Raw genomic sequence first — 55163 nt, forward strand, 5'->3', positions numbered from 1 at the left:
ACAATAAGCATCCAAACAAAAAGCCTCCGATGAAACCGGAGGCTGTTGTAACCCCATCGCAGATGGGGGTCCCGTTTGGACGCCGATCACCCCAAATGCGGGGTCCTTATTCCATGCCTAATCACACCCAGAGCGCGAATCCATCGACTGATGCGATCGCGATCGCCCGCGTCTTAGTATATTCCAGCCATCTGAGCGTGGCCGCTGTCAACGACACCCCATATCTCTCGGTGGCTTCGCCCAGGCGATCGAGGCCCGCCAGGTTGTCGGACGGGATGAATTTTCGGAAATCGTCGAGCGGCATCAGGAGCGTGGCCGCAAACTCGTTCGCCTCCTTCTCGATGTTCCGACCGACGCCGTGTTCAACGGCGTCCTTTGAGCAGTAGAAGCCGCCATCGAAATTGGGATCGTCGTCGACAAGATTTCGATGAAGCACGAAATGCCCCAGCTCATGCGCAATAGTGTAGGCTCGTCGGCCTGCACTCTGTTTCCGATTGTACATGATCGCCCAGCGCCGCGGCTTGCTTTCGCCGGGAACCAGTGCACCCTCGCAGTCTGGAAGATCATCGGCGACGATCCTCTCTATATGGCTGCTCGGTTCAATTTGCTTGGTGTATTCGAGGGCGAGTTCGGCGACGTTAACAGGACCCCGTTCGAACCGGTCAGCGCCGAGGACTGTATTCAGCATAAGAGAGATGTTGTTTGCGGCGCTACGGGGCGACTTAGTCATCGTCAGCCTTTCCTCCCATAAGCTTTGCCATAGCTCGAATCTTTTTCCGGGTGCCTTCCGACATCTGGCTGTATTCCCGGAAGAATGCCTTGTCCTCGGCGTCGGCCAGCGTGACTTCTTCGCGTCCAATCAGATAATCGGTCGTGACTCCAAGGACTGCGGCAATGTCTGCGAGCTTTTCTGCACTGGGGCGCGGAGGATCCTTGTTCTCCAACTCCCATATGTAACTCTTCGAAGAGGCAGTTGCGGTTGCGAGCTGATCGAGCGTCAACCCCTTCGCCGTGCGTAGCTCCTTGATTCTTTTGCCGAATGTTGGTTGTGCCATGATGGGACCGTTCTTGGTTTTTGTTGTTCGGTGTAGAAGTATCCTACGGCCCTTGACTCTGGAAGGCAACGCTCCCATCTTGTTCGGAGTAGCGATACTTTAACTTAAGTTAGAGTGAACAAAAGGGAGCCAGCATGCGTGTGAACATTGTGAAGTCGAAGAAACCTCCAAAGGAAATCGAACATGAACATGAGTGCCTTCACTGGGATTGATCCGTTTCTCGATCCGGCCGACCGGATCCTGGCGCAGATCGCGTTCAACATTCAGCTTCCGCCTTCGCTGCACGGCAAAGCGATCAGCCGCTACGAAGCCGTACGTCGCCATCTCGAGGCGACCACTTTCTTCAGCGACGGCATCGAGCATTTCTACCCCCAGGGATCCATGGCCATCGATGCCACGATCTCGACGCGGGGAACCGACGACGAATACGACATCGACATCATCGCCCAGCTTGCCGCACGGTACCGCCGGCTCGGTCCGCTCGGGGTGCTTTTGACACTCGAGGCTGCCCTGAGCGACTACCCGGTCGAGAAGGTCATCCGGCAGACGCGCTGCGTCACTCTCATCTACGCCGACAAGATGCATCTCGACGTCAGCGCCGCCTTTCGGGAAGGTGGTACCCCCGAGCGACGCAGCCAGATCATGCATGCGAAGGGACCGAATCCTTCTGCCGACGACTGCGAGGTGCCGAGCAATGCATATGGCTTTGCCGAGCACTACAAGGAACGGACGCCTGTCGAAACCGCTGTCACTGAAGCCTTCAGGCGCAAGTGGGAAGTCTACGACAGGATTCGCGCCGACGCGGAAGTTGATGAGGTTCCCGATCAGACACCCTTCGTCGTCAAGAACACGGCGACGCTCGCGCTGCAGCTCGTGAAGCGCCACAGGAACATCACCTACGACCGCAAGCGCCGTACCGGCAGGATGGCACCCTCCGTGCTGCTCGCCCATTACGCAGCATGCTCCGCCGTGCCTAACAGAACGTTGACCGACGCACTGATTACTCTGTGCAATCTTCTCATCGTCGACATCCGTAGGGCAACTTCGCTTGGAAGGACTCTTGTCGTCGTGAATCCCACCTGGGATCAGGACGAGTTCACCGATCGCTGGCCCGAATCCATCGCGCAGCAGGAAGAATTTGCAGGCGATCTCGTCGAGTTAGTGACGGCGGTCGATCAAGTCCGCTCCGGCAAGCTGGATCCTATCGACGTTCCCAAGCGGCTTCGCCAGCTCTTCGGCGACTATGTCGTGACCGAGGCGATCCGGAAGCTTGCCCAGGACAACGGCGACGCCGTCCGGGGCGCAACGCAGAGCTATACGAAAACGGGCGGAATCCTGCTGCCGGCTTCCGCAGTAGCCACGCCAGCGCTGGCGTCACCGAAGACGGCGTCGCCAATCAGCGCCAGCAGGCACGACTTCTTCGGGGACCCGGTTTGATGTCGTTCCTTCCGTACACCATCGAGGAGCAGGCCGCCGCCATGAGCGCGGCGTGGCCCTTGTTCGCACAGCGTCGTTTCCGCGCTGAAGCCATCATCTGGCGCGGCATGCTGAAGCCGCATAGCCGGCCCTACGAAGTCGAGATCGCATACAGCATGGACATGGTGCTCGACGGCCCCGAGGTAAGAGTGCTTTCTCCAGGCCTGACGCGCCTTCCGGGCAATCCGGAAGGATCGATACCCCACGTCTATAACCGCGACAACGATCCAGTGCTCTGCCTGTTTGACCCTGCTCGAGAGCAGTGGAGCGGCTGGCGGCTGGTGTCCGAAACGACCGTGCCTTGGGCGATCGACTGGCTGGCTTGTTACGAATTCTGGCTTATGACGGGCGTCTGGGACGGTGGCGGCCGCCATCCTCCCTCGAATGGACGCCGCATTAACGTTGAGAACCGCCCATGACCTATAATCCTCCGCGGCGTTCGGACGGAACGATCGAGCACACCCGAATCAAGCAACCGTGGCCGAAGGACCGGCCTTTCCGCATTCTGTCGCTCGACGGCGGGGGCATCAGGGGACTGTTCGGCGCCTCATATCTGGCCGAGATCGAGCGAAAGTATCTGGGCGGCGAATCCATCGCGGATCATTTCGACATGGTCGCGGGAACCTCCACAGGAGGGATTATCGCGCTCGGCCTTGCATCCGGGAAAACCGCAGCCGAAATATCGAAGATCTACACCGAGAGGGGAGAGTTCATCTTTCCGGAGCCCGGTTTCGTGATGGGTCCCTGGCACTGGCTGAAGTCTCTCTTCCGTCCCAAGCACCGTGGCACGAACCTGCGCGATGAACTGCTTCGCGTATTCGATCAGGAGGTCTTGGGCGCCGCGACCTGCCGCGCTGTCATCCCGTGCTTCGAAGGGAAGTACGGGGAACCCTTCATCTATAAGACGCCGCATCATCCCGACTACAAGATGGACCGACACAAGGCATTCGTGGACGTTGCGCTCCATACGGCAGCCGCGCCGTCGTATCTTTCCGCCGTCGACAGTCACGGGTATCTGATGCTCGATGGTGGGATCTGGGCCAACAATCCGATCATGAACGCCCTGGTCGATGTGCTCGCGTGCTACGACGTACCTCGCGAGAACATTCGTATCCTATCGATCGGAACGGGCGATGAGACGGTAAAGCTGGCGAAGCAGCACCTTGAGGGAGGCAAGCTGGCCTGGGGGGTCTCGCGGAAGGTCCCGCTGCTGTTTCGGCTCGCGTGCCGCGCACAGAGCAAGAATGCACTTGGCCAGGCCTATCTGCTCGTCGGAAAGCCCAACGTCCTGCGAGTTGATCTCGACGAACGTGAGCAACATATGGATCTCGATGACGTACGGCGCGCCAAGCAGGAACTTCCAAATTTTGCGCGTGCGCAGGCGGAGGCGAACGGTCTACTCGTCAGGCAGATGTTCCTCGATACGCGCGCAGATCCATATGTAGCCTGCGCCGCATAGAGCGACTAAACTAGCGGCAGCGCGAGTGACCTGGACACTTATGCCGCTGCTAGCTCGGGTCACCTTCGTAGGGGCGTTCTGGGATGGAACTCCTGGCATATGGGCTTCATCATCGCGATGGCCGGGGAGTGCCTAGTGAGTTCACGCCTGATCAATGACCGCATCTCTGCAGCCAGGGAACGGCAATCACGAATTCGAGCTAGAGCGTTTCATGTTTTGACCGAAGCGCATCCTGCGTTAGCGAAGTAGTTGGCGCATTCGTCTGGCTTGATGGTGTCTGCGAGGTGGCCGAGATGGCGCCAGGTGTCCTCGACGGTTCGCTTTTGGGCCTGGCGCATCCAATGCTTGATCTTGGCGAAGGCCTGCTCGATCGGATTGAGGTCGGGGGAGTATTTCGGCAGGAACCACAACCTCGCCCCGGCCGCCGTGACGGCATCGCGGATGGCCTTGGCTTTGTGGGAACCGAGATTGTCGAGGATGACGATGTCGCCGGGCTTGAGGTCGGGATCAACTGCTGGCGGACATAGGCAAGGAAACACTCGCCATTGATCGGACCGTCGAAGACGCAATGGTGAGCTCGTCGCAGCGCAAGGCGCCGAGGAAGGTCAGCGTGCGCCAGCGGCCATGCGGTGCAAAGCCGCGCAGCCTCTTGCCCTTCGGTCCCCAGCCGCGCGAGGGCGCCATGTTGGTTCTGATCCAGGTTTCGTCGATGAACACCAGCCGTTTCGGATCGAAGCGGTCTTGCCAAGCCTTCCAGCGCGCTCGGCGCCGGGCAATGTCGGCGCGGCCCTGCTCAAGGGCGAACAAGGTGTTTTTTAAACCTCAGGCCTTCGCGGCGCATGAACTGCCAGATGGCATTGTGGGAGACGGTGATGCCGCGGGCGGCCAGTTCGTCCTTCAGGCGGTGCAGCGTCAGGTGCGAGGTCTGTTCGATCCGCTCGACGATGAAGGCACGATGCGGTTCCAAAATACGCCGGCGATGGCCGCCCATCTTGCCGGGCGACACGCTGCCGGTCGCTCGATAGCGCTGCGACCACTTCGCCACAGACGAGACGGCAATGTCGAACCGATCTGCCACGGTCCGACAGCTCTGCCCGGCCGCAACGGCTGCAACAACACGCTCGCGAAGGTCATTCGAATAGGGTCGTGTCATGGATGCTGGCCTCCATTCCAGCATCCATGATGAATCACAAATCCGATGATTCGGGAATCCTGCCCCGATTCCGAAAAGCAAGGAACCGCTCTAGTCGACTCTGGTTTTGTCCCCTTGACCATCTCTTTTGCTCATCACGGGTTGAGAGAAAGTTCGAGTTCTTCCAGCGAACGAAACATATTCGATTCCTTTCGAGGCTTGCCACCCGCTTCCATCAAAATTCGTTTCAACTCAGCACGCACCCACTCTGCGTTTTCACCTTCGTAAACGTCGGTGAGGCCTCGAAGCACCGCCGCATCCTCGGTATCGCGAACAAGCACCGGCTCGCCGTTGTAGGCGTTTTCTTGGTTGACAATGTCGTTGAGGTAACTCCCCAGTGTCTCTACACTTAGGTGGCCCATCATGTCACGTGCGAGCGCCAGAACGACGTCGGGCTGCCACGCTCTGCCATTAAGCGCCCTGTCTCGAAGATAGAGATCGCGCACTACCTCTTGGCAAAATGTTGCCCTCAGCCGATGTCCGCTGCCGGGGATCATGCAACGTTTGAAAATGCTCGACATCTTGTTGCTGATCGAATCACTTTGAAGCGCAGAGCCTGTCTTGTACGACAGGAATATCTCATCCGGCGGCTTGTAGGAATTGCGTCTTCGTCGCCGCTTCTCGATAAACTGAATGCGCTCAGCCCAAACGTAATCCAACAGTTCCATCAAAAGGCCGATGGGCACAGGTGCTAGACGCGACGAGCCCCCTTTCTCGACGATAGAAACTGGAACGAACTTTCTTCTCTGAAGAAGCATTTCGTTGAGGGCAGATTTCACTTCGAGCTGCGTCTTCCAGTCGTCGTTTGCGTCTTTAAGTCTCGTGTTAAGACCCCGCTTCAAGAACACGGCTTCTTCACTTAAAGCCGCATAGATAGCACTCAGGCATACGTTGGAGCAGCCTATCGCCCGAAATCCGGCAAAACGCATTAAGTTCGCCACCAGAAACCAGGTGCTTCGACGATTCAGATCAACTTCAATCTGGGTCGATGTAATTATCTCCCCTGCCTCTTCGTCGCTCGGGGTGGGGCGACCCTTTCGTATTTTTTGTTTTTGCTCTTCCCGATACTGCACCGAGATGGGCGTGCTGTGGTCGTCGATTTTATACCCAATCCTCTTAAGGTGAATCGTGGCGAGCGTATCACCTCGTCGCTCGCGAAGGACGACGCCTGGCTCCTTTGCAAGGAAACGATAAAAAGCCAGTATGGTATTAAGCTTGGCTCCATCTGTTTCGGTATAGTTGACTTTGCTTAAAGGATTGAAAGTCACCACGTTTCCGAAACGTGAGCACCCGGACGCTGCATAATTCTTCAGGTCGTCTACGTCCGCCTCTCTGAAGCTGATGGCGTTGAAAAAAAGATAATCCCAAAAATCCGCCAACGCATAAGCGGCCTTTTCGACCGTCCGCCATCCGGCGCCGTCAAGTGCTAAGGTAGTAAGGTAGCGGTTCAAGGCATTGACGTTGCCCTCGCGTTGGTTAAAGCAAGTCACGAGCTTGCTCACCTTTCGTCCACCAACCCGTAGATTAGACGCTCTCGCGATCACTCGTGTCGCAGCAAGTTCCATCAGTACAAATCCCACGCCGACGTAAGGTATTTGCTCTTTGGCGATAATCGAGCGATCTCATCCCTGAACTCTGACGCGAACATCAGCAGCCGCGTCAATTGTTCTGACTGCGCGGCGACAACGGCTTTCAAAGACTTTACGGTGTCACCAGGCGCCAGCGATCCGACTGCCACCTCGAGTTCGGACAGTTTTCTTCGCACCTCGTTTAAGCGCTCGCGCAGAAGCTTATATCCTTGCGGGCATTTTGGAGAAGTCAGTGTTGGATCCGAGAACTTGAAAATCCCTCGGCCTGGATCGTCCCACTCTCGGAAGTCTTCCAGCGTTTTCGGCCAGTAATCTGGGAGCTTCTTCGCACTCTTGGCGATCTCGTACGACCTCTCCATCGCTTCTACCTTCACACGGAAGGTTTCCAGCACAAATGGGCCCTTTTTTCCCTTACTGAGCGACTTGGCTCGCGACGGCTGTTTTTTCAGCGCAGATGATTCTATTGCCATTGCATTAAGCTCCGGCGTGAGTGTTCAGGAGTTTCACGCGCTGTTCGACGTAAACAAGGTGCTCATCATTCGCTTCGCGGAGAGATGCGAACGCCGACGCTACTTCACGGTCCCAAAAAGGCGCAAGGACTGGTAGGCCCGCTCTATGAGGGCAAACAAGGCAACCACCTTCGTCCGCAAATGTGAAGTCTGGACCCTCGAAGACAGCGGTCGGAATCCCTGTCACATCGGACTTCAACTTCAAACAAGAGGCGTGTGCGTTATCTGCGGGGTTTTGGCCCAGGCCACATAGCGAATGACCTTCTTTGTGTACCCGCAACATTCTCTCCTTAGCTAAGCCAGCCAAGGCATCCAGGAAAGTTGCGGGCGCACCCGTGGCGCCAGTGATATGCACTTCTGACGCAAATTGTTTCTTGAGAGCATCGATCTCGTCCGTAAGGAGCCGCCCGAGGGGACCCGAGAGGACAGCGCCTTCCGCCACAGACTGTAGGATATCTTTGGTAAACTGCAGCCTGCTACTTTCCACAACTACCAAACGTTCCACGGTTGCCCGTTCGGTTGCTGAGCGTCTTTGCTCTGCTGCCTGCCTCTCGTCCCAAAGCTTAATCGTGCTCCGTGACCGAGACGATATGTAGCCCATCGTCGTTTCTGGGTTGAAATGTCGATACTGTAGGCTCAGTGCCGCTAAGTTCGGATACATATATCTCCAGAAGTAAGTGATACCGAAAAATTTCCTCAACTGGTGAGCAGAAAAATTCCACTTCGTTCCATCCGGCAGCGGTGGAGTCTCGCACCACGCAGCAAAGGAGGTTAGGCAAGCATTGATGTCGACATCGATCAGTTGGCCGGTGAAGACACAGTTGAATTGCAGCAGCCAATTGTCCGCTGGCGTTTCACCTATTTCGCGCAACCGCTCGAGGATAGAGACGGCCACTTGCACCGACTTCGGCACGGGAATGCGATCCACGTCCTTCTTGTTTTTCAAAATCAGAGAGTGAAGCCAGACGGCACCGTTTGGATCAAGTTCTATACAACCGACCTTGAGCGCGAAAATCTCGTTTTTCCGTCTCGCGGAGAACGCAGCGATTACGATGACGCATGCGGCGACCAGGATCTCGTAGATTGCATAACGCAGACCGGTACGATCCTGACGTACGCGACTCGCGACATTGGGAGTGATTTCCTCAGCGCCAAGTTTCTGTAGACGCTGGTTGGCCTTGATTAGTTGTTGGTGCGCGCGCTCGGTATTGTTCCGTGCACGGGCCTCCGCCAGATTTAAGAGGTGTGTGGTGGCATCATCGAGGATCAAAGTAAGTGCCGAATTGATAAGCCAACTCGCTTGATAGCTCGGTGGGTCTGGCCATGGGTCGCACCTTTTCGTCCAACCACGGATGCTTTTGTAGATGTGTCTCGGGCTGTTGTAGGCTTTGACCCCTATTGGGTCGTGGGTAAGCTTGCCTCGAAGTTTCCACAACGCGAACCAAACAAACAGCATCTTGTACACAGTATTACCATTGGCTTTCGCCTCGTCATCTTCGTCGTCCAGCCCTTCACGATTCAGACGAGCGATCACCGCTTTTCCGGCGACGCCCGCGCTTAGAAGAAACTTATCCAAAACCCTTCGCGCTTCCGGCGTCATACTTCTCGCCCCATATATCCCTAACAGCTCTGCAATTTTCTGAGGTGAAGCCGACCTGTGGCCGGCTTTCAAAGGAATGTCGATTTCGTCAGCGCGATACATGCTCACAAGAGTGTCGACGCGGGACGATAACCTCAGCAACCCTTCACGACCGTTCTCTTTTAAGGACTGCTCAAACTCCCTATGCCATCCGCCGGTGAGAGCTCGGTTGTTGGGAATGCCCCGGTCGTATCGCCATTGCAAAAAAACTAAAAATTTTTTGAAATCTATGTCGACTGAAGACGCACTTTCATTCCAACCGACAGGGGCAGGTTCGAGGCTATAAAACACAAGCAGCTTGGCGGTTATCAAGTCGTTCTCCAAGCCAGCGTCATTGAGCCGCTTTTGATATGGCATAGGAGTCAAGAGCGCATCGAAGGAAATAGTACGACTTGTGAGCCGCATCGTGTCCGGGTTCTGTGTTTCTATGACCCATCGGTCATTTTCGAACCTGCCCCCTTTCAACCATCGCCGATGTGGAAGTCTGCCCATGACATAATCATGATAGATTCTGGTATCGTTTGATGAGCTGATTTCAACGAGCACTTGTTCCTCCTATTATTTGCCGGTGAGGGATTTTGGCATGGTCACCAAATGTAGAGAGGCTCGACCGCGCCGCTTTCCAATCCGGAATCGATTGCAATGCAGATCGTTTCAAAGGCTTTTGCGAAGCGACTTTCGCGCAACTTTTCTTCGTAGACCTGCACGATCGCCAACCACGGAACCCACGCTCTAATGAAGCGCTCAGGGTTGGTATGAAGCATCTCTTGCATTTTGGTTTCGAGGGTGCGGCGTGCCAGATGAAGGTTTGACATTGACGCTTCGGTCACCGGAAGCAATCGAACCGAGTCTGGAAGGAACGACATCGTCTCGACGTCCTCTGGAGGAGCCGTTTCAGCACGAGGGCGTACGTTAGCAAAGTCGAGACCCGATCTCAGGCCTAGTTGAAAACGACGATCAAGATCTCGTTGACTCAAACCCAGCGCCTCGGCGGCTCTCTCGATACCCCCAACCGCGACAGCTTCCCATTTGTCCAGGAATTTTCGGATCAGAGACGCCAAGACCGATTTCACGCCTCTTTCATCCATATAATAGAATGGCATCGGGCCCGGTGCATGATTGCCCAACCCCGTGTTCACTGCGTACTGCAGATCGTCCAGTTCCGCCTTGCCGTTCAAAGCGGTCTTCCGGATCACCATTCTTGTCAGAGGAAGACCGCCTAGGAGGGGATCACCCGATATGCGGGTTAAGAACGCCGGCCACCATTCCGTCATAATGGAATGCGCTATGGTCCGAACTCTTTGTTGTCCAGGCCTTTGATATACCCAAAGAAGCTCTTTTAGCGCGGCCGAGACCCGAGGATTTTCTCGAATCGTCTCTGTCATCTTAAGCCATCGGTCGATGACAGTTTTGAAAGACAGTTGACGTTTAAATCGCGTTGAAACGAATAGGGTGTCGTCGTTTTCAGCAACCGCCGTACTCTTGACGCTTGCCGTGACAACATTCTTCCGATGGCCGTTCTTTCTGGATTTATGGGTGTGAAGTGTATTTATCTCCACACTTCCTCTTTTCAATTTTCCCGTAAACAGCTCCGCCGGCAGGGACGCCACTGAGCTATCGTTGAGTACAGTGTCGATCACCACGATATGGTAGGCTGCGTTCGCGGCAATCGAGGACGGCATCACGAGCCTATGAACGGCGTAGTGCCCCCCGGCGCTTTTGATCAACCGGTAAAACTTCTTCAGGCTATATTTGAAATCTCTGCGGTTCCTATCTCGGATGAACTTCGCGACCAATCCAAGATATTGATCGTCATTTAGTCCCAATTTTTCCTTGAGCCATTCCTTTACATCGACGGTTCCAATGCCAACGTAATCTTTTAGGATCTCCGAGGTCTCTTCCCCGCCTGGAATCTTGGGGTCCTCCATCAATTCTTGGCCCCAGGTAAACGCCCGCCATTCACTTTCGAATTCATCGCAGAGGGACGAACGAAGTGCCTCTAAGCCATCGACGTTTTTGGCGGCGAAAGCTTGGGGCGCGGTCTCCGCGTCCATACCACCCAGATCGAACCTTCCCGCATCGATTAAGAGCGTCGCGATAGATGGCGTTTGCGACCCTGCCATTTCTGGGACACTTGCTGAGAATTCGTGGTACGGAAAAAAGCCGGCGTCCGCGAGATGGCCAAAGCCGGCCCTGATACTCTCAATGCTGGAGTTAATTGCCACAGCCTTCTTAGCCCGGCTGAGACTCTCGTCGCTTCCATCGCACAAGGAATCGAACATATTTGCTAGGCATGCCTCGATGTCCGACGGTGGCAACAGCGATTGGCGACCCTTCACGCACGCGGCAAACACTCTTACTTCCGGCCCATCTTGGAGGTAAGCGGCCTTTCCTGCGATCCACACCAGCGCGCTCACTGTGTATTGGAAATATCGATAGCTGGTGTTTCCGGTGAACTTATCTCCGAAGATAGTTTTCCACGCTCGCGAGAGCGACGCGCAGAACTTTCCGCCGTAGAGTCCTAAAACTGGCGTCAGGTGGTATCGTGTCGGATGACCCGGTATCGAGAATACATAACTTTGTTCATCCGCCATTATTTGTTACCATAAGTATTACAGAACGTTTCTCGATGTCAGAAGTGTTGCTGCGCGCTAAATCAATGTCCTTTGGTCCGACAACCAAGGATTCGATGGGCCTCACCAAAGGATTCGCGGCAATATTTGCAAGGACTGAGATTGATGAATTTTCACCCTTGCAAATTGTCAACAATTACTACATAACTAACTCCTGCGTTTATTTCGATTCGCTGAGATCTTACTTTTATTTCTTTTGCCTGTGAAGAAGGTTTTGCGCGCCGGGATTCTACGTCTTCGCGCAGTGTCAGCCGTAGCCTAACGTGATGCGATCGCAGCCCACTGAACAGTCGGTGAGGCTTCGCTGTCTGCTCTATGAGCCTGCCCCACTGAAAGGGAATTTGCGGCCCGCAAAAATGTAAGCCTCGTTGATCGCGAGTTTGTAATTTGGATCTACGCCTTCGGCGGCGAAATCACCCGATCAAAGACCGATACGGTCCAATCTTAATTGGACACGACACTCATCGACTTCAAAAAGCAGCGGTTCGTAGACAAATGGAGCCTACGAACGAAGCAGGAAGTGTCCGATGAGATTGCCTAAAAAACTGCGCTGATTTTCCACATCGTCTCCATACCGCATATGGAGAGCAAACCGTCTCAAGTACCGTTGTTTACGCTGCTTTTTCGTCTGCATACAATGTGACGAAAGTGGCCGAGAACGTCCCTCTTTCGGCAGATCGGCGGGCGCCAGATTGACGGTCACCCGCTTGCCCGGCAGCGACAGGCCGGAGGCATGAAGGGCGGCCTGCACCCGCTCGCGGCTTTCGGCCACGGCCTTGTCGGGCAGGCCGACGATCTGCATGCCGATCTTGCCGGGCGCGACCATGACCTGGACCTCGACCGGCACGCCTTCGATACCCTGAAATGCAACCGTACTGACGCGCGCGACCATCCGCCTACCCCCTGCCCAGCAAACTTTACTTACCGCCCTGCGGCCTTTAAGGCCAGCGGTTGCAATCTGGCATGGAAAAAAGAATAAAACAAGAACAGTCGCGGAACATATTCGGACGAAGCAAGTGACCTTGGTTGTATCCGATCATGCCCGCGTCCGGCTGCGGCCGGCAGGCTCAGCCGCGTTTGCGCTCGATCGCATCCCAGAGCAGACTTGCGATATCGGCGCCGCCGAATTTTTTCACTTCGCGGATGCCTGTGGGAGAGGTGACGTTGATCTCGGTCATGTAATCGCCGATCACATCGATGCCGACGAGCAGGAAGCCGCGTTCCCGCAGCGCCGGACCGATGCGCTCGCAGATTTCCTGTTCGCGCGACGTCAGCTCGGTCGCCTCGGCGCGGCCACCGACATGCATGTTGGAGCGGCTGTCGTGCTCGGCCGGGACGCGGTTGATGGCGCCGGCAAATTCGCCGTCGACCAGGATGATGCGTTTGTCGCCCTTGCGCACGTCCGGCAGATACTGCTGAGCGATGAAGGGCTCGCGGAAAAGCTGGCCGAACATTTCGAGCAGCGAAGAGAGGTTGCGGTCGTCGCGCGTGGAATGGAAGACACCGGCGCCGCCATTGCCGTAGAGCGGCTTCAGGATGATATCGCCCATCTCGTCGCGGAAGCGGCGGATCTCGGCGGCATCCTTGGTGATCAGCGTCTTCGGCATCAGGTCGGCAAATTCGGTAACGAAGATTTTTTCCGGCGAATTGCGCACCCAGGCCGGATCGTTGACGACGAGCGTCTTCGGGTGGATGCGCTCGAGCAGATGCGTCGAGGTGATATAGGCCATGTCGAAGGGCGGGTCCTGGCGCAGAAGCACCACGTCCATGGTGGACAGATCGACGCGCTCGGGCGCGCCGAGCTCGAAGTGATCGCCCTTGACGTCGCGCAGCAGCATCGGCTCGACGCTGGCAAAGAGCTTGCCGTCGCGGAAGCTCAGGCGTTCAGGCGTGTAATGGAACAGCCGGTAGCCGCGCGCCTGGGCTTCCAGGCTCATGGCGAAGGTGGAGTCGCCCGCAATATTGATGCCGGCGACATGGTCCATCTGGACCGCTACATTGGTGATCTTGGCCATTTCCGTCCCTCGCTGAATGCCGGACAGATGTAGGTCGGCCCGGTATCAAACGCAACGGTCAATCAAGGCTTCCGGCGCCAGCCAATTACCGGGTTTCGAGGATGCGCATCAGCCGGCCGCGATAGCTGTCGAGAATGACGGCGAGCACGATGACGGCGCCGATGACGATCGGCTTGATGTTGTCGTCGGCGCCCAAGAGCTGCAATCCGGTCGACAGGACCTGCAGAATGCAGGCCCCGACCAACGTGCCGATGATCGAGCCCTTGCCGCCCGAGAGGCTGGTGCCGCCGATGATGACCGCGGCGATGGCATTCAGTTCGTAGCCGATGCCGGCGACCGGGCTGCCGACATTGAGGCGGAGCAAATAGACCATGGCAGCAATGCCGGCCGTCAGCCCCGAGATGGTGAAGACGGCGATCTTGTATCGTTTCGGCTGGTGACCCGACAGGCGGACGGCCTCTTCATTGGTGCCGATGGCGAAGACGAAGCGGCCGAAGACGGTGTAGCGCAGCACGAACCAGCCGATGAGGACGACGACGATCGCAATCAGGAAGATCGACGGGAAGATGCCCCAGAAGATCAGGTTGCCGAAATCGACGAAAGGCTGAGGCAGGCCGGTAATCGTCGAATTGTCGCTGACGACGCGGGCCAGGCCGCTCGCGACATTCAACATGCCGAGGGTGACGATGAAGGACGGAAGCTTCCACTTCTCGCAGATCCAGCCGTTGACGGCGCCGAGCGCAGCACCGGTGCCCATTGATGCCAGGCAGGCGAGAATGATCGCCTGCCATGGCGAAAACACCGGATTGATCATGATCGTCGCACCGATCACCGTGCAAAGGGCAAGCAGCGAGCCGACAGAGAGATCGATGCCGCCGACCAGGATGACGAAGGTCATGCCGGCTGCCAGCACGGTGTTGATGGCGATCTGCACGAAGATCTTCAGGAAATTCTCCGGCGTGGCGAAATAGGGCGCCGTCGCCGAGAAAAACGCCAGGATCAGGACGAGGGCAATGGCGACGCCCGCCTCCTTCATCGAGATCCTGATCAGCTTGTCCCAGAAGCGCGCCTCTTTTGCCTCGGTCTGTTTTTCAATGCTGGCGGACACGGCTGTACTCCTTGTAGGCGAGCGACAGGATCCTGCTCTCGTCAAATTGTTCGCGGGCGATTTCGCCCGATATCTTGCCGTCGGAGAAAACGATGATGCGATGGCAAATGCCGATCAGCTCCGGCAGATCCGAAGACACGACCAGCACACCTTTTCCTTCGGCGGCAAACTTCCACAAAAGCTCATAGATCTCGGCCTTGGCGCCAACGTCGATGCCGCGGGTCGGCTCATCGAAGATCAGCACCTTGGGACCGCGGAACAGCCATTTGGCGATGACGACCTTCTGCTGATTGCCGCCGGAAAAGGTCCTGACGGCCTGATGGATAGAGGGGGTCTTGATCCGCAACTCGCGCACGAGGCGCTGCGAATGATCGTCCTCCGCTCTCCGGTTGATCAGCCCGTTGCGGGAGATCTTGGCGAGATCGGTGATGGTGGCATTCTGGGCACAGCTCATGTCGAGCATCAGGCCCTGCATCTTGCGGTCTTCGGTCGCCAGGCACAGGCCGGCGGCAACCGCATCCTTCGGCGAGTTGATCTCGACCGGCGCGCCGTCCAGGCGGATCTCGCCAGAGGCCTTCAGGTCGGCGCCGAAGAGGGCGCGCACCGCCTCGGTGCGGCCGCTGCCGACCAGGCCGGCAATGCCGACGATTTCGCCCTTGGCAACCGAGAAGGACAGTTCCGGGCTGTTGCGCGTCACCTTCAGGCCGGAGACACCGAGCGCTTCGCCGGATATTGTGCTGTCGCCTTTGAAGATGCCGTGATCGGCAAGCTTGCGCCCGACCATCAGCTCGACGATATCGGGAATAGCAAGGCCTGCCAGCGGCCGGGTGATCACATGCTGGCCGTCGCGCAGCACCGTCACCTCGTCGCCGACTTCGAAGATTTCCTCCAGCCGGTGGGAGATATAGAGGGTGGTGACGCCGCGGCCCTTCAGCCGTTTCAGAATCTCGAACAGGCGATCGACCTCCTTGGAGGTCAGGGTCGCCGTCGGTTCGTCGAGAACGAGAAGCTTGCTTTCGTAACATAGCGCCTTGGCGATCTCGACCAGCTGCAGCTGGGCGACGCTGAGGCGGCTCGCCAACGTCGTCGGGGCGACATCGAGGCCGACCTCTTCGAGCAGTTCGGCGGCCCTGGCGTTCATCGCCTTGTAGTTCACCAGGCCGTAGCGGCGCGGCAGATGTTCGAAGAGCAGGTTTTCGGCAACCGTCAGGTTGGAGAGGGGATGCAGCTCCTGGTGAATAACCCGGATGCCGGCCCTGAACGCCTCAAGCGGCGAGGCCGGGTGATAAGGCCTGCCGTCGAACAGGATGTGACCGTCATCCGGCCTGAAGACGCCGCCGAGCAGATTGATCAGGGTCGATTTTCCGGCGCCGTTCTCGCCAAGGAGAACATGCCCCTTGCCGCGGCCGATCCGCATCGAAACATCCTTGAGCGCCACGACTCCCGGGAAGCGCTTGCCGATCCCTTCCAGCCTCAGGATGTCGTCATCTACTGCGTCTGACACGTCGACCTCATGCGCGCTTATGCGATCCTCCGCGAAGGCGCATAGGAGAGGCTCGAAAACGAGCCTCATCCGGAGCGATCAACGCGTCAATCGGTTTGTTAGCGGTTGGCGCCGGCCAGCAGCCGGCGCTCCTTTGGTTTTACAACCGGCGATCCGCTTATTTCAGATCGGCAGAGGTGACGAGCTTGACGTCGGTCTTGACCCAGCCAGTGAATTTTTCGCCGGCAAGTTCGCGCAGGCCGTAGTCGATGCCCATGACCGCCATCTGCGCACCATACTGCTCGACGGTGGCGAGCATCTTGCCATCCTTGATCAGCGGCTGAACGGGCGGGATGTTGTCGAAGCCGACAACCTTGATCTTGCCGGCCTGGCCGGCGGCATCGAGAGCCTTGACGACGCCGAGAGCCATGGAGTCGTTGGCGGCCATGACGCCCTGGATATCCTTATACTTCGTCAGGAAATTCGTCATGACGGTATTGGCTTCTTCGGTCTCCCAATGGGCGGTCTTGCTGTCGAGAAGCTCGAGCTTGCCCGATTTGACCGAGGCCATGAAGCCTTCCTTGCGCTCCTTGGCGTTGTCGGCCTCGGGGTTGCCCTCGAGGATGACCACCTTGGCGCCGGCTCCGAGATCCTTGGCCAGCGCATCGCCTGCAAGCTTTGCGCCTTCCTTGTTGTCAGGTCCGAAGAAAGCCAGATCGATACCGGCCTTCTTCTTGGCATCGGCATCGAGCGGTACGTCGATGTTGATGACCTTGACGCCGGCCTTGACCGCCTTTGCCAGCGGCGTCGCCATCGCCTTTGAATCGGCGGGTGCTACGACGATAATATCGTATTTCTGGGTGACGAAGTTCTCGACGGCGTCGACCTGCGAGGCGAAGTCACGCTCGTCCTTCATGCCGACGGCCTTGAAATCGAACTTGTCCTTGTTCTCAGCCGCATATTTGTCGGCGCCAGCTTTCATCTGCTTGAAGAACTCATTGGACAAGGATTTCATGATCAGGCCGACCTTCGGCTTCTCGGCCGCGAAGGCAGTCGACACGCTGCAGGACAGCGCCAGCACCAGGGTACCGGCGATACCGAGCTTCAAGGCCGCACGGCGCGGTGCATTGATCAAGACGGATTCACGCTTAAATTTGGACATTTTTTCCTCCGAACGGCCCAGGGCTCAGCTCCATCTGAGTTGCCCGCGGCAAATGAACCGTTTCCAACGCCAAATGGGTAACACGCCTCCAAAAATTGTCAAGCGACCAAAACGGCGCCCTGGAGCGAACTGCATCGCCACGTTCGACGCATATTGACATGAGCGCGATGAACCGTTTCCATGCTCTTAGGCAGGCGCTGCTCGCACGTTCAGACGCTGGAATCGAGACACGGCCCTTTGACTAGGGACCTGAAGACCATTAGCTGGAAGCCAGGATCAGGCGCCCTCGGGCGCCTTGCGCAGGCGAAGATGAAGGGCATCTATTTCTGTCATGTCAAAGGTCGGGATCAGGGATGTTGCCAAGCTTGCGGGTGTTTCCACCGGCACCGTTTCCAGGGTTTTGAACGATCATCCGTCCGTGACCAAGGATGTGCGGGCACGCGTCGAAGGGATCATCAAGGACCTGGGTTATCTGCCCGACCCGTCGGCAAGAAGCATGCGCAGCAAGGTCAGCCGCCTGATCGGCATCGTCATCCCGGATCTGACCAATCCCTTCTTCTCCGAACTCGTGCAATCGGCAGAACAGGCGGCGGCCAATCACGGCTATAATATCATCGTCATGACCTCGCTTGATCATGCGGCCAAGGAAGCCGATCGGATCAAGCAGCTGACGAGCCGGAAGGTCGACGGCATCATTCTCGTCCCCAGCAATGATTTTCATACGCTCAAGCTGCCGAAAGGGTTGCCGATCGTCGTCGTCGACCGTCTTATGCCCGGATATTCCGGCATCGCCGCCGATCACCGCGCGGGCGTTCGCCTCGGCGTCGAGCACCTTCTGAAGCTCGGCCATCGCCGCATCGGCTTCATCTCAGGGCCTGGACACTCGGTCCCCGCCAACGACCGCCTGAGGGGTTATCTCGACGCAATCGAGCAGGCGGGGGAGCAGGCGGACGGCAGCGCGAAAACGGCGGGACCGCCGCTGATCGCCGAAGCCGCTTTCGACTATGAGAGCGGCCGCTCGGCTGGAAATTATCTTCTGGCCCGCGCCCGCAACGAACGGCCGACGGCGATCTTTGCCAGCTCGGACCAGCAGGCAATCGGCTGCATGCGGGCAGCGCATGATCTGGGAATTCCGGTTCCCGCGGCCCTTTCCATCGTCGGCTTCGACGGCATCCCGCTCGCCAGCATGACGACGCCGCGCCTGACGACGGTGAAGCAGCCGATCCAGGATGTCGCCGCCGCCGCGGTCGCCGTTCTGTTGAACAAGCAGACCGCGCCTGAGCTCGACAATCCGATCCTGTTTGCCTGCGAGGTTTTAGAGGGCGAAACCACCGCCCCGCCCCAGCCCGATTAGTCGCGCATGATGGGCGGCGGCGCTTTTCAGGCGGCGATGCCCTGATTGCCGCCGTTACGCAGCATGTTGCGCAGGCGATAGGCAATCGCCAGGGGCTTCGGGAAGGGCTTGCGGAGGAAGGCGACCTTGCGGACATAGTTGTCGACCCGCCAGCTCGCCCAGGTTCCGCCGGCGAAAAAGGCGACGTCGCCGGCGCAGAGCGTGCGTTCGGTGCCGTCCTCGGCAGTGATATGGACCTCGCCTTCGAGGATCATCACTGTCTCGTCCCAGCCGAAATACCAGCGGAATTCGCCTGATGTGCAGTCCCAGATCGCCGTCAGCGAGGCCTCGTCATGACCGCGCGAATGCTCGGCGGTGCGGGCCTGCGGATTGCCGCTGATAATCCAGTCCGGATTGATCGGCGTCGATTTCAGCGGCAAGAGATCGCTTGCATGCGCGACGAAGGATTTGCCGGCCGGCTTTACCACGGCATAAGGCACCGAGCGCGCGGCCATGGCGACCGCACTTGCAAGCATCAGCTTCCAGGCCATGAAACAATCCCCAATTGTTATCCCTACCGAGATTTGGCTAACAGAGAGTCGTGAGCACCTGGTTCAAACGGGCACTAAAATTTTAACGATCCGGACAAGGATGGGTTGAAACGAGGTCAGAAGGCGTCAGGAAAGTGTCGCGGCAGCCGCCGTGGCGTCACCGCGACAATATCGTAACGCTGGGAAAGCCGGGCCTGATCCGGCTGGCGGGCGAGCCAGAGATCGCTTGCCGCTCGTATGCGCTTCTGGGCGGCGGCGGAGACGGCGTCGACAGCTGCCGCCTCGCCGTGGCGGGCCTTGACTTCGACGAAGACGGCGAGGTCACCCTTGCGGGCAATAATATCGATCTCCCCGAGCCGGGTGCGGTGGCGCAGCGCCAGGATGCGGTAACCCTTCAGCATCAGAAAGACGGCGGCGACATATTCCGACATCAGGCCGCGGCGTAGCGCCTTTCTTCTCAGGGCGGTGAGGTCGCTATCGCCCATCGGCGCCCTTCAGCTCCAGCAGGCGCTGGTAGAGCACCTTGCGCGGCAGACCGGTGAGACGGGCCGCCTCGGCCGCGGCCTTGGCCGTCGGCATGGTCTTCGACAGATCGGCCAGCACGGCTTCGACATCGGCCTCCGGCGTTTCCACCGGCTCCGGCGGCCCGACGACGAGGACGATCTCGCCCTTGACGTTGTCCACCTCCCGGTAGTGCGCGGCAAGCTCGCCTAACGTGCCGCGGCGGAACTCCTCATAGGTCTTGGTCAGCTCGCGGCAGACGGAGGCGGGCCGGGCGCTGCCCAGCACGTCGGCGGCTGCAAGAAGCGTGGCGCCGATGCGATGCGGCGATTCAAAGAAGATCAGCGTCGCGGGGGCCGCGGCAAGTTCGCCGAGACGGTCGCGGCGGGCCTTGTCCTTGACCGGCAGGAAGCCGGCAAACAGAAAGGCGTCGTTCGGCAGGCCGGAGCCGACAAGGGCTGCAAGCGGCGCCGATGCGCCGGGAATGGGAATGACGCGGTAACCTGCCGCAATTGCCTGCTGCGCCAGCCGATAGCCGGGATCGGAGACCAGCGGCGTGCCGGCATCGGAGACCAGCGCCACCGAGCGGCCGGCCTCCAACGCCTGGAGGAGCCGCGGGCCGGCCTCGTCGGCATTGTATTCGTGATAGGCGAAGGGTCGATTCTGGATGCCGTAGCGGTCGAGCAGCACGCGGGTGACGCGCGTATCCTCGCAGGCGAGCACATCGGCGCCGGCCAGCGTTTCCAGCGCCCGCAGCGTGATATCGCCGAGATTGCCGATCGGGGTGGCGACCAGATAGAGCGCCGGCTCCAGCGGCCGCGCCGGCACCGCCATATTGTGCAGGCGGAAGCTTCGCCGGGTGGCGGCCTGCTCTGTCGTTTCCTCATTCATGCAATTTGCTTTCGTCCCGCCGTCATCGCGCCTTTATGGGCGAGCGGCACGGCTTCGGCAAGGGTTCGGATTTCTGTGAGAATTGCCCGGGAAAACCGCAAATGCAGGCGCTTGGCCCTCCATGCCTCTTGCAATCCGATGCTGAAGTCTGCCATTTTGCCCGTCCACTCCTCCGGTCTCAGGCCGGGAAAGCATTCTTCGGGTGCTCGATGCGCCCGGACAGTCACGGTCGAAAGCGGTAGCATTCCATGCGTATTACTATTGAGCGGTCAAACCTGTTGAAATCGCTGAACCACGTGCACCGCGTGGTCGAACGTCGCAACACGATCCCGATCCTGTCCAACGTATTGCTCAAGGCCGACGGCCAGAACCTCGACATGAAGGCGACCGACCTCGACCTCGAAATAACCGAGGCGACACCGGCAAGCGTCGAGCAGGCCGGCGCCACCACCGTTCCGGCCCATCTTCTCTACGATATCGTGCGCAAGCTTCCGGACGGCTCGGAAGTGCTGCTCGCCACCAGCACCGACGGCGGCTCGATGACCGTGCAGTCCGGCCGCTCGAAATTCTCGCTGCAGTGCCTGCCCGAATCCGACTTTCCCGATCTGACCGCCGGCACCTTCACGCATTCCTTCAAGCTGAAGGCGACCGATCTGAAGATGCTGATCGACCGCACGCAGTTCGCCATCTCGACGGAAGAGACGCGGTACTATCTCAATGGCATCTTCTTCCACACGATCGAGAGCAATGGCGACCTGAAGCTCAGGGCAGTCGCCACCGACGGCCACAGGCTGGCGCGCGCCGATGTCGATGCGCCCTCCGGCTCCGAAGGCATGCCCGGCATCATCATTCCGCGCAAGACGGTCGGCGAGTTGCAGAAGCTGGTCGACAATCCGGAGGTGACGGTGACCGTCGAGGTCTCCGACGCCAAGATCCGCCTGACCATCGGCTCGATCGTCATGACCTCGAAACTGATCGACGGCACCTTCCCGGATTACCAGCGGGTCATCCCGACGGGCAACGACAAGGAAATGCGCGTCGACTGCACGACCTTCGCCCAGGCCGTCGACCGTGTTTCCACCATTTCGTCCGAGCGCGGCCGCGCCGTCAAGCTGGCGCTGTCCGAAGGGCAGCTGATGCTGACGGTTAACAATCCGGATTCCGGCAGCGCGACCGAGGAAGTCGCCGTCGGTTACGACACGGATGCGATGGAAATCGGCTTCAATGCCAAATACCTGCTCGACATCACCGCGCAGCTTTCCGGCGAGCAAGCGATCTTCCTGCTGGCCGATGCCGGCTCGCCGACGCTGATCCGCGACACGGCGGGCGACGATGCGCTCTACGTGCTGATGCCGATGCGCGTCTGACGGGAACGAAGGCCCCCCGGCCCCGTTTTTCCTCCAGTTAAGCGGAGGATTGCTCCTCCTGTGAAAACGGAGGATCCGATGATGAAAAAGGCGGGAACGGTGCGCATCGGCGTATCCGGCTGGACCTATGCGCCCTGGCGCGGCCAGTTCTATCCGAAGGACCTGCCGCAGAAGCAGGAGCTTTCTTACGCCGCCCGGCGCTTCCCGTCGATCGAGATCAACGGCACCTTCTACAGCCTGCAGCGTTCGGAAAGCTTCGGCCGCTGGCGCGACGAAACACCTGGTGATTTCGTCTTCGCGGTCAAGGGGCCGCGCTTCATCACGCATATGCTGCGGCTGCGCGAGATCGAGACGGCGCTCGCCAATTTTCTCGCCTCCGGCCTGCTGCGGCTTGGCCCCAAGCTTGGGCCGATCCTCTGGCAATTCCCGCCGAACATGGCTTTCGATCCCGATCTTTTCGAAAATTTCCTGGCGCTGCTGCCGCAGGACCGCGATGCGGCTGAAGCACTTGCCAAGCGGCATGACGGGCACGTCAAAGGCCGGGCCTGGCTTCGAAGCGACGGCGATCAGCCGATCCGCCACGCGCTCGAAATCCGCCACAACAGCTTCCGCTCTCCCGCCTTCATCGAGATGCTCCGGCGACATAATGTCGCCCTCGTCTGCGCCGACACGGTGGAATGGCCATTGCTAATGGATATCACCGCCGATTTCATCTATTGCCGCCTGCATGGTTCCGAACAACTTTATGTCAGCGGCTATGAGGACGAGGCACTCGACCTATGGGCCGAACGCATCCGTGCCTGGGCAACCGGCGGAGAACCGAAAAATGCGACGCGGGTGCTGGCGCCGCTCGCAGCGTCCAGCAAGGGCCGCGACGTTTATCTCTATTTCGACAATACCGACAAGAAGCTGCGCGCGCCTGTTGACGCCGATCATCTTTGCCAAAGGCTTGCCGATCTTATGCCGCGTTCCGCCCCGAAAGCCGCATGAGCTGTTGATGCCGGTATCCTTGTTGCGAAAATCCTTGTCCCGACAGCGACAAGCGGCATATTAAGACAGTCGATCAACATGCGGATGGGTGGAGAATGCGCTTAAGGGTCAAGGTCAAGGAACAGCTCGGGAAAAGATTCGATGAGGAAATCCGTTTCTTCCGGGGGATGATGCAGGGGCCGAAGACGGTCGGCTCGATCGTGCCGACCTCCTCGATCACCGCCAGGCGCATGGCAAGCGTCATCGACATGCATTCCGGGCTACCGGTGCTCGAGCTCGGGCCCGGCACCGGCGCGATCACAAAGGCGATCCTCGGCCGCGGTGTGAAGCCGGACAATCTGGTCGCGATCGAATATTCGACGGATTTCCACCAGCATCTGCTGCGCGCCTATCCCGGTGTGCACTTCATCAACGGCGATGCCTTCGATCTCAAGACCACACTTGGCACCTTCGGCGACCAGACGTTCGATTGCGTCATCTCCTGCATTCCGCTCTTGAACTTCCCGATGGCGATGCGCGTCTCGCTGCTCGAAAGCCTGCTCGACCGCCTGCCTGCCGGCCGGCCGGTGGTGCAGATCTCCTACGGCGCGATCTCGCCGATCGCCGCCAATCCCGACCGTTACCATATTCAGCATTTCGACTTCGTCATGCGCAACATCCCGCCGGCGCAGCTCTGGATTTATAAGCGCGGCTGATGTTCGGACTCTATATCACCCATCCGCAAGTCAAGATCGATGCCAACGTGCCGGTGCCAAAATGGGGGCTTTCCGATGTCGGCGCCGCGCGTGCGCGCAAAGCGGCCGAGAGCGCCTGGGCGCGGCAATTGCGGCAGATCATCTCCAGCGACGAAACCAAGGCGATCGAGACGGCCGAAATTTTGGCGGAAGCCACCGGCGTGACGATCGAGATCGTCCACGGCATGCATGAAAACGACCGTTCGGCCACCGGCTTCCTGCCGCCTGCGCAATTCGAGGAAGCGGCCAACTGGTTCTTCGCCCATCCGGAAGAGAGCTTCAAGGGCTGGGAGCGCGCCGTCGACGCGCAAGCCCGCATCGTCGAGGCGGTGAAGACCGTTCTTGCCACGCATGATGCGACAGCCCCGATCGCCTTCGTCGGCCATGGCGGCGTCGGCACGCTGCTCAAATGCCATCTGGCCGGCAAGCCGATCGGCCGCGACCGCGACCAGCCGGGCGGCGGCGGCAATCTCTATGCTTTCGGCCTTGCGGATCTGGCCCTGACATGCGACTGGACACCCATCGAAGACTGGCGGGGGTGACTTGAAATGGACGCACGCGAGCGGCTGATCGTCGGCCTGGATGTTCCAACGATCGGCGAGGCGGAAAAACTGGTTTCCACGCTCGGCGACGACATTCTCTTCTATAAGATCGGCTATCAGCTGGTCTTTGCCGGCGGGCTGGAATTCGCCCGCGATCTTGCCGCAAGCGGCAAGAAGATCTTCCTCGACATGAAACTGCTCGACATCGACAATACCGTTGCTTCAGGCGTCGAGAACATCGCCAAGATGGGCATGTCGATGCTGACGCTGCATGCCTATCCCAAGGCGATGAAGGCGGCGGTCGAGGCGGCGGCCGGCTCCGACCTCTGCCTGCTCGGCGTCACCGTGCTGACCTCGATGGATGCCGAAGACCTTGCCGACGCCGGCTACAGCCAGGATCCGCACAGCCTGGTGCTGCGCCGAGCCGGACAAGCGCGCGCCGCTGGCATGGGCGGTATCGTCTGCTCAGCGGCTGAGGCGGCGGAGGTGCGCGAGATCGTCGGACCCGACATGGCGATCGTCACCCCCGGCATTCGTCCGACGGGCAGCGACCATGGCGACCAGAAGCGGGTGATGACGCCGTTCGACGCGCTGAAGGCGGGAGCGACACACCTCGTCGTTGCCCGGCCGATCGTCAAGGCGCCCGATCCCCGGCATGCCGCTCGCGCCGTGCTCAACGAAATGGTTGCTGCGCGCTGGCCGGCAAACCGCTGACAGACACCAAAAGGGAGAAGACCATGGCCAAGGGGTATTGGATCGCCCGCGTCGATGTTCGCGATGCAGAGCGCTATAAGGATTATGTGGCGGCGGCCAAACCCGCCTTCGAAAAATACGGCGCAAATTTCTTGGCGCGCGGCGGCGCCTTGACCGAACTGGAAGGCAAGGCGCGCGCCCGCAACGTCGTGATCGAATTCCCCTCGATGCAGCATGCCGTCGACTGCTACAATTCACCGGAATACCAGATCGCCGCCAAAATCCGCCAGGAAGCGGCGGATGCGGAAATGGTCGTCGTCGAAGGCGTCTAGAGCGCCGTGCGTCGTTTCGGACGATGCGTCAGGCGAGTTCGGATCCGCAAAAACTGACGGTGCGATGGGCCTTCCCGTCGCGCCGGGATTCGGCTAAGACGGGTGCCGATACAGCATCCTGCCCAGCCTTTCGAGGAACCTGCCATGACCCTTGCCAACCTGCCGCCGCTCGTCACCGTATTCGGAGGATCCGGCTTCGTGGGCAGGCACGTGGTCCGGGCACTCGCCAAGCGCGGCTACAATATCCGCGTCGCCGTGCGCCGTCCCGATCTCGCCGGCTTCCTGCAGCCGCTCGGCAATGTCGGCCAGATTTCCTTCGTCCAGGCGAACCTGCGCTATCGCAACTCGATCGACCGCGCCGTCGACGGTGCGGATCATGTCGTCAACTGCGTCGGCATTCTGCACGAAACCGGCCGCAACACCTTCGACGCGGTGCAGGAATTCGGCGCGCGCGCGGTCGCTGAAGCGGCGCGCGGCACAGGCGCCACGCTCGCCCATATTTCGGCGATCGGCGCCAATGCCAATTCCGAGTCCGGCTATGGCCGCACCAAGGGCCGCGCCGAAACCGCCATCTTCTCGGTCAAGCCCGATGCTGTGATCTTCCGCCCGTCGATCGTCTTCGGCCCGGAAGACAGCTTCTTCAACAAGTTTGCCGACATGGCCCGCATGTCGCCGGTCCTGCCGCTGATCGGCGGCGGCAAGACGAAATTCCAGCCCGTCTATGTCGAGGATGTCGCCGAGGCCGTCGCCCGCGCCGTCGACGGCAAGGTTGCCGGCGGCAAGGTCTATGAGCTTGGCGGGCCCGAGGTGCTGAGCTTCCGCGAATGTCTCGAGATGATGCTGAAGGTGACGAGCCGCAAGAACCCGCTGGTCTCCCTGCCCTTCGGCATTGCGTCGATGATCGGCAGCATCGCCTCGCTGATCCCCCTCATAACGCCGCCGATCACCCCGGATCAGGTTCGTATGCTGAAGCATGACAACATCGTTTCGCCGGCCGCCGAGGCGGAAGGCCGCACGCTGAAGGGCCTCGGCATTGCGCCGACCATGGCCGCATCGGTGCTCGGCTCCTATCTCGTGCATTATCGTCCGCACGGCCAGTATACCGGCACCGGCAAGGCCGCCTGAACAGTTTCGAGCTTCTGGAGGACGCCGTTCGCGCACGCCGCGGACGGCGTTTTGCTTTGCCGGCTTAAGCAAAGCCGGCGCAAGTTTGAAATGTTGTTGTGCCGGCCATATCAGGCGCAGTTGCATAAAAGACGCATCGGAAATTTTGTGGAATTAACACCAAATTTAGCAGGAACGTTTATTGCTATTTGCCATTCCACTGACTACCAAACCCGCGCGTCTTCCAACGGACTCAACGCTTGGCATCGCGTGCGGCAATCACTGTGAAAGGCATTTCTCGATGGGCAAGTCAATCGCGCTCCTGTTTGCGTGTGCGGCGCTGGTTATCCTTGCAGGCTCCTTCGTTGCGTCCGGTTCGGTCGCAGCAGTGAAGGGCGGCTGCTCGCCGGCCTACGGCGTCGATCCTTGCTCGACGGCTTCGATCAGCCATTGACGAAAGGCCGGCCTCGCCGCCGGCATCTTTCATAAAGACACCTAGCGGTCGGAGCGCCTGAAGCAGGACGCTCCAAAATGAACGCCCGGTCTTGCCCGCTTCAAAACAGCAGCGAGCACCGCTTATCTTGCTATCTGAAAAATACGGCGCCCTTGGCTGGCAATCGCATGCCTGTCCATAAGCTCGACGCGGCAAATTGCATTCGCGCCGGGGAGCCGCGCGAATGCAATGCGTTGGGATGTCTCAGCCGATCAAGCCGGTTGCGGCCATGCCGAGCAGCAGGACGCCGAGAATGATGCGGTAGACGGCAAACAGCGTGAAGCGGTTGCTTCTGATATAGGCCAGCAGCCATTTGACGGCGATGAAAGCGACGATCGTGGAAACGACGAAGGCGATGCCGAGTGCCGTCCAGTCTTCGTTTGCCGCGCCGCCGTCCTTGAAGGTCTTCAGCAATTCATAGCCGCTCGCCGCATACATGGTGGGGATGCCGACGAGAAAGGCAAATTCGGTCGCTGCGGCGCGGTTGCCGGTGCCGGCCAGCATGGCGACGAAGATCGTAGCGCCGGAGCGCGAGGTTCCCGGGAAGACACCGGCGACGATCTGGGCGATGCCGACGAGGATGGCGACGAGCCAGGTGATTTCCTTATGGGGGGCTTTGCGCGCCGCGGCCCATTCGGCAAAGATCATCCAGAAACCGCCGATGATGAGCGCCCAGGCGATCGGCGTCGCGGTCTCCGGCAGTTCGAAGCCGAGCTTCTTGACGATAAGTCCGAGAATCGCAGTGATGAGAAAGGCGACGATCAGCTTGGCGGCATAGTCGCGATTCTCAGGCTCCCGCCAGCCAAGCACCAGATCCAGCAGCCGACGCCAGTAGATGATGGTGACGGCGAGGATAGCGCCGGCCTGAATGACGATATTGAACATGTCCGACCGGTGGCCGAGCCATTGCTCCGCAATGATCAGGTGGCCGGTGCTCGAGATCGGAAGAAATTCGGTGATCCCCTCGATGACACCGAGAAGCGCAGCATTGATATAATCCATACATTGTCTCCGTTTAAAGGTCGGTCGGGCCTGACCGCTTGGGTCGATCAGGCCGCCGCTTCCATTCTTTCGTTAGACCGTATCTCGCCATTGTCAGATGGCGTAAAATCCGATTCGCTTGTATTGGCGGGGCCAAGCTCCTATAGCTTCAACCAATGAGTCATGACTAGGGCGCTATAACTGAGCTGCCACACAGTCCTGTAACAGCAATCACGAAGCTCGAGTATCGATGCCCACGCTTTATCATCATCCCATGTCATCCGCATCTCGCTTCGTCCGGCTGATCCTGGCCGAATACGGCTATCAGGCGGATCTGATCGAGGAGCAGACATGGGAGAAGCGCCGGGATTTCCTGGCGCTCAACCCGGCCGGCACGCTGCCTGTTTATGTCGACGACAGCATGCGGGCGCTCTGCGGCGCGACCGTCATTTCCGAATATCTGGACGAGACGCATGGCGTGTTGAAGCGCGACCGGCGGCTGCTCGCCGAGGACCCTTTCCAGCGGGCGGAAATCCGCCGGCTGAGCGAGTGGTTCATGCAGAAGATGGAAAACGACGTGACCAAGCCGCTCGCCCGCGAGCGTGTCTACAAGTTGCAGATGACCGCCGATCAGGGCGGCGGCGCGCCGGATTCGAAGATTTTGCGCACGGCCCGCGCGAATATCCGCCAGCATATGCGCTATCTCACCTGGCTTGCCGGCTCGCGCCAATGGCTTGCGGGCGAGCGGATGAGTTATGCCGACCTTGCCGCCGCGGCCTCGATTTCGATCCTCGATTATCTCGGCGAGATCGACTGGGCTGATGCGCCCGTCGTCAAGGACTGGTACCAGCGGCTGAAATCGCGCCCCTCCTTCCGGCCGATGCTGACCGAGCGGGTGCGCGGCCTGACGCCGGTTTCGCATTATGCCGATCTGGATTTCTGACGAGGGCTCTCCATGCCCGAAGCCGATAGAGATGACAAAGAGCGCCGCCGCCGCGACAATTTGACCATGTTCGTGCGGGCGGAATCTGCCGCCAAGGGATTCGATCTCTGCCGCATCACGCGGCCCGACGCGATTCCCGAAGCCAAAGAGCGCCTCGGCCAGTTCATCGATGCCGGGCGCCATGGGACGATGGAGTGGATGGCGGAGACCCGCGACCGTCGCGGCGATCCGCGCACACTCTGGAGCGAGGTGCGGTCCGTCGTGGTCTTCGGCCTCAACTACGCCCCTAAAGAAGATCCGCGCGGCATCCTCGCCAAACCCGATAAGGCTGCGATCTCGGTCTATGCCCGCAACCGCGACTATCACGACATCATCAAGGGCCGGCTGAAGGAAATCGCCACGCGATTTGCGGCGCGGGCCGACGCCGATGTCAAAGTCTTCGTCGATACCGCCCCTGTCATGGAAAAGCCGCTGGCGGCGGCAGCCGGCCTCGGCTGGCAGGGCAAACATACCAACCTCGTCAGCCGCACGCACGGTTCCTGGCTATTTCTCGGCAGCATGTTCACCACCGCCGATCTCGCCGTCGACGCTGAAGAGACCGATCATTGCGGCTCCTGCCGCGCCTGTCTCGACGCCTGCCCGACGGCCGCCTTTCCGGGACCCTATCAGATCGATGCGCGGCGCTGCATTTCCTACCTCACCATCGAGCATAAGGGGCCGATCGATCCTGAACTGCGGGTGCCGATCGGCAATCGCATCTATGGCTGCGACGATTGTCTGGCCGCCTGTCCGTGGAACAAGTTCGCAAATGCGGCCTCCGAGATGAAGCTGAAGGCGCGGGACGATCTGCAGGAGCCATCGATCGCCTTTCTGCTGACGCTTGACGATGCCGCTTTCCGCACCTTTTTCAGCGGCTCGCCGGTGAAGCGGATCGGCCGTGACCGCTTTATCCGCAATGTGCTGATCGCCGCCGGCAATTCCGGCGAGAAGGCGCTTATCGCCCAATGTCGGCTGCTCGCCGGCGACGCCTCGCCGGTGGTGCGGGGAATGGCAGTGTGGGCGCTGTCGCGGCTGATGGCGGCTGACGAATTCTCGGCCTTTGCCGCACAAAGGGCTGGTGAGAGCGATGACGACGTATTGAACGAATGGCGGTTGGCGGGAGTGGGCTGATGCATGTGATGATTTTTGGCTGCGGTTTTTCCGGCACGGCGATCGCCAAGGCCTTTGCCGGCAACGGCGTGCGCATTTCCGGCACTACCCGCTCGGCCGACAAGATGGCGGCGTTCCGGCAATACGGCATCGAAGCCTTCCTTTTCGACGGCGAGACCGTGACCGACGACTTGCGCCGGGCGCTGGGAAGCGTCACCCACCTCGTGCAGTCGATCGCGCCCGGCAAAGGCGACCCGTTGCTTCGGTTGCTGGACGAAGACCGCGCAAGCCTGCCGTCCAGCCTCGAATGGATCGGTTATCTCTCCACCGTCGGCGTCTATGGCGATCACAAGGGCGCCTGGATCGATGAGGAAACACCCTGCGTGCCCGTATCCGGGCGCTCGAAGGAGCGGCTCGAAGCGGAAGCGGGCTGGCTGGCAATGGGTGAGGCGTGCGGTGTGCCGGCGGCGGTGCTGCGCCTTTCCGGCATTTACGGGCCGGGGCGCAATGCCTTCTGCAATTTGGACAAGGGCACGGCGCGGCGGCTGATCAAGAAGGACCAGGTGTTCAACCGTATCCGCGTCGAGGATATCGGTGCCGCGACCCGCTTCCTGTCAGAGCATGGCCTCAGCGGCATCTATAACGTCACCGACGACCGGCCCGGCCCGCCGCAGGACGTGATTGTCGAGGCGGCACGGCTGATGGGCGTCGAACCCCCGCCGGAGCAGGCGTTTGAGACCGCCGAGCTGACGCCGATGGCGCGCTCCTTCTACGGCGAGAACAAGCGGGTTTCGAATGCGAAACTCAAGGCCGCCGGCTTCGAATTCGCCTTCCCGAACTATCCGATGTCGCTTGCGCAATTGTGGCAGGACGGACGCTGGCGGGGCTAGAGCCCAAGCGTTTCATACACTCAAAATCAGCGCCCATAATGAGTAGGAAATACCTACTTTACCCATTTGTCGGGATGATTTTCGCCGTATATTATGGTTAACGGCCTTTAAATTTGCGCAAATGTGGCGGAAAATATGGCGAAGCCGGAAAAAAAATTTCGCGATTTTTGTGAGTGCCGGGATGTTAACCGCTCCACTGAAAAATTCGTTCGGATTTTAACTGATTTCACTGCGTTTTTTCCGTTTCCCCCATCACCGCCCGCTTCCGAAATTCCATCATCGCACTCACGAATATTACATATTGTAACATTCCGTGATCATGCGCGGCACTTTTTCGCCACTTTTTCACAGATTTAAGCCCCGCCGCCTGCAAGGGCGTGAGTTCAATAGTTGAGGGATACTCTGTTTTGAAGAAAATATGTCGTTCTATTATCGCTGCCGCAACTATTGCAGCCTGCTCTTTCCTGCTTCCGGCGGAGAGTTTTGCTGGAAATGGCTGCGGCGGTGCTTCATGGTACGCACTTCACTCCAAAACTGCTTCCGGAGAACGTATGAATCCCGCCGTCTTGACTGCCGCACATCGTTCGCTTGCCTTCGGCACCAAGGTCAAGGTCACCAACCGCAACAATGGCCGCACCGTCGTCGTTCGCATCAACGACCGCGGTCCGTTCATCCGCGGCCGGGTACTCGACCTGTCGCGCGCCGCGGCACAGAACATCGGCATGGTCAGCTCCGGCACGGCGAAGGTCTGCTACCAGGTGATCAGCTAAAGCTGACAGCCGGTGATCAGCCAAAGCTGATCGAGGTGGTCAGCTGGGGCCAGGCCGGCCTTGCAGCAATTGGCTGCGCCGTCACCGGCGCTTGCTCTTGCCGTCAATCGCGGTTACCACGCGGTTGAGACTTGTGAACATTCCGCCCGCGCCTGTCGTGACCATGCGGACCGATCACACGTCATGGCAATTAGGAGATTTGTGAATGCGTCTGGGCGGCCGCCTCGAAGGGGCGATTTCTGTGCTCGCGGATATCGATGCCCGCAAGCGGCCCGTTGCCGACGCGCTGAAGGACTGGGGCCTTGCGCACCGCTTCGCCGGTTCCGGCGACCGCGCCGCCATCGGCAACATCGTCTATGACGCCCTGCGCATGCGGCTTTCCCATGCCTGGCTGATGGACGACGAGAGTGCCGCCGCCATTGCCCATTCCGTCATGTTCCGCCAATGGGGTTTCACCCCCGACAGTCTCGCCGCCGAACTGGCGGACGACAAGTTCGCGCCGGCACCGCTTTCGGCCGATGCCCTCTCGGCCTTCGCAAGCCGCTCGCTCGACGATGCGCCGCCGCATATCCGCGGCGATATTCCCGAATGGGTCCAACCCTCCTTCGAACAGGCCTTCGGCGCCGGCTGGCTCTCCGAGGCGCAGGCACTCGCGACGCGCCCGACACTTGATCTGCGCGCCAACATCTTGAAGTCCTCCCGCGACAAGGCCGTCAAGGCGCTCGAACGCGCCGGTGCACATGCAGCGAAAATCGCCCGCTACGGCATCCGGATTGCCGCCGGCGAAGGCGCTTCGCGACTTCCCAACGTGACGGCCGAACTTTCGTTCCAAAAAGGCTGGTTCGAAGTTCAGGACGAGGGTTCGCAGATCGTCGCCGACCTGGTGCTCGCCCATGAGGGCGACCAGGTCCTCGACTATTGCGCCGGCGGTGGCGGCAAGACGCTCGCCATGGCCGCCGCCATGCAGAACAAGGGACAGGTTCACGCTTACGACGCCGACCGCAAGCGGCTGGCCCCGATCATCGAGCGGCTGAAGCGGGCCGGCACACGCAATGTCCAGGTGCATGACGACGCCAAGGGCCTTGCCGGGCTTGCCGGACGCTGCGACAAGGTGCTTGTCGACGCGCCCTGCACTGGCACCGGCACGTGGCGCCGCCGCCCCGATACGAAATGGCGGCTGACGGCGAAGAACCTCGACGAACGCACCGCCCAGCAGCAGGGCGCGCTGGCGCAGGCAAGCGGCTTCGTCAAGCCAGGCGGTGAGCTGATCTACGTCACCTGCTCGGTGCTGCCGCAGGAGAACGAGGAACAGGTGCGCCGCTTCACGGCCGACAATCCTGATTTCCAGATCGTCAGCGCCCTGCCCGCCTGGGATGCGCTCTTCGGCAAAGACGCCCCGCGCCCGCACTCTTCCGATGGCCTGACAGTGACGCTGACGCCGGCTTCCACAGATACGGACGGCTTCTTCTTTTGCCGCCTGCAGCGGAAGGGCTGACGCCGCGGCAAATGGCGCGGTGGTTGCCGATTTTTCCGGGCGAATGCTCCGCAAAACAAGCGCGTGTGCAGACCTCTTGCATCCTTAAAACCATTCCAAACTAGAGCATTTGACACCAGTTTGCTTTTGGGCGAAGAGACGGGGCCCGATTTAGACGGAAAATCCGTCACAGGAGAGGATAATGAAGCTCAATAAACTCCGCGCAGCCGTGCTGGCGATCGCCCCCGCAGCCCTGCTCGCCCTTCCCGCGCATGGCGAGACCGATGCCGCCGCCGTGGTGAAACACTATGCCGAAGTGGCCCATGCCAAATACGAAGACTCGCTGACAACGGCAAAGGCGCTCGATGCCGCGATCGACGCCTTCCTGAAGACGCCTGATGACGCGACGCTGAAGACCGCCCGGGACGCCTGGATCAAGGCGCGCGTTCCCTATCAGCAGACGGAAGTCTATCGCTTCGGCAATCCGATCGTCGACGACTGGGAAGGCAAGGTCAATGCGTGGCCGCTCGATGAAGGCCTGATCGACTACGTCGATCCCTCCTACGGCACCGAGAGCGACGAAAACTCTCTCTATGTCGCAAATGTCATCGCCAACAAGACGATCAAGATCGACGGCAAGGATGTCGACGCCTCCAAGCTGACGCCGGAATTCCTCTCCGGCACGCTGGCCGAGGCCGGCGGCATCGAAGCAAACGTCGCGACCGGCTACCATGCCATCGAATTCCTGCTCTGGGGCCAGGATCTGAACGGCACGGGACCCGGCGCCGGCAACCGCCCGGCGACCGATTACGACCTGAAGAATTGCACGCACGGCAATTGCGACCGCCGCGCCGAATATCTGAAATCCGCCTCCACCCTGCTGGTTTCCGACCTGCAGGAAATGACCGACAACTGGAACGCGGACGGCGCTGCGACGAAGAATGTCGAAGCTGACCCGAAGGCCGGCCTCGTCGCGATCCTGACTGGCATGGGTTCGCTTTCCTACGGCGAGCTTGCCGGCGAGCGCATGAAGCTCGGCCTGCTGCTGCACGATCCCGAGGAAGAGCATGATTGCTTCTCCGACAACACCTACAACTCGCATCTGAACGACGCGATCGGCATTGCCGCCGCCTATACCGGCAACTATACCCGCGTCGACGGCACCAAGCTCAGCGGACCGTCGCTGCATGATCTGGTGGCCGCCAAGGACAAAGCGCTCGACGCCGAGACGGAAGGCAAGCTCAACAAGACGCTCGACGCGATGAATGCCATGGCCAAGCGCGGCGAGACAGTCGAGAAGTACGACCAGATGATCGGCGAAGGCAACAAGGAAGGCAACGCCGTTGTTCAGGCCGCCATCGACGGATTGATCGACCAGACGAAATCGGTACAGCGCGTTATTGCCGCACTCGATCTCGGCACGGTTCAGCTTGAAGGTTCCGACAGCTTGGATAATCCTAACGCCGTCTTCAAATAAGCAAAGGCGGGCCGCTTCGATGACGGAGCGGCCCCGACTCTGAAATGCGATTTGTTACTTCCCTCATTCCTGTGCTCGTCACAGGAATCCAGCCACGGCGCGTCCGCGCCGTGAATGACTCGGTCAGAGGGGAGTCTTCCACGCCCAAGGACTTGGGCGCACTGGATTCCTGTGACATCCCTCGGGCAAAGCCCGAGGAAGCGAATGAGGGCGTTGCAAAGGAAGCGCGCGCCAGCACCCCGGAGCTTACCGCTCGGGCTCATCGCGTCCTCTCAAAACTCCGCCCATGCCTCCGCGTCGCAGCCTACGCCGCCCTTGCCGGAGCACCCGTGGCTTTTGCCTCCGGTTTCGATCTTCCAACCAAACGCACCGACCTTCCCGAAACCGATCTCAAACGCGTCGCCGACGTGACGCGGCCGACTAGCGATTTTTCCAAAGCTGAACAATATGAGGCGATGCAGGCGGGCGGGGCGACCTCGATCGATCCCGTCACCGAAGACAGTTTCTCGCATATTTCGGCCAACATTCCCTTCGAGGAAGAGCAGAATTTCAAGCTCGGCAATGCGCTTTTCCGTAAGCTCTGGGTTTCCTCCCCCTCCTCGACGCAGGCTTCCGATGGGCTCGGCCCTCTCTTCAACGCCCGCTCCTGCATGAGCTGTCACGTCAATGACGGCCGCGGCAAACCGCCGGAAGGGGGTCCAAGCGCCGTCTCGATGTTCCTGCGGCTTTCCCGTGCGGCCGCAACGCCGGAGGAAGAAAAGGCGATCGCAGGCGCGGATATCCTCAATTTCCCCGATCCGGTCTATGGCCATCAGCTGCAGGATCTTGCCGTTCCCGGTCTTGCCGCCGAAGGCCGGATGACGATCCGCTATGATGAGGAGACGGCAACGCTTGGCGACGGCGAAACCGTGTCTCTGCGCCGCCCGCATTATGCGGCGACCAACTTGGCCTATGGACCGCTCGATGCGGCGACGACGATCTCGGCGCGTGTCGCCCCCGCCATGATCGGCCTCGGGCTGATCGAGGCCATTCCCGAGGCAGATATCCTTGCCCATGCCGACCCCGATGATGCCGATGGCGACGGCATTTCGGGCAAGGCGGCGATCGTCCGTGATCACCGCAGCGGCGAGATCGCGCTCGGCCGCTTCGGCTGGAAGGCACAGAACGCCACGGTGCGCGACCAGAATGCCGACGCATTTGCCAATGATATCGGCATCTCGACACCCGACCACCCGGACGCGCATGGTGATTGCACCAAGGCGGAGGAGAAATGCCTCGATCTGCCGACCGGCGTGCAGAAACGGCTGGGCGCGGAAGAAGCGCCGGGCCCCATTCTCGACCTCGTGACCTTCTACTCCGAAAATCTTGCCGTTCCGGCGCGCCGCAAGGCGAGCTTTCCCGAGACGCTGAAGGGCAAACGGATTTTCTATGAAAGCGGCTGCATTTCCTGCCATGTGCCGAAATTCGTCACCCGCCGGGATTCGGCAGACAAGGCGCAGTCCTTCCAACTGATCTGGCCCTATTCCGACTTCCTTTTGCACGATATGGGCGACGGGCTTGCCGACGGGCAGCAAGTCGGTCTTGCAAGCGGACGTGAATGGCGCACGCCACCGCTATGGGGTATAGGACTGACCCGGACTGTCAGCGGACACAGCTTTTTCCTGCATGACGGCCGTGCGCGGGATCTCACCGAGGCGATCCTCTGGCACGGCGGCGAAGCAGACAAGGCCCGCAACGCTTTCTCCTCCCTGTCGAAAGACGACAGGGCGGCCCTGATTACATTCCTGGAGTCACTTTGATGCGCCTTTGGCACCCCCTGCTCTGCCTCACTCTGATCGGCCTTGCCACGTCGGCGGCTGCCCAGACCGCCGCTCCGCCGGCAGGGATGAACGAGGATGCCGTTCCCGCCGTGATGCAACGCGCGGTCGACGAGGTGATCCGCCCCGGCTATCGCAACATGCAGCAGTCCGCCGCCCGGCTGACGACGGCGATGAAGGATCTTTGCGACGGCGGCACCCAGCAGACGCTGGATAAGGCGAAGTCGGCCTTTGACGATACGATCCGCTACTGGTCGATCATCGAAATCGTCCAGACCGGACCTGTTATCCAGGACAATCTCTTCGAACACATCCTGTTCTACCCCGACCGCAAGGGCGTTGGCCTGAAGCAGGTGCAGGCGCTAATCGCCAAGGCCGACCCGAAGGATGCGACGGTCGATGCGATCGCCGGCAAGAGTGTGGCGCTGCAGGGCCTGACGGCGCTGGAATACGTGCTTTACGGCAACGGCTCGGACGATCTGATCAAGCAGAAGGGCGGCTTCCGTTGCCTTTACGGCGCCGCTGTCGCCGGCAATATCCAGCGTGAGGCCGGCGAAGTCGTCGCCGCCTGGGAAAAGCCGGACGGCGTGCAGGCGAGCTGGAAACATCCGGGTCCGCAGAGCAACGATTTCATGGACAATAAGGAAGCCGTGACAGCGCTGCTCGGCATTCTCGTCCACGGCGCCGAGAACGTCCGCGACCAGCGGCTGGAGCAATTCTACAAGGGCAAGGACACCACGCCGCGCCCGCGCATGGCGATCTACTGGCGTTCCAAGAATACCTGGAAATCAATGACCGCCAATATCGACGGCCTGCGCACGCTCTGGCAGAAGGCCGGCATGGCCGAGCTTCTGCCGCCGGACAAACAGGCAGTCGCCGCCTCGATCGACGAAGACTTCAAATCGCTGCTCGACAGCGTGCCGAAACTCAACCCCGATATAGACGCCGCCACAAGCGATGCGGAAAAGGCCAAGCTCGACACGCTTTTGGCCGAAAGCCGTGATCTGATCACTAGGATCAGCGACGAATATGGCGCCGCAATCGGCCTCTCGGCCGGCTTTTCCTTTTCAGACGGGGACTGAAGCGATGACGCGAACAACTGCTATCGACCGACGCGGTTTCGTCAAGGCCGCCGGACTCGGCTTCCTTGCGAGTTTGGCGCCGAAGTCGCTGATGGCCCTGGAGCGGGCCGATGCAGTTTATGCCTCGGGCATTCGCGCTGCCGACGGCTCCTTTGCCGTTGCCACCGTGACGGAGCGCGGCGAGATCGTCGACCAGGTCAAGCTTCCCGCCCGGGCCCACGGCATGGCGTTCAGCGCCGTCTCCGGCAGGACCGTCGCTTTCGCCCGCCGGCCCGGCACCTATGCCATGATCTTCGACCCCTGGCACAGGAGCGAGCCGATCGTCATCAGCGCCAGGGTAGACCGGCATTTCTATGGCCACGGCGCCTTTTCTCCCGACGGTCGTTTTCTCTACGCCAGCGAAAACGACTTCGACGGCAATCGCGGTATGATCGGCATCTACGACGCCGGCAACCGCTTCACCCGCATCGGCGAATACGAGACCTATGGCATCGGTCCGCACGATATGACGGTTTCCGATGACGGAGGCCTTCTGATCGTCGCCAATGGCGGCATCGAGACGCATCCGGATTTCGGCCGCACCAAACTCAATCTCGGGGAGATGCAGCCGTCGCTGGCGCTGATCGATGCGGCGACCGGGGCGCTTGTCGAAAAACATGTGCTGCCGGCGCAATGGGCGGAGCTTTCCACCCGCCACGTCGATCTCGACGACAAGGGCCGCATCTGGTTTGCCTGCCAATACGAAGGTCACCGCAAGGATTTACCGCCGCTCGTCGGCCATTTCGCCAAGGGCGAAGAGCTTTCCTTCATCGACCTGCCGGAGCAGACGACGCGCAGGCTGGCTAATTACGTTGGTGCGATTGCCGTCAACCGCAGCGAGGGCATCGTCGGCATCACCTCGCCGAAGGGCGGCGCCTCGGTGACCCTCGACGCAAGGACGGGCAAGGTCCTGGCCGAGACGATCATTCCGGACGCGGCCGGCATCGCCCCGGCCAAAAGCGGCTTTGCCGTCTCCTCCTACGACGGCGATTTCCTGTCGACCCGCAGCGACGTCGCATGGGACCAGCATATCGTGCGGATTTAGCCGCCGCGCGAATAGGCTTTCTGCTCGGCACTGACGCTTGAGGCGGCGGCCCTGGCCGCCTCATGCAGCCATTCGTTTCCCCGCGTCTTGATATCCTGGAGAATCCTCGCTGTCGCAGCCGCATCGTTGGAATGGCAATTGGCGATCTCGAAACCCATCAATTCGAGCATCGTCGGCGAAAGCAGGATTTCGGAGTGGCGGTCGATTTCGATCTTACAGCTGTTCGGCGAGAGCCGGCGCACGAGGATGCGGCCGGAAATCTGGTAATGCGGATCGACGCACCGCGCCCGCCCATTGGCGATCTCTCCCACATGGATCGCCATGTCCTGTGGTCTGTGGCGAAGCGACCAGGCGGACGGCATCAGCGCCTTGGCCTCACGCAGCACCGGCCCGCCCTGCCATTCCGCATAGGCGACGAAACGCGGCCGGCCGAGGCTGCCGGTGCCGCCGCTGCGCGGCTTCGCCACGAAAGGTCCCGAACCGGGCGGCAGTCCAGCTGCGAGCGCCTTGGCATAAGCGGATGGCGGCGGCTCGCGTCCGGGAAGCAGCATTTCATATTTCTCCCAAAACTCCCGGCGTTCGGAATTCGGCAGCATCAGCGCCTTGCGCAGCCACTTGTGATCCCGCTCGAGAATGACGGGCAGTGGATTTTCAAGGCCCCTGCGATAGCCGCTGAGGATCAACTCGCCGATCATCCGAACCGAGGGACCATCCTCGCCGCGCGCCAGGATGGCGCTTGCCGCAAGGCGAACGAGATCCAGCGCATAGGGCATCACAGCCGCATCGTCGAAATCATTGACGCCCCAGACGAGCCGGCCTTCGCCATCGCGCCAAGTGCCGAAATTCTCCAGATGCGTATCGCCGATCGCCAGCACTTCGGGCGCGCGGCCAAGCTCCGGGCAGATATCGAGGATGGTCTCGCACCAACGCCAATAGGTGGCCCGCAGGAAGACGAAGCCGCCGCTGCGCATCTTCTCGTGCTTCTCAAGAAGATCCTCCTTGACGAGATCGCCGCCGAGTTCGCCCGCCAGCCAGGTCTCGAAATTGCGGACCGATTGCGATATCGTCGTCATGCGCCGGCGCTCCGTTCTTTCGAGACATGACGCGGAGAATACGCGCTGAGCGCGAAGCTGCAATCGTCTTCGCACCGGCTTGCATCACCCGCTTGCATGGCGACGGAAAGACGAAAGGTTGCCCCGGCGACACGGCCGCAGCTTTCCATCGGCGCTGAGACCGATTTCAGCAATGTGCAGCTTGTCGAATCCGGCCCGCCATGCCACTTTCCCGGCTGCAAGAGGGGCAGACATGAGCGAGACTGACAGGGGCGATTTCCGCGCGCGAATCCGCCGCAATTTTGCGCGGCAGGCAGCGATGGAGACGATCGGCGCGGAGCTGACGCGCGTCGAGCACGGCGTCGTTGAGATCGAGCTTCCCTTCGACGTCAAACTGACACAGCAGCACGGCATCCTGCACGCAGGTATCATTTCTGCAGCGCTCGATTCAGCCTGCGGCTTTGCCGCCTACAGCGTCATCGACCCCGAAGCCTCGATCCTGACGATCGAATTCAAGGTCAATCTCATGTCGCCGGGGCGTGGCGATCGTTTCCTGTTCCGCGGGGAAATTACCAAACCCGGCTCCACCATCATCGTCGCCGACGGGCGAGGCTACGCGATCAGCGACGGGCCGGCGAAACTCATCGCCTCCATGACCGGAACGATGATGGTGATCCGCGGTAGAGAAGGGATTACGGGATGAAATTCGAGTTGAAGTCGGTCGCGGGAAAATCCATGCTGTTCGTCATGGCGGCGGAGGCCGAATACGGCCCCTTCCTGCGGTCGCGGATCGAACCCTTGATGACCGGCGTCGGCCCGGTCGAGGCGGCGGTCGCGCTGACCAAGACGCTGGCGCGGCTGGATGCCGCCGACGACCTGCCGGATCTCGTGGTTTCGCTGGGCTCGGCCGGCTCCGCCAAACTGGAGCAGACGGAAATCTATCAGGTAACCTCGGTTTCCTACCGCGACATGGACGCTTCGCCGCTCGGCTTCGAAAAGGGCCGCACGCCCTTTCTCGACCTGCCGGCAACGCTTGAGCTGCCGCTGCGCATTCCGGGCATTGCCGAAGCAAGCCTTTCGACAGGCGGCAATGTCATCTCGGGCACCGCCTATAGCGCCATCGACGCCGACATGGTCGACATGGAGACCTATGCGGTGCTGCGCGCCTGCCAGGGCTACAAGCTGCCGCTGATCGGCCTTCGCGGCATTTCCGACGGCGCGGTCGAGCTGCAGCACATCTCGGGCTGGACGGAATATCTGCACATCGTCGACCGCAAGCTCTCCTACGGCGTCGACAGCCTGTTCACGGCGCTGGAGGACGGGGTTTTCTGGTTCTGACCGCTCGAAAGCGCCGCGCGTCAGCTGCGCGGGGGACAATCGGAACAATAAAAATCCGACGCCGCCGATTTCCCGGATTGCAAGGCGAAGCGCTTTTCATTAAAGCCTCGCCATGACCCAGACAGCACATCCCGACTCCGTTCTCATCGTCGATTTCGGCAGCCAGGTGACCCAGCTCATCGCACGACGCGTGCGCGAGGCCGGCGTCTATTGCGAGATCGTTCCGTTCCAATCGGCCGAAGAGGGCTTCAAGCGCCTCCAGCCGAAAGCCGTGATCCTGTCCGGCAGCCCGGCCTCCACGGTCGACGAGGGGTCGCCGCGAGCGCCGCAGATCATCTTCGACAGCGGCCTGCCGGTCTTCGGCATCTGCTATGGCCAGCAGACGATGTGCATGCAGCTCGGCGGCAAGGTCGAGAGCGGCCATCACCGCGAATTCGGCCGCGCCTTCCTCGACGTCGACAAGGACTGCCAGCTGTTCGAGGGCCTCTGGTCCTCCGGCTCGCGCCATCAGGTGTGGATGAGCCATGGCGATCGCGTCACGGCGCTGCCTGACGGTTTCGAGGTGGTTGCCACCTCCTCCAACGCCCCCTACGCCTTCATCGCCGACGAGAAGCGCAAATATTACGGCGTGCAGTTCCACCCCGAGGTCGTGCACACACCCGACGGCGCAAAGCTGATCGGCAACTTCATTCATAACATTGCCGGCATCAAGGGCGACTGGTCGATGTCGGCCTATCGCCAGAAGGCGGTCGACGAGATCCGCAAGCAGGTGGGCGACAAGCGCGTCATCTGCGCGCTTTCGGGCGGCGTCGACAGTTCGGTCGCCGCACTCCTGATCCACGAGGCGGTCGGCGATCAGTTGACCTGCATCCTCGTCGACCACGGCCTGATGCGCAAGGACGAGGCGGCCAATGTCGTCGCCATGTTCCGCGAGCATTACAATCTGCATCTCTTGCATGTCGACGCTTCCGACCGCTTCATCGGCGAGCTCGAAGGCGTCAGCGACCCGGAAACCAAGCGCAAGATCATCGGCAGGCTGTTCATCGAAACTTTCGAGGAAGAGGCGAAGAAGCTCGGCGGCGCCGATTTCCTCGGCCAGGGTACACTCTATCCTGATGTGATCGAGAGCGTTTCCTTCACCGGCGGCCCGTCGGTGACGATCAAGTCGCACCACAATGTCGGCGGCCTGCCGGAGCGCATGAAGATGCAGCTCGTCGAGCCGCTTCGCGAACTCTTCAAGGACGAGGTGCGCGCGCTCGGCCGCGAGCTCGGCCTGCCCGACAGCTTTATCGGCCGCCACCCCTTCCCCGGCCCAGGCCTTGCCATCCGCTGCCCCGGCGGCATCAGCCGCGAGAAGCTGGAAATCCTGCGCGAAGCCGATGCGATCTATCTCGACGAAATCCGCAAGGCCGGCCTCTACGACGCCATCTGGCAGGCCTTCGCCGTGCTGCTCCCCGTCCAGACCGTCGGCGTGATGGGCGACGGACGCACCTATGAATTCGTCTGCGCACTGCGCGCTGTCACCTCCGTCGACGGCATGACCGCGGATTTCTACCACTACGACATGGAATTCCTCGGCCGCGCCGCCACGCGCATCATCAACGAGGTGCGTGGCATCAACCGCGTGGTCTATGACGTCACCTCGAAGCCGCCCGGCACGATCGAGTGGGAATGATTTTGGCCTATCCGAACGCCGCCGATAGCGCGCCAAAACCCTTAATAACGTACTGAAAAAGCAATAAATCATCTGGCATCTATCGCCGTTTATCGCGGGGCAAGCCTCGGAATAGACGGTCGATGGCCGGCCGCCGCGCAACAAGCGTGAACTGGTGACTCTGCTCCACAAGGCGACAGGCCTGAACGACCGTCAGAGAAGACCCTTGCCCTTGAGATCAACGGCGAAGGTGGCGAGCGGCATGACAAGCGTAAGCGGCTGGCTCTCCAGCGGCTGGGCCCCATAGCTGACATGCCATTGGGCCGCGCGCTCGCCCTTTGCGTCGATAATCAGCAGAACGCCGCCTGCTTCGGACGCGATCCGCAGGCAGCGAAGCGCCGCGGCAGCGAGTAGCTGTCCACCTAAACTAGGCTCGGATCGCAACCGATATCTCTGTAGCGGGCCATCTGCCCCGGCGGCTCCCGGCGATCAGTGGTCGGAGCGAGAGCGCTCCTCGCGCCATCGCTCCCAGCGGCGACGCAAGTCGCCTTTCCTTAGGCCGTTGCTCGCCTCCAGCACTTCGATCTTTAGCATGCGATCGGTTCGGAAATGACGGAAGTCCTGCCGTAATTCGCACCACGCGACAATCAGGCACGTTGCTTCACTGTAGCCGAGGATGACCGGCCACACGATCCGCTCGGTCTCCTCCCCAGTATCGGATCGATACCGCAGACGAAGCTTCCGATCTTCACGGATCGCATGGCGCAGTTCGTTCGTATCGACCGTGTGTGTCGGGGTGATCGTGCCAGGCTTTGCTCCAACGCTTGGCTCGGCGATGTATGGACGTAGCCTTTCGGGGATAACGGCTGCGATCTTGCTCACTACGTCCCGTGCCGCTGCGGATAACGCCTTATCGCCGCGTCCTGCGACCCATTGTGCACCCAGCACGATCGCCTCGATCTCGTCGGGCGTCAGCATCAGAGGCGGCATGTCATAGGTAGGGTCGAGCAAATAACCGAAGCCGGCCTCTCCGACGATAGGGACCCCTTGGCCGATCAGGTCGGCGATATCGCGGTACACCGAGCGCCTGGACACTTCGATCTCTTCGGCGATTGCCGCGGCAGTCACCGGCCGGTTCGTACGGCGCAGGATCTGAATGATCTGAAACAGACGATCGGCTTTTCGCATAACTCCTGACTCCTGTTGCCATAATGCTGGCAACAGGCCTGTGGGACAAGGCCTGAGCGACGTGGCGCGCGTTTGCGGCCTTCTGGAAGGAAAAGTCATGAAATTTGCCTCAACCCGGCTGATTGCCGGCAATATCAAGGCTGTGGTCGGCTTCTACGAAATGGTCACCGGACAATCGGCCGAGTGGTTGGCGCCGGTTTTCGCCGAGATCGTCACCCCTTCGGCGGCGCTCGCCATTGGCAGCATGGAAACCGTACCGCTGTTCAAAGAAGGTAGCGCCGAGGCCGGCGCCAACCGAACGGCGATCATCGAGTTCATGGTGGATGACGTCGACGCAGAATATGCACGGCTGAAGGATAGGGTCGAAGTTGTTCATGAGCCTAAACTGATGCCGTGGGGCAATCGGTCGGTGCAGTTCCGCGATCCGGAAGGCACGCTTGTCGCGTTGTTCATGCCGTTCACGGATTCGGCAAAGCAGCGCTTTGCGTCGCGATAGGCGCGGCCCTGACACTTAATATGATCGGGTAATGTCGGATCTTCCCGGTCCGGTTCGTCCTTGGGCCAAAGCCCAACGAGGAGAACGCCATGAGAGACCTGATCCTGAAAATGTCCATATCGGTCGATGGTTTCGTCAGTGATCTGGATGGCCGGAACACATGGATGTTCGGCGCCGATCAGGAGGCGAAGGATTGGAGCGTGGAATATATAGGGAAAGCCGGCCTGCACATCATGGGCAGCCGCAGCTTCCTTGCCATGGCCCCCTTCTGGCCGACGTCCACCCTGGCCTTCGCGCCACCGATGAACCAGATCCCCAAGGCCGTCTTCTCACGACAGGGGCCGGCGATCCTCGGCAAGGTGGCGGCGACGCTCGATGACATCGGCGCCAAGGCGGGAACCGGACAATCTCCAGGGCTGCAGCCCGGCGCGGAAAGCTGGGCGGAGGCACATGTGGCAGGCGGAAACCTCGCGGAAGAAATCGCGACGCTGAAAGCCGAGGAGGGCAAACCGATCATCGCCCATGGCGGCGTGAGCTTTGGCCGCAGCCTGATCGCCGAGGGACTGGTCGATCAGTTCGCCCTGCTTGAGATCCCCGTGGCGCTCGGCAAAGGCCTGCCGTTATTCTCCGAGCTCACCGCGCCGAAGCCTCTCAAGCTGATGAGCTCGAAGGCTTTTCCAGGCGGCGCGGTGGCGCAGATCTATCGGCCAGCCTGAACTGGTCGCCGGAGGTCAGCCGGCTTCAGCGGCCGTAGGTCACCTCGATGGAGGCCTTGGCGAGCGTATTTGCCCTGACATAGAAACCAACCATGGCCCCGGGCGCGGTCTCGGGAAGCGGCAGCTTGTCGACCGAGAGCGCGTAGATGGTGAACTGGTAGTGGTGCGGCGCATCGCCGGCCGGCGGGCATGCGCCGCCATATCCTGACGTAGCGAAGTCGGTGTGGCCTTCCACGGCACCCGTTGGAAGTTTTTTCTCACCGCTGGCGCCAGTGGCGATTTTCGAGACATTTGCGGGAATGTTGAAGACAGACCAGTGCCACCAGCCCGAGCCGGTCGGAGCATCCGGATCGTAAGCCATGACCGCAAAGCTCTTGGTTCCCTCGGGTGCAGCCGACCAAACGAGTTCCGGCGAGATGTTTCTGCCCGCGCAACCAAAGCTGTTGAAGACCTGCGCATCAGCCATGGACTTGCCTGAAGTCAGATCTTTCGAGGTGAGTTTCATTTCGGCCTGGGCGGCCGTGGCGCCAAAGACGGACGCGGCGAGAAGGACTGCTGTTATGAGACGCATGCTGTTTTCCTGCGGTTGATGACGCCGGAAAACTACCGTCAGCGAGTCAGTGCATCTGCCCCGCTATGCTCAACTTCTGCCCCGATCCGTTCAAAATGCTCGGAACCACTGCGCACGTGGCGCGGACTGACGCCGAACCGCTCTTTGAAACGCGCCGAAAATTGAGAGGGTGAATCGTAGCCGACCTCAAGCGCGACCTGCGCCATCGGCAGCGTCGTCGTATGAATGAGCCCCAGCGCCCGGTTCATTCTCGTATCGCTCAGGATCTCGCTGAAGCCGGTATTCTCCGCGGCCAGCCTGCGCCTCAGTGTCGCTTCGCTCATGTTGAACGAACGCGCCGCATGCGCCAATGTCCAATCAAAGGCCGGATCGCTTTCGATCTTCTGCCGCAGCCGATCCTCAAGCCGAGGACTCTGGCCTTCACCCAGCACCGCACCGCAGAGCGCAAACCAGATGACGAGTTCCATCAGCCTGGCCCTGGCAATGGCGCCAGGAAGCCTCGCCAGGTTGCCGGGCTGACAGCAATAGTCAAACAATACGGCGGCTTCTTCCGGGAAGCTCGAGGTGCTTGCCGGAAGCGGCCGCGAGGGAACGGCGATTGGCCCCATCCTCGCATAGGCATCCTCGAACAACTGTCTCGGAACGGGAAGTGCTACGGTCTGATAGTTTCGCGGCGCCTTCGGAATGTTCTCCATCGTCAATGGCTGATAGTCGGGCAGCAAGCCGTATGCGCCGGCCTCAAGGCGCAAAGGCCTGTCATCCGCCATGATGATCTTAGTTCCCGATTGCACTTGGAACAAAATGGGGCTCGTATTGACGAGACGATAAAAACAGGCTCGCCCACCCTGCCGGATCAAGGCCCTGGTCGGAACGGGAAAGACTTCGTCCAGCATAGCTTCTCCGGCAAAAGGGCGCGCGCCTCGCCCGGATCGTGATCCTTGGGTATCGCGGCCCACCTGTCTATCTTATGTTCGTCTTCCAAACGGGACCAAACCGATGGCCCGCGCTGAAAACCTCATTACCACCGTATCGACCAAAGGACAGGTCATACTTCCCAAAACCGTGTGCCAACGGCGGGAATGGAAGGCGGGAACTCGTCTCATTGTCGAGAAAAACCCGGACGGTGTGCTGCAAAGGCAAGCGCCCGCCTTCGCGCTGACGCAGGCAGACGACGTGTTCAGCACGCTTCCCTTCAATGGCGAGCCGAAAACCCTGGAAGAGATGGAAGCCGGCATCCTGGCGGAAGCCCGACGTTCCCATGATCGCGATTGATACGATCTCATCGCCCGATACCTGACAGACGATCACAGCCTTGATCGCGCCGTGCTCGGCGGGCTTTCATGCAAGCGGTTCCAGGCGCGGCGTAGCTGCCGCGCCGAGCCGAAGCCGGCGCGCATTGCGACCGCCTCCATGTCCAGCCGCGAACCGGCGAGCATCTCGCGGGCGAGCGCCACGCGCATACGATTGACGAAATCCGTGACGCTCATGCCTGTCTGTTCGTTGAACAGCCGCGAGAGGTTGCGGGGGCTGGCGCCGCTGAGGCGTGCAAGTGCTGCGACCGATCAGTCCTGAGCCGGATCGGCCACCACTGCGTCCTGCACACGATGAATGACCGGATGGATATGGTTTCGGCCTTCAAGCCAGGGTGAAAGCTGCGGGTCCGAGCCGCCGCGCCTGAGATAGACGACGAGATATCGCGCCACCGCGACAGCGCATGCGTGGCCCGCCGCTTCGGCGACGATATGCAACATGAGGTCGATGCCGGCGGTGATGCCGGCGCTCGTCAGGCGCTCTCCGTCCTCGACATAAAGCCGATTCTCCCGGACACGCGCCGTGGGCGCGAGCCTGATCAGGTCTTCCATGCAGCCGTGATGAGTGGTGCAGTCGCAATCGTCGAGCATTCCCGCCTCGGCGGCGAGCAATGCGCCCGAACAGATCGAGGCCAGGCGAATTCCCGGACGAATGGCACGTCTCAGCCATTCGACGATGGCAGCCTCATCGGCGCATTCCCGTTCGCTATGCTCGAGGCCGTTTTCCATCGGGGCGTCGGCGCTGCCGGCAATGACGACAAGCGCGCCATCCGGCAATCGCTCCGGCAGCGGAGCAACGCCGGTAACGGCAAGAGCTATCGAGCTGCCGACCGTCGACGACGGACCGATATAGGTGACGGTAAAGCGCACCCTGTTCTGTTCGAGGTTGGCCTTACGCAGCACCTCGATCGGGCCGGCCACGTCGAGCAGCAGAACGCGCGGCGGGACGACGACGAAAACCGGGATATCGAGGGGCTGCGCAGGGTCGGTCATGCGGCGAGCAGCTCCCCACGGCCTGTCAGTGCCTGTTCGACGGTCGCGATCCGCGCGAAGCGACCGGAGAGAACAAGTTCGGTTCGGTCCCGGATTTCCCTGGCGCTCCAGCTGCGTCCGATACCGTCGGTCATCGGGAATGTCAGGGTCGCTTCGCCGACATAATCGACCTGATAGCCGAGATCCGAGGCGTGACGCGTCGTGGTCTCGCAGCATTGTTCGGTGCGGATGCCGGAGACGAGGAGACGGCGGACGCCATTCTCGGTCAGCCACACGTCGAGCCCCGAACCGACGAGAGCGCTATGGCGGCTCTTCCTGAAGGTCGCCTTCGGGGCGATCCGGAGTGGGGCAAGCGTTCTGACGAGCCCGGAGCTTTCGGAGAACGGCCCGTTTCCATCGACATGAAAGATCTGAATGACTGTCATGCCGCGGGCTTCCGCGCCGTCGATCAAAGCCTGCTGGCGATCGATATAGGCGGAGGCGAGGTCTTCATCCCAATAATCACGGTGCCTGAAGGATTCCTGGGCGTCGATGACGAGAAGAACGGTATCATGATCGGACATTTTTTGCTCGTTCGAGATTGATCATGACGCCATACTCCGCGATTTGAAAGCGGAGCGAAATGCACGCCGCGGACAAAGAGCGGACAATTCACGCCAATAGCTGCTTTCAGCGGCAGGCGACTAACGCCTGGCGGACGTCCTGATATGATCGACCAAGGCCCGTAGCTTCAGCGGCTGCCGCTGGCGCCTGGGATAATAGAGATAAAAGCCCGGAAACGGTGGACAGAAATCTTCGAGCAGCGGTACGAGTTCGCCGCGTTCGACATAGGGCTGAAAGGTTTCCACCATGCCGAAGGTGATCCCGGCGCCGGCGCAGGCCATGCGGATCATCATGCCCATGTCGTTGGTCGTAACGGCGGGATCGACGGAGACCTCGAAATCGCGGCCATTTTCGGTGAATTCCCAGCGATAGGGCGCCGTATCGGGACGCGGCCGCCAGCCGATGCAGCAATGACCCTGCAGCTCGCCGGGATGGCGCGGACGGCCGCGGCTGTCGAGGTAGGCGGGGGATGCCACGGCATATTGCCTCTGCCGCTCGGAGACCGAGATTGCAATCATATCCTGCTCGATCACCTCGCCGAGCCGGACGCCCGCATCGAAGCCGGCCTCGACGATATCGAATTCGTCATCGGTGATGGTGATATCGAGTTTGATCTCAGGGCAGGCCTCGATGAAGCCGGCCAGCAAGGTGCCAGACAGAAAACTCTCGGCGATCGACGAGACGGTGAGCCTGAGCAGGCCGCTCGGGCGCGCCTGCATTTCCCGCAGCGTCTGCATCGCATCCCTGACCTGCCGCACAGACGGGCGAACCGCCTCGAAGAACACTTCGCCGGCCTCGGTCAGGCTGACGCTGCGCGTCGTGCGTTGGACGAGCGCAACGCCGAGGCGATCCTCCAGGCGCTGCAAAGCCTGGCTGACGGCGGAGCGGGTGACGCCAAGCCGCTCGCCGGCGAGGCGGAAGTTGCGCGCCTCCGCCACCGCAAGAAAGACCGAAATGCCTTCGAGATCATCGACCATTGGTTAGTATTTCTAACCATGGCATCCCGAATTGGCAACTTAATCACGTCGACCAAGGAGACTATCTTCCTCTCGAGGCCAAGCAAGGCAGTGTTCATGGACAGGCCTCTTTCGAAGAGAAGACCGATGCGAAACATTTCAGCCAGACCTGTTCTGCTTCTTTCCGCCGCAACCACCTTGGCCGGCACGGCGATCGGTTGGGCAGCCGCGGATGGTCTCAACGCCGGGCAATCCGTGCGTCAACAAACAAGCGAGGACATGATGCAACAACATCCCTATGTCGGCATGTGGGTCACGGATGATGGCCGTGTGCGCCACGAACTTCTGGCTGATGGGCGCTACGACGAGGCCCGCGGCAGCCGGGAAAGCGCCTATCGAGGCCGCTACGAAGTCACCGGAAGCCACATCGAATACTGGGACGACACCGGCTTCACCGCCGACGGCGATTTTGCCGACGGCAACACACTCCATCATGGCGGCATGGTGTTTCGCCGCAAATAATACATCACTCGGGATAAGGCCGTTTCCGGCCGGAAAGGACGACAATCATGTCTTCCATCACACCCATCTGGTTCATAACGGGCGCCTCGTCCGGCCTCGGCCGGGCGCTTGCCGAAACGGTTCTAGCCCGGGGCTGGCGCGCCGCCGTTACCGCACGCAGACCCGAAGCCTTGAAAGATCTCACGGCAGCACACGGCGACCGCGCCCTTGCTCTCGCGCTCGATGTGACGGATGCCCGCTCCGTCGCCCGCGCGGTCCAGGACGCCGAAGCGCATTTCGGCGCGATCGGCGTGCTCGTCAACAATGCCGGTTACGGCTACCTCTCGGCGATCGAAGAGGGCGAAGAAACCGAAATACGCGCCCAGTTCGAGACCAATGTCTTCGGCTTGATCGCCGTTACCAAACACGTCCTGCCGGGCATGCGCTCGCGCCGTCGGGGGCATATCTTCAACGTCTCTTCGCTCGGCGGGCTCGTCGCCTTCGCCGCGACCGGCTACTACCATGCCACTAAGTTCGCGGTCGAAGCCCTGTCGGAGTCGCTTTTCCATGAGGTCAAACCGCTCGGCATCGATGTGACGATCCTCGAGCCCGGCGCCTTCCGCACGGATTGGGCCGGTCGGTCGATGGTCGAATCCAGGACTGTTATCGACGACTATGCCGAGACATCGGGCAAACGGCGCCAGGCCACCCGTTCGGTCTCCGGCAAGCAGCCAGGCGATCCGGCGCGCGCCGCAGCCGCGATCATATCGGCATTCGAGGCGGACGAGCCGCCACTGCGGCTGTTGCTCGGCGCGCCTGCCCTGAAGATCGCCCGCGAACGGCTCGATGCGCTGCGGGTAAATTTCGACGCCTGGGCAGAGACGACGCTCAGCGCCGATTTCCCCAGCTGATCGCCCAGAAAACACTCATCGAAAAATGGAGCTTGAAATGTCGAAGATCGAAGGAAAAGTCGTTGCCATCACTGGAGCCAGCAGCGGCATCGGAGAGGCTGCGGCAAGAGTGCTGGCTGCCGCAGGCGCCCATATCGTGATCGGCGCGCGCCGCACCGAGCGGTTGCAGGCGCTTGCCGGCGAAATCGAAGCCAAGGGGGGAATGGTGCGCCTGCGAAAACTTGATGTCACCGACCGTTCCGAGGTCGAGGCCTTTGCCGGTTTTGCCAGATCGGAATTCGGCCGGCTTGACGTCTTCGTCAACAATGCCGGGGTCATGCCGCTCTCGCCGTTCGACGCTCTCAAAGTCGAGGAATGGGACCGGATGGTCGACGTCAACATCAAGGGCGTTCTCTACGGCATCGCCGCAGCCCTGCCGATCATGAAGGCGCAGGGATCAGGGCAGATCGTCAACCTGTCTTCGATCGGCGGCCACAGTGTCTCGCCGACGGCCGCCGTCTATTGCGCGACGAAATTCGCAGTCCGTGCGATCTCGGACGGGCTGCGGCAGGAGACCGATCGCATCCGCGTCACCGTCATTTCTCCCGGCACGACGACCTCGGAACTGGCCGAGACGATCACCGATCCGACCGCGCGGGACGCCATGAAGGCGTTCAGAGCGGTCACGATCAGCCCGGAGGCCGTCGCCAATTCGATCCTCTACGCCATCAGCCAGCCCGATGACGTCGATGTCAGCGAGATCATCATCCGACCGACGGCGAGCCCGTATTGAGCAGCCGGCATTTCGACTAGAGGCCCAGCGACTGCTGGGCCGGCGGCGGCGGGGCAAGGCTGACGCCTTCGAGTTCCAGCATACGGGCCTTCGATGACGAACCGCCGGGAGCGGAGAAGCCGCCGATCTTGCCGCCGGCGGCCAGCACCCGGTGGCAGGGAATGATCAGCGCGACCGGGTTCTTTGCCATCGCCTGGCCGACGTCGCGGGCGGCTTCCGGCCTGGCGCCGAGCTCTTTCGCCAGCGCGCCGTAGGTGGTCGTACGACCCCAACCAACACGCCTTGCCGCTGCATAAATATCCCTGAAGAAGGCATCCTGGCCGGCCAGATCGAGTTCGACGCCTGAGAAATCCGTTTCCTCGCCCTGGAAATAGCGCTTCACCGCCGCGACCGTTTCGAGCACATTGGGCGTCGGCGCGCCGGGTTCGGCATCCGGCAGGCGGCGGCGCAGCAGGCGTTCTGTCGCTTCCGCTGACTTCGTCGGCAACTGGAAGCGGGCGATGCCGGCGTCGCGCCAGGCGATGCCGCAGAAACCGCCGGCGGTTTCGAAGATCAGATAGTGGTATGTCGTCTGGGCCATAACACAGCCTCCACGTTTTTCGATCAACACCAAAATCGTACGGGACGGCCGCTGTTTCAACCCGATTCTTGCGCCTCATGTTCTTTTTCTGTTCTTGATATCCTATCATGCCGGCGTATCTTTCATGCCGTTTGGGAACGACGAGGTGGGTCATGACGGCCGGATAGCCCATAAACAGACTTCCTTCGATTTCGACCATGGTCAGAATCGGCGCGGGCGGCCGGGTGAAAGCCGGAGTGACAGTCACGGCTTTTCTTCGCTCTCTGCCCTACCGCGATCGTCGAACGGCAAGCGGCGTCGAATTCCTGCTGATCCACAGCCTTCTCGGAAAAACCGAACATCATCGATCGCTGGCCGCTGCTCGGCTGAGGCACCGTGCCCGGTGAGACTTGCGCTTGCCGGATATCCGCGGATAAAGCTGGAAGCGCCGTTCGGATGGCAATGCGGAGCGAAGACAGCATGGACGTTTCAGAGATCATCATCCCGGGCGATACGCCTGGAACGGAGTGGCGGTTGCCGGTGCTGCGTTTTTTCGGTTGCGATCACAAGGCGCCGACGATCTATATCCAGGCGGCACTGCATGCCGGCGAGCTGCCGGGAACGGCGCTCTTGCACTTCCTCTGCGAGCGGCTGCGGCAGGCGGAAAGCGAAGGCGGAATTGCCGGCGATATCACCATCGTGCCGCAGGCCAATCCGATCGGTGCGGCGCAATCGCATTTCGGTGATTTGCAGGGCCGTTTCGATCTCGGCTCCCGCACCAATTTCAATCGGGATTTCCCGCTGATCTCCATTGCCGATCGCGCCACTCTGATTGAAGACCTCGACGATTACCCGGCTACCGACAGATTGAAGCGGCAGCTGATGCATCTGGCGCTCGGTGCCGATCTGGTCGTCGATCTGCATTGCGACGATGAATCGCTGCGATATGCCTATATCGATGAGGCCTTCTGGCCGGAAGCGGCCGATCTCGCCGCTGCGCTCGACATGGAGGCCGTGCTGCTTTCGGATGGCGAAAGCTCGGCCTTCGAGGAGGCCGTCGGCTTTGCCTGGAAATATAAGGTCCCAGGCGAGCGCCGATCCCGACTGCCGGGCCGGCTTTCGGTCACGGTCGAGCTGCGCGGTAAGCGTGATGTCGATCCGACGCTGGCGAAGAAGGACGCGGACGGGCTTTGGCGTTTCCTCGTGACGCGCGGGATCGTCAGCGGCGAGACGGCCACTACGGCATTTTCCGGTCCGGCCGTGCCGCTCGATAATGTCGAGATCCTTCGCGCGCCCGAAGGCGGCGCCGTGCTATTCCATCGCAAGATCGGCGACAGGGTTGCAGAGGGCGAGCTTCTGGCGACGATCGTCATCCGGCCGGGGCAGCCCGGCGGCAGCATCGATTTGCATGCGCCGCAGGACGGGCTGATCCTGACTCGGACGTCCGACCGGCTGGTGCGGCGGCGCGGCGATCTGATGAAGATCGTCTGCGGCAGCCCGAGCAGGGCCTCGCGCAAGGCCGGCACGCTGGAAAATTGAGCCGGCGAGTTCGGGGATAAAACGCCGCACGGCGTTTGCGCCAGCATTCGCCCATGTTATCCCGCTGCCATCACAGGGAAATGGATCGACATGACTGTTACCATCTATGGCATCAAAAATTGCGACACGATGAAGAAGGCCCGTAGCTGGCTGGAAGACCGCGGCGTCGCCTATGAATTTCACGACTACAGGGCGCTCGGCATCGACCGCGCCCATCTCGAATCCTGGATCGACCAGGCCGGCCTCGACACCGTGCTCAACCGCGCCGGCACCACTTTCCGCAAGCTGCCCGATGCCGAGCGCGGGAACCTGACCCGGGAAAAGGCGATTGCGCTGATGCTCGACCAGCCGTCGATAATCAAGCGGCCGGTGCTGGAGACGAAGGACAAATTGCTCGTCGGCTTCAAGCCGGAGATCTATGCCGACACGTTCCGGGGCTGACAGACGGCCGATGTCCAAGACCACGCGCGCGACACAGGTTCTTTCCCAGGCTGGCATCGGCTTCACCGTCCATGCCTATGACTACGATCCCGGCGCCGAGCGCGTCGGGCTGCAGGCGGCCGAGGCTCTGGGTGAAGCGCCGCATCGGGTGGTGAAGACCCTGATGGCCGAGGTGGACGGCAAGCCGGTCTGCGTCGTCGTGCCGTCGGATCGCGAGGTCAGCATGAAGCGGCTCGCCAGCGCCTTTCACGGCAAGTCCGCCAATATGATGAAGCCTGCCGATGCCGAGCGGCTGACGGGCTATCATGTCGGCGGGATCAGCCCCTTCGGCCAGAAGAAGCGCGTGCCGACGGCCATCGAAGAAGCCGCTCTTGTCGAGCCGCTCGTCTACATCAATGGCGGGCAGCGCGGGCTGCAGGTGCGGCTCGATCCGAAGGATGCGTTGAAGGTCTTGAAGGCGATCGCCACGCCATTGGTCGCCTGATCTCAGAGAAAGCGGTCGAGCAGGCCGGCAAGCGTCTTGGCTTCGTTTTCGGCAAGCTTGCAGCCGATATGGGTCTCGATCGATCCTGCATAGACGGCCCACATGCACTCACGGAGCTGCCGGCCGGCCTCGGTGATGACAACCCAGCGGCCGCGGCCGTCCTCGGCGAAGACTTCGCGCCGGACGAGACCCTCTCTTTCCAGCCGGTCGACCAGGCGGGACAAGTTATACTGCGCAAGCAAGGTGCGCTCTTCGATCTCATAAGGGCGCAGCCTGCCGCCCGCGCGCGCCAGTTCCCACAAGACGTCATACCAGGCAAGCGGCGGCATGCCGGCCGCCTTCAGGTCGGCTTCGATCGCGCCGAGCAGACGCTCGCGGGCGCGCATGATGCTCGTCCAGGCACGGGTCGAGGCTTCGCTGGGTTTCGGCATCTTCTCGGACATAAATGCAATTACATCTATCTTGAATTCCGCCGCAAGCGATATTATATGCATTTGCATAGATTGTGACCAGGAGATTTCCATGAGCAAGCTTACCCTTATCAGCCATCATCTCTGCCCC

General features: G+C 60.7%; 57 protein-coding genes and 4 pseudogenes (1 of these 61 running past the window's edge). 34 read left to right on the plus strand and 27 right to left on the minus strand.

What is annotated here, in order from left to right; translation table 11 throughout:
• Positions 1-121: 121 nt before the first annotated feature.
• On the minus strand, positions 122-730 hold the full coding sequence (locus K6N12_RS12360) for an ImmA/IrrE family metallo-endopeptidase (RefSeq protein ID WP_222148814.1): 609 nt from the start codon (positions 728-730) through the stop codon (positions 122-124).
• Positions 723-1055 (minus strand): helix-turn-helix domain-containing protein, encoded by a 333-nt coding sequence (locus tag K6N12_RS12365; protein WP_027690970.1) that lies wholly within the window; start codon positions 1053-1055, stop codon positions 723-725. Before K6N12_RS12365 ends, K6N12_RS12360 begins: the two co-directional genes overlap by 8 nt.
• Before the next feature lie 183 nt (positions 1056-1238).
• Here K6N12_RS12365 and K6N12_RS12370 point away from each other — a divergent pair, with 183 nt between their 5' ends.
• From K6N12_RS12370 to K6N12_RS12380, 3 genes are read left to right on the plus strand one after another with little or no spacing between them, the layout of a single operon-like run.
• Positions 1239-2492 carry a nucleotidyltransferase domain-containing protein gene (locus K6N12_RS12370; protein ID WP_222148815.1) on the plus strand — a complete coding sequence of 418 codons (1254 nt, stop codon included), beginning with the start codon at positions 1239-1241 and terminating at the stop codon, positions 2490-2492.
• On the plus strand, positions 2492-2950 hold the full coding sequence (locus K6N12_RS12375) for a type II CBASS E2 protein (RefSeq protein ID WP_027690968.1): 459 nt from the start codon (positions 2492-2494) through the stop codon (positions 2948-2950). Before K6N12_RS12370 ends, K6N12_RS12375 begins: the two co-directional genes overlap by 1 nt.
• Positions 2947-3990: a CBASS cGAMP-activated phospholipase gene (locus tag K6N12_RS12380; protein ID WP_222148816.1), complete on the plus strand. Its 1044-nt coding sequence runs from the start codon at positions 2947-2949 to the stop codon at positions 3988-3990. The genes K6N12_RS12375 and K6N12_RS12380 overlap by 4 nt, the downstream gene beginning before the upstream one ends.
• A gap of 209 nt (positions 3991-4199) precedes the next feature.
• Here the strand turns inward: K6N12_RS12380 and K6N12_RS34650 are convergent.
• The 10 genes and pseudogenes from K6N12_RS34650 to K6N12_RS12430 form a co-directional block, all read right to left on the minus strand.
• Positions 4200-5143 (minus strand): annotated as a pseudogene (locus K6N12_RS34650) (IS630 family transposase).
• A 134-nt stretch (positions 5144-5277) separates the two neighbouring features.
• Positions 5278-6747 carry a site-specific integrase gene (locus tag K6N12_RS12390; RefSeq protein WP_222148817.1) on the minus strand — a complete coding sequence of 490 codons (1470 nt, stop codon included), beginning with the start codon at positions 6745-6747 and terminating at the stop codon, positions 5278-5280.
• The gene (locus K6N12_RS12395) at positions 6747-7241 is read right to left on the minus strand and encodes a hypothetical protein (RefSeq protein ID WP_222148818.1); all 495 of its coding nucleotides are present in this window, start codon (positions 7239-7241) and stop codon (positions 6747-6749) included. Before K6N12_RS12395 ends, K6N12_RS12390 begins: the two co-directional genes overlap by 1 nt.
• A 4-nt stretch (positions 7242-7245) precedes the next feature.
• On the minus strand, positions 7246-9465 hold the full coding sequence (locus tag K6N12_RS12400) for a site-specific integrase (RefSeq protein WP_222148819.1): 2220 nt from the start codon (positions 9463-9465) through the stop codon (positions 7246-7248).
• Between the two features lie 41 nt (positions 9466-9506).
• Complete coding sequence (locus tag K6N12_RS12405; RefSeq protein WP_222148820.1) at positions 9507-11513, minus strand: hypothetical protein; 2007 nt, start codon at positions 11511-11513, stop codon at positions 9507-9509.
• Between the two features lie 700 nt (positions 11514-12213).
• A pseudogene (locus tag K6N12_RS12410) lies at positions 12214-12444 on the minus strand (magnesium chelatase domain-containing protein); the annotation flags it as partial.
• Between the two features lie 175 nt (positions 12445-12619).
• Positions 12620-13567, minus strand: a complete 948-nt coding sequence (gshB, locus tag K6N12_RS12415; RefSeq protein WP_097624604.1) for a glutathione synthase — start codon at positions 13565-13567, stop codon at positions 12620-12622.
• A gap of 85 nt (positions 13568-13652) precedes the next feature.
• Entirely contained in the window at positions 13653-14675 is a 1023-nt protein-coding gene (locus tag K6N12_RS12420) for an ABC transporter permease (RefSeq protein WP_097624603.1), read from the minus strand.
• On the minus strand, positions 14659-16179 hold the full coding sequence (locus tag K6N12_RS12425; protein WP_097624842.1) for a sugar ABC transporter ATP-binding protein: 1521 nt from the start codon (positions 16177-16179) through the stop codon (positions 14659-14661). Before K6N12_RS12425 ends, K6N12_RS12420 begins: the two co-directional genes overlap by 17 nt.
• 157 nt (positions 16180-16336) lie before the next feature.
• A complete protein-coding gene (locus K6N12_RS12430) occupies positions 16337-17320 on the minus strand; it encodes a sugar ABC transporter substrate-binding protein (protein WP_097624602.1) in 984 nt (327 codons plus the stop codon).
• Between the two features lie 331 nt (positions 17321-17651).
• Between K6N12_RS12430 and K6N12_RS12435 the strand changes: the two genes are divergently transcribed.
• A complete protein-coding gene (locus tag K6N12_RS12435; protein ID WP_097624601.1) occupies positions 17652-18674 on the plus strand; it encodes a LacI family DNA-binding transcriptional regulator in 1023 nt (340 codons plus the stop codon).
• Positions 18675-18700: 26 nt separating this feature from the next.
• On the opposite strand, the gene K6N12_RS12440 is transcribed toward K6N12_RS12435, so the two are convergent.
• The 4 genes from K6N12_RS12440 to K6N12_RS12455 all read right to left on the minus strand — a co-directional run bounded on the left by K6N12_RS12440 (position 18701) and on the right by K6N12_RS12455 (position 20751).
• Positions 18701-19204 (minus strand): cupin domain-containing protein, encoded by a 504-nt coding sequence (locus K6N12_RS12440; protein ID WP_097624600.1) that lies wholly within the window; start codon positions 19202-19204, stop codon positions 18701-18703.
• A gap of 116 nt (positions 19205-19320) precedes the next feature.
• Positions 19321-19689: a YraN family protein gene (locus K6N12_RS12445; protein ID WP_097624599.1), complete on the minus strand. Its 369-nt coding sequence runs from the start codon at positions 19687-19689 to the stop codon at positions 19321-19323.
• On the minus strand, positions 19679-20596 hold the full coding sequence (gene rsmI, locus K6N12_RS12450) for a 16S rRNA (cytidine(1402)-2'-O)-methyltransferase (RefSeq protein ID WP_097624598.1): 918 nt from the start codon (positions 20594-20596) through the stop codon (positions 19679-19681). The genes K6N12_RS12445 and rsmI overlap by 11 nt, the downstream gene beginning before the upstream one ends.
• Positions 20593-20751 carry a hypothetical protein gene (locus K6N12_RS12455; protein WP_165503874.1) on the minus strand — a complete coding sequence of 53 codons (159 nt, stop codon included), beginning with the start codon at positions 20749-20751 and terminating at the stop codon, positions 20593-20595. The genes rsmI and K6N12_RS12455 overlap by 4 nt, the downstream gene beginning before the upstream one ends.
• Before the next feature lie 93 nt (positions 20752-20844).
• Between K6N12_RS12455 and dnaN the strand changes: the two genes are divergently transcribed.
• The 8 genes from dnaN (at position 20845) to K6N12_RS12495 (ending at position 26812) form a co-directional block, all read left to right on the plus strand.
• Positions 20845-21963, plus strand: coding sequence for a DNA polymerase III subunit beta (dnaN, locus tag K6N12_RS12460; RefSeq protein ID WP_064835993.1), 1119 nt, complete (start codon positions 20845-20847; stop codon positions 21961-21963).
• A gap of 78 nt (positions 21964-22041) precedes the next feature.
• Positions 22042-22953, plus strand: coding sequence for a DUF72 domain-containing protein (locus K6N12_RS12465; RefSeq protein ID WP_097624597.1), 912 nt, complete (start codon positions 22042-22044; stop codon positions 22951-22953).
• Between the two features lie 95 nt (positions 22954-23048).
• Positions 23049-23648: a phospholipid N-methyltransferase PmtA gene (gene pmtA / locus K6N12_RS12470; RefSeq protein ID WP_097624596.1), complete on the plus strand. Its 600-nt coding sequence runs from the start codon at positions 23049-23051 to the stop codon at positions 23646-23648.
• Positions 23648-24229: a histidine phosphatase family protein gene (locus K6N12_RS12475; RefSeq protein ID WP_097624595.1), complete on the plus strand. Its 582-nt coding sequence runs from the start codon at positions 23648-23650 to the stop codon at positions 24227-24229. The genes pmtA and K6N12_RS12475 overlap by 1 nt, the downstream gene beginning before the upstream one ends.
• A 6-nt stretch (positions 24230-24235) precedes the next feature.
• Entirely contained in the window at positions 24236-24943 is a 708-nt protein-coding gene (gene pyrF, locus K6N12_RS12480; protein ID WP_097624594.1) for an orotidine-5'-phosphate decarboxylase, read from the plus strand.
• A gap of 23 nt (positions 24944-24966) precedes the next feature.
• The gene (locus K6N12_RS12485; protein WP_097624593.1) at positions 24967-25254 is read left to right on the plus strand and encodes a DUF1330 domain-containing protein; all 288 of its coding nucleotides are present in this window, start codon (positions 24967-24969) and stop codon (positions 25252-25254) included.
• Positions 25255-25398: 144 nt separating this feature from the next.
• Complete coding sequence (locus K6N12_RS12490; RefSeq protein ID WP_097624592.1) at positions 25399-26379, plus strand: complex I NDUFA9 subunit family protein; 981 nt, start codon at positions 25399-25401, stop codon at positions 26377-26379.
• A gap of 280 nt (positions 26380-26659) precedes the next feature.
• Positions 26660-26812 (plus strand): hypothetical protein, encoded by a 153-nt coding sequence (locus tag K6N12_RS12495; RefSeq protein ID WP_003570911.1) that lies wholly within the window; start codon positions 26660-26662, stop codon positions 26810-26812.
• A gap of 243 nt (positions 26813-27055) precedes the next feature.
• Here K6N12_RS12495 and K6N12_RS12500 read toward each other — a convergent pair whose 3' ends face one another.
• The gene (locus K6N12_RS12500) at positions 27056-27853 is read right to left on the minus strand and encodes an undecaprenyl-diphosphate phosphatase (protein WP_097624591.1); all 798 of its coding nucleotides are present in this window, start codon (positions 27851-27853) and stop codon (positions 27056-27058) included.
• Between the two features lie 229 nt (positions 27854-28082).
• Here K6N12_RS12500 and K6N12_RS12505 point away from each other — a divergent pair, with 229 nt between their 5' ends.
• The 9 genes from K6N12_RS12505 (at position 28083) to K6N12_RS12545 (ending at position 38518) form a co-directional block, all read left to right on the plus strand.
• Positions 28083-28775 (plus strand): glutathione S-transferase family protein, encoded by a 693-nt coding sequence (locus K6N12_RS12505; protein WP_049730772.1) that lies wholly within the window; start codon positions 28083-28085, stop codon positions 28773-28775.
• A 12-nt stretch (positions 28776-28787) separates the two neighbouring features.
• Positions 28788-29945 (plus strand): tRNA epoxyqueuosine(34) reductase QueG, encoded by a 1158-nt coding sequence (gene queG, locus K6N12_RS12510; RefSeq protein ID WP_097624590.1) that lies wholly within the window; start codon positions 28788-28790, stop codon positions 29943-29945.
• The gene (locus tag K6N12_RS12515; RefSeq protein WP_097624589.1) at positions 29945-30814 is read left to right on the plus strand and encodes an SDR family oxidoreductase; all 870 of its coding nucleotides are present in this window, start codon (positions 29945-29947) and stop codon (positions 30812-30814) included. Before queG ends, K6N12_RS12515 begins: the two co-directional genes overlap by 1 nt.
• 407 nt (positions 30815-31221) lie before the next feature.
• Positions 31222-31584, plus strand: coding sequence for a septal ring lytic transglycosylase RlpA family protein (locus tag K6N12_RS12520; RefSeq protein WP_097624588.1), 363 nt, complete (start codon positions 31222-31224; stop codon positions 31582-31584).
• Positions 31585-31789: 205 nt separating this feature from the next.
• The gene (locus tag K6N12_RS12525; RefSeq protein ID WP_097624587.1) at positions 31790-33079 is read left to right on the plus strand and encodes an RsmB/NOP family class I SAM-dependent RNA methyltransferase; all 1290 of its coding nucleotides are present in this window, start codon (positions 31790-31792) and stop codon (positions 33077-33079) included.
• 181 nt (positions 33080-33260) lie between these two features.
• Positions 33261-34535, plus strand: a complete 1275-nt coding sequence (locus K6N12_RS12530; RefSeq protein WP_097624586.1) for an imelysin family protein — start codon at positions 33261-33263, stop codon at positions 34533-34535.
• 44 nt (positions 34536-34579) lie between these two features.
• Positions 34580-36334, plus strand: coding sequence for a di-heme oxidoreductase family protein (locus K6N12_RS12535; protein ID WP_179867087.1), 1755 nt, complete (start codon positions 34580-34582; stop codon positions 36332-36334).
• On the plus strand, positions 36334-37434 hold the full coding sequence (locus tag K6N12_RS12540; RefSeq protein ID WP_097624584.1) for an imelysin family protein: 1101 nt from the start codon (positions 36334-36336) through the stop codon (positions 37432-37434). Before K6N12_RS12535 ends, K6N12_RS12540 begins: the two co-directional genes overlap by 1 nt.
• Before the next feature lie 4 nt (positions 37435-37438).
• A complete protein-coding gene (locus K6N12_RS12545; RefSeq protein WP_097624583.1) occupies positions 37439-38518 on the plus strand; it encodes a DUF1513 domain-containing protein in 1080 nt (359 codons plus the stop codon).
• Here the strand turns inward: K6N12_RS12545 and K6N12_RS12550 are convergent.
• The gene (locus K6N12_RS12550) at positions 38515-39591 is read right to left on the minus strand and encodes a DUF2252 family protein (protein ID WP_097624582.1); all 1077 of its coding nucleotides are present in this window, start codon (positions 39589-39591) and stop codon (positions 38515-38517) included. The two genes, K6N12_RS12545 and K6N12_RS12550, sit on opposite strands and share 4 nt — an antisense overlap.
• Before the next feature lie 232 nt (positions 39592-39823).
• On the opposite strand from K6N12_RS12550, the gene K6N12_RS12555 reads away from it, so the two are divergent.
• The 3 genes from K6N12_RS12555 (at position 39824) to guaA (ending at position 42583) form a co-directional block, all read left to right on the plus strand.
• Positions 39824-40273, plus strand: a complete 450-nt coding sequence (locus K6N12_RS12555; protein ID WP_003544704.1) for a PaaI family thioesterase — start codon at positions 39824-39826, stop codon at positions 40271-40273.
• Positions 40270-40908, plus strand: coding sequence for a 5'-methylthioadenosine/S-adenosylhomocysteine nucleosidase (locus K6N12_RS12560; protein WP_097624581.1), 639 nt, complete (start codon positions 40270-40272; stop codon positions 40906-40908). The genes K6N12_RS12555 and K6N12_RS12560 overlap by 4 nt, the downstream gene beginning before the upstream one ends.
• 112 nt (positions 40909-41020) lie before the next feature.
• Positions 41021-42583 carry a glutamine-hydrolyzing GMP synthase gene (gene guaA, locus K6N12_RS12565; RefSeq protein ID WP_038686329.1) on the plus strand — a complete coding sequence of 521 codons (1563 nt, stop codon included), beginning with the start codon at positions 41021-41023 and terminating at the stop codon, positions 42581-42583.
• A 192-nt stretch (positions 42584-42775) separates the two neighbouring features.
• Here the strand turns inward: guaA and K6N12_RS12570 are convergent.
• Positions 42776-42988 (minus strand): annotated as a pseudogene (locus tag K6N12_RS12570) (GNAT family N-acetyltransferase); the annotation flags it as partial.
• Between the two features lie 63 nt (positions 42989-43051).
• Entirely contained in the window at positions 43052-43750 is a 699-nt protein-coding gene (locus K6N12_RS12575) for a helix-turn-helix transcriptional regulator (RefSeq protein ID WP_097624580.1), read from the minus strand.
• A 97-nt stretch (positions 43751-43847) separates the two neighbouring features.
• On the opposite strand from K6N12_RS12575, the gene K6N12_RS12580 reads away from it, so the two are divergent.
• Positions 43848-44246 carry a VOC family protein gene (locus K6N12_RS12580; RefSeq protein WP_097624579.1) on the plus strand — a complete coding sequence of 133 codons (399 nt, stop codon included), beginning with the start codon at positions 43848-43850 and terminating at the stop codon, positions 44244-44246.
• A gap of 89 nt (positions 44247-44335) precedes the next feature.
• The gene (locus K6N12_RS12585; RefSeq protein WP_131710690.1) at positions 44336-44962 is read left to right on the plus strand and encodes a dihydrofolate reductase family protein; all 627 of its coding nucleotides are present in this window, start codon (positions 44336-44338) and stop codon (positions 44960-44962) included.
• 25 nt (positions 44963-44987) lie between these two features.
• On the opposite strand, the gene K6N12_RS12590 is transcribed toward K6N12_RS12585, so the two are convergent.
• Complete coding sequence (locus tag K6N12_RS12590; protein WP_222148821.1) at positions 44988-45533, minus strand: YbhB/YbcL family Raf kinase inhibitor-like protein; 546 nt, start codon at positions 45531-45533, stop codon at positions 44988-44990.
• Positions 45534-45571: 38 nt separating this feature from the next.
• Positions 45572-46426 carry a helix-turn-helix transcriptional regulator gene (locus K6N12_RS12595; RefSeq protein WP_222148833.1) on the minus strand — a complete coding sequence of 285 codons (855 nt, stop codon included), beginning with the start codon at positions 46424-46426 and terminating at the stop codon, positions 45572-45574.
• Positions 46427-46529: 103 nt separating this feature from the next.
• Here K6N12_RS12595 and K6N12_RS12600 point away from each other — a divergent pair, with 103 nt between their 5' ends.
• Positions 46530-46805, plus strand: coding sequence for an AbrB/MazE/SpoVT family DNA-binding domain-containing protein (locus tag K6N12_RS12600; protein WP_097624575.1), 276 nt, complete (start codon positions 46530-46532; stop codon positions 46803-46805).
• Positions 46806-46837: 32 nt separating this feature from the next.
• Here the strand turns inward: K6N12_RS12600 and K6N12_RS12605 are convergent.
• From K6N12_RS12605 to K6N12_RS12615, 3 genes and pseudogenes are all read right to left on the minus strand, one after another.
• Positions 46838-47836: pseudogene (locus tag K6N12_RS12605) on the minus strand (GlxA family transcriptional regulator).
• Positions 47833-48399, minus strand: coding sequence for an isochorismatase family protein (locus tag K6N12_RS12610; protein WP_097624573.1), 567 nt, complete (start codon positions 48397-48399; stop codon positions 47833-47835). Before K6N12_RS12610 ends, K6N12_RS12605 begins: the two are co-directional and overlap by 4 nt.
• Before the next feature lie 120 nt (positions 48400-48519).
• Positions 48520-49416: a LysR family transcriptional regulator gene (locus K6N12_RS12615; protein WP_097624572.1), complete on the minus strand. Its 897-nt coding sequence runs from the start codon at positions 49414-49416 to the stop codon at positions 48520-48522.
• Positions 49417-49542: 126 nt separating this feature from the next.
• Between K6N12_RS12615 and K6N12_RS12620 the strand changes: the two genes are divergently transcribed.
• Genes K6N12_RS12620 through K6N12_RS12630 form a run of 3 tightly spaced genes read left to right on the plus strand, consistent with a single transcriptional unit; the run spans position 49543 to position 51579 of the window.
• The gene (locus K6N12_RS12620) at positions 49543-49917 is read left to right on the plus strand and encodes an Atu4866 domain-containing protein (protein WP_097624571.1); all 375 of its coding nucleotides are present in this window, start codon (positions 49543-49545) and stop codon (positions 49915-49917) included.
• A gap of 47 nt (positions 49918-49964) precedes the next feature.
• Positions 49965-50807: an oxidoreductase gene (locus tag K6N12_RS12625; RefSeq protein WP_097624570.1), complete on the plus strand. Its 843-nt coding sequence runs from the start codon at positions 49965-49967 to the stop codon at positions 50805-50807.
• Positions 50808-50844: 37 nt separating this feature from the next.
• Entirely contained in the window at positions 50845-51579 is a 735-nt protein-coding gene (locus K6N12_RS12630; RefSeq protein ID WP_097624841.1) for an SDR family oxidoreductase, read from the plus strand.
• Between the two features lie 16 nt (positions 51580-51595).
• Here the strand turns inward: K6N12_RS12630 and K6N12_RS12635 are convergent, their stop codons facing one another.
• Positions 51596-52159, minus strand: a complete 564-nt coding sequence (locus K6N12_RS12635) for a methylated-DNA--[protein]-cysteine S-methyltransferase (RefSeq protein ID WP_097624569.1) — start codon at positions 52157-52159, stop codon at positions 51596-51598.
• A 459-nt stretch (positions 52160-52618) separates the two neighbouring features.
• On the opposite strand from K6N12_RS12635, the gene K6N12_RS12640 reads away from it, so the two are divergent.
• The 3 genes from K6N12_RS12640 to ybaK all read left to right on the plus strand — a co-directional run bounded on the left by K6N12_RS12640 (position 52619) and on the right by ybaK (position 54602).
• Positions 52619-53677, plus strand: a complete 1059-nt coding sequence (locus K6N12_RS12640) for a M14 family metallopeptidase (protein ID WP_097624840.1) — start codon at positions 52619-52621, stop codon at positions 53675-53677.
• Positions 53678-53767: 90 nt separating this feature from the next.
• Positions 53768-54118, plus strand: coding sequence for an ArsC family reductase (locus K6N12_RS12645; RefSeq protein WP_097624567.1), 351 nt, complete (start codon positions 53768-53770; stop codon positions 54116-54118).
• 10 nt (positions 54119-54128) lie between these two features.
• Positions 54129-54602 (plus strand): Cys-tRNA(Pro) deacylase, encoded by a 474-nt coding sequence (gene ybaK / locus K6N12_RS12650; RefSeq protein WP_222148822.1) that lies wholly within the window; start codon positions 54129-54131, stop codon positions 54600-54602.
• Between the two features lie 2 nt (positions 54603-54604).
• Here the strand turns inward: ybaK and K6N12_RS12655 are convergent, their stop codons facing one another.
• Positions 54605-55045 carry a MarR family winged helix-turn-helix transcriptional regulator gene (locus K6N12_RS12655; RefSeq protein WP_097624839.1) on the minus strand — a complete coding sequence of 147 codons (441 nt, stop codon included), beginning with the start codon at positions 55043-55045 and terminating at the stop codon, positions 54605-54607.
• Positions 55046-55124: 79 nt separating this feature from the next.
• On the opposite strand from K6N12_RS12655, the gene K6N12_RS12660 reads away from it, so the two are divergent.
• A protein-coding gene (locus K6N12_RS12660) for a glutathione S-transferase family protein (RefSeq protein WP_097624565.1) crosses the window boundary here: on the plus strand, positions 55125-55163 show its start. 645 nt of this gene lie beyond the right edge of the window; only the first 39 of its 684 coding nucleotides appear in the window; it begins with the start codon at positions 55125-55127; its stop codon lies off the right edge, out of view.

The sequence above is a fragment of the Rhizobium redzepovicii genome, assembly GCF_019793435.1.
GTDB classification, from domain to species: domain Bacteria; phylum Pseudomonadota; class Alphaproteobacteria; order Rhizobiales; family Rhizobiaceae; genus Rhizobium; species Rhizobium redzepovicii.

Bases quoted from the DNA above. Each gene is read 5' to 3' on its own strand.
- K6N12_RS12360 (WP_222148814.1), bottom strand. From the start codon at position 730: ATGACTAAGTCGCCCCGTAGCGCCGCAAACAACATCTCTCTTATGCTG.
- K6N12_RS12365 (WP_027690970.1), bottom strand. From the start codon at position 1,055: ATGGCACAACCAACATTCGGCAAAAGAATCAAGGAGCTACGCACGGCG.
- K6N12_RS12370 (WP_222148815.1), top strand. From the start codon at position 1,239: ATGAACATGAGTGCCTTCACTGGGATTGATCCGTTTCTCGATCCGGCC.
- K6N12_RS12375 (WP_027690968.1), top strand. From the start codon at position 2,492: ATGTCGTTCCTTCCGTACACCATCGAGGAGCAGGCCGCCGCCATGAGC.
- K6N12_RS12380 (WP_222148816.1), top strand. From the start codon at position 2,947: ATGACCTATAATCCTCCGCGGCGTTCGGACGGAACGATCGAGCACACC.
- K6N12_RS12390 (WP_222148817.1), bottom strand. From the start codon at position 6,747: ATGGAACTTGCTGCGACACGAGTGATCGCGAGAGCGTCTAATCTACGG.
- K6N12_RS12395 (WP_222148818.1), bottom strand. From the start codon at position 7,241: ATGGCAATAGAATCATCTGCGCTGAAAAAACAGCCGTCGCGAGCCAAG.
- K6N12_RS12405 (WP_222148820.1), bottom strand. From the start codon at position 11,513: ATGGCGGATGAACAAAGTTATGTATTCTCGATACCGGGTCATCCGACA.
- gshB (WP_097624604.1), bottom strand. From the start codon at position 13,567: ATGGCCAAGATCACCAATGTAGCGGTCCAGATGGACCATGTCGCCGGC.
- K6N12_RS12430 (WP_097624602.1), bottom strand. From the start codon at position 17,320: ATGTCCAAATTTAAGCGTGAATCCGTCTTGATCAATGCACCGCGCCGT.
- K6N12_RS12435 (WP_097624601.1), top strand. From the start codon at position 17,652: ATGTCAAAGGTCGGGATCAGGGATGTTGCCAAGCTTGCGGGTGTTTCC.
- K6N12_RS12440 (WP_097624600.1), bottom strand. From the start codon at position 19,204: ATGGCCTGGAAGCTGATGCTTGCAAGTGCGGTCGCCATGGCCGCGCGC.
- K6N12_RS12445 (WP_097624599.1), bottom strand. From the start codon at position 19,689: ATGGGCGATAGCGACCTCACCGCCCTGAGAAGAAAGGCGCTACGCCGC.
- rsmI (WP_097624598.1), bottom strand. From the start codon at position 20,596: ATGAATGAGGAAACGACAGAGCAGGCCGCCACCCGGCGAAGCTTCCGC.
- K6N12_RS12455 (WP_165503874.1), bottom strand. From the start codon at position 20,751: ATGGCAGACTTCAGCATCGGATTGCAAGAGGCATGGAGGGCCAAGCGC.
- dnaN (WP_064835993.1), top strand. From the start codon at position 20,845: ATGCGTATTACTATTGAGCGGTCAAACCTGTTGAAATCGCTGAACCAC.
- K6N12_RS12465 (WP_097624597.1), top strand. From the start codon at position 22,042: ATGATGAAAAAGGCGGGAACGGTGCGCATCGGCGTATCCGGCTGGACC.
- pmtA (WP_097624596.1), top strand. From the start codon at position 23,049: ATGCGCTTAAGGGTCAAGGTCAAGGAACAGCTCGGGAAAAGATTCGAT.
- K6N12_RS12475 (WP_097624595.1), top strand. From the start codon at position 23,648: ATGTTCGGACTCTATATCACCCATCCGCAAGTCAAGATCGATGCCAAC.
- pyrF (WP_097624594.1), top strand. From the start codon at position 24,236: ATGGACGCACGCGAGCGGCTGATCGTCGGCCTGGATGTTCCAACGATC.
- K6N12_RS12485 (WP_097624593.1), top strand. From the start codon at position 24,967: ATGGCCAAGGGGTATTGGATCGCCCGCGTCGATGTTCGCGATGCAGAG.
- K6N12_RS12490 (WP_097624592.1), top strand. From the start codon at position 25,399: ATGACCCTTGCCAACCTGCCGCCGCTCGTCACCGTATTCGGAGGATCC.
- K6N12_RS12495 (WP_003570911.1), top strand. From the start codon at position 26,660: ATGGGCAAGTCAATCGCGCTCCTGTTTGCGTGTGCGGCGCTGGTTATC.
- K6N12_RS12500 (WP_097624591.1), bottom strand. From the start codon at position 27,853: ATGGATTATATCAATGCTGCGCTTCTCGGTGTCATCGAGGGGATCACC.
- K6N12_RS12505 (WP_049730772.1), top strand. From the start codon at position 28,083: ATGCCCACGCTTTATCATCATCCCATGTCATCCGCATCTCGCTTCGTC.
- queG (WP_097624590.1), top strand. From the start codon at position 28,788: ATGCCCGAAGCCGATAGAGATGACAAAGAGCGCCGCCGCCGCGACAAT.
- K6N12_RS12515 (WP_097624589.1), top strand. From the start codon at position 29,945: ATGCATGTGATGATTTTTGGCTGCGGTTTTTCCGGCACGGCGATCGCC.
- K6N12_RS12525 (WP_097624587.1), top strand. From the start codon at position 31,790: ATGCGTCTGGGCGGCCGCCTCGAAGGGGCGATTTCTGTGCTCGCGGAT.
- K6N12_RS12530 (WP_097624586.1), top strand. From the start codon at position 33,261: ATGAAGCTCAATAAACTCCGCGCAGCCGTGCTGGCGATCGCCCCCGCA.
- K6N12_RS12535 (WP_179867087.1), top strand. From the start codon at position 34,580: ATGCGATTTGTTACTTCCCTCATTCCTGTGCTCGTCACAGGAATCCAG.
- K6N12_RS12540 (WP_097624584.1), top strand. From the start codon at position 36,334: ATGCGCCTTTGGCACCCCCTGCTCTGCCTCACTCTGATCGGCCTTGCC.
- K6N12_RS12545 (WP_097624583.1), top strand. From the start codon at position 37,439: ATGACGCGAACAACTGCTATCGACCGACGCGGTTTCGTCAAGGCCGCC.
- K6N12_RS12550 (WP_097624582.1), bottom strand. From the start codon at position 39,591: ATGACGACGATATCGCAATCGGTCCGCAATTTCGAGACCTGGCTGGCG.
- K6N12_RS12555 (WP_003544704.1), top strand. From the start codon at position 39,824: ATGAGCGAGACTGACAGGGGCGATTTCCGCGCGCGAATCCGCCGCAAT.
- K6N12_RS12560 (WP_097624581.1), top strand. From the start codon at position 40,270: ATGAAATTCGAGTTGAAGTCGGTCGCGGGAAAATCCATGCTGTTCGTC.
- guaA (WP_038686329.1), top strand. From the start codon at position 41,021: ATGACCCAGACAGCACATCCCGACTCCGTTCTCATCGTCGATTTCGGC.
- K6N12_RS12575 (WP_097624580.1), bottom strand. From the start codon at position 43,750: ATGCGAAAAGCCGATCGTCTGTTTCAGATCATTCAGATCCTGCGCCGT.
- K6N12_RS12580 (WP_097624579.1), top strand. From the start codon at position 43,848: ATGAAATTTGCCTCAACCCGGCTGATTGCCGGCAATATCAAGGCTGTG.
- K6N12_RS12585 (WP_131710690.1), top strand. From the start codon at position 44,336: ATGAGAGACCTGATCCTGAAAATGTCCATATCGGTCGATGGTTTCGTC.
- K6N12_RS12590 (WP_222148821.1), bottom strand. From the start codon at position 45,533: ATGCGTCTCATAACAGCAGTCCTTCTCGCCGCGTCCGTCTTTGGCGCC.
- K6N12_RS12595 (WP_222148833.1), bottom strand. From the start codon at position 46,426: ATGCTGGACGAAGTCTTTCCCGTTCCGACCAGGGCCTTGATCCGGCAG.
- K6N12_RS12600 (WP_097624575.1), top strand. From the start codon at position 46,530: ATGGCCCGCGCTGAAAACCTCATTACCACCGTATCGACCAAAGGACAG.
- K6N12_RS12610 (WP_097624573.1), bottom strand. From the start codon at position 48,399: ATGTCCGATCATGATACCGTTCTTCTCGTCATCGACGCCCAGGAATCC.
- K6N12_RS12615 (WP_097624572.1), bottom strand. From the start codon at position 49,416: ATGGTCGATGATCTCGAAGGCATTTCGGTCTTTCTTGCGGTGGCGGAG.
- K6N12_RS12620 (WP_097624571.1), top strand. From the start codon at position 49,543: ATGCGAAACATTTCAGCCAGACCTGTTCTGCTTCTTTCCGCCGCAACC.
- K6N12_RS12625 (WP_097624570.1), top strand. From the start codon at position 49,965: ATGTCTTCCATCACACCCATCTGGTTCATAACGGGCGCCTCGTCCGGC.
- K6N12_RS12630 (WP_097624841.1), top strand. From the start codon at position 50,845: ATGTCGAAGATCGAAGGAAAAGTCGTTGCCATCACTGGAGCCAGCAGC.
- K6N12_RS12635 (WP_097624569.1), bottom strand. From the start codon at position 52,159: ATGGCCCAGACGACATACCACTATCTGATCTTCGAAACCGCCGGCGGT.
- K6N12_RS12640 (WP_097624840.1), top strand. From the start codon at position 52,619: ATGGACGTTTCAGAGATCATCATCCCGGGCGATACGCCTGGAACGGAG.
- K6N12_RS12645 (WP_097624567.1), top strand. From the start codon at position 53,768: ATGACTGTTACCATCTATGGCATCAAAAATTGCGACACGATGAAGAAG.
- ybaK (WP_222148822.1), top strand. From the start codon at position 54,129: ATGTCCAAGACCACGCGCGCGACACAGGTTCTTTCCCAGGCTGGCATC.
- K6N12_RS12655 (WP_097624839.1), bottom strand. From the start codon at position 55,045: ATGTCCGAGAAGATGCCGAAACCCAGCGAAGCCTCGACCCGTGCCTGG.